The sequence below is a fragment of the Aliiglaciecola sp. 2_MG-2023 genome (assembly GCF_030548145.1).
Taxonomy (GTDB): domain Bacteria; phylum Pseudomonadota; class Gammaproteobacteria; order Enterobacterales; family Alteromonadaceae; genus Aliiglaciecola; species Aliiglaciecola lipolytica_A.
On record NZ_JAUORY010000017.1, the window covers coordinates 57,672 to 103,217 of the forward strand.

Consider the following 45,546-nt stretch of genomic DNA (forward strand, 5'->3'; position numbering starts at 1 on the left):
TTATTGCTTTTGTTTATGTTGCAGTTGGTTTATTTGTTTTGTGGGGTGTGAAGTGAGTATTCCGGTTCATGAGTTCGATGCAGTAGTAGTAGGAGCTGGCGGCGCTGGAATGCGAGCAGCTTTACAAATTTCTCAATCAGGCAAGTCCTGTGCGTTACTTTCAAAAGTGTTTCCAACACGTTCACATACAGTGTCTGCCCAAGGCGGAATCACTGTAGCCTTAGGAAACGCCCATGAAGATAACTGGGAATGGCACATGTACGATACGGTTAAAGGTTCTGATTATATCGGTGACCAAGACGCTATCGAATATATGTGTAAGACTGGTCCTGAAGCGATCATTGAAATGGAAAATATGGGTTTGCCATTTTCTCGTTTTGAAGACGGTCGCATTTATCAACGTCCTTTCGGTGGTCAATCTCAAAACTTCGGCGGTGAGCAAGGCGCTCGTACAGCTGCAGCGGCTGACCGTACAGGCCACGCATTATTGCATTTGCTTTATCAGCAAAATGTTAAAAATAAAACAAAAGTATTCAGTGAATGGTATGCCCTTGATCTCGTCAAAAACCAAAATGGTGATGTAGTCGGTTGTACTGCTATTGACATTGAAAGTGGTGAAGTCGTTTACTTTAAATCTAAAGCGGTAGTATTGGCTACCGGTGGTGCAGGGCGTATATACGCTTCAACCACTAATGCACACATTAATACTGGCGACGGTGTTGGTATGGCATTAAGAGCTGGTGTTCCAGTTCAAGATATGGAAATGTGGCAGTTCCACCCAACAGGTATAGCCGGTGCTGGTACGCTAGTAACCGAAGGTTGCCGTGGTGAAGGTGGATACCTTCTTAATAAAGACGGTGAGCGTTTCATGGAACGTTATGCACCAAATGCTAAAGATTTGGCTGGTCGTGACGTTGTTGCCCGTTCAATGATGACTGAGATTCGTGAAGGTCGCGGATGTGAAGGTCCTTGGGGTACGCATATTAAACTTAAACTAGATCACCTAGGTAAAGACGTTCTAGAATCTAGATTACCGGGTATCCTTGAGTTGTCTCGTACGTTTGCACACGTGGATCCAGTTAAAGAGCCAATTCCAGTTATTCCAACTTGTCATTATATGATGGGTGGTATTCCAACTAATGTTGATGGCCAAGCTATCAGCATCGATAAAGATGGCAACGAAAAACCAATTGGTGGGTTGTTTGCCTGTGGTGAGATTGCATGTGTATCTGTGCACGGTGCAAACCGTCTTGGTGGAAACTCGCTATTAGACTTGGTTGTATTCGGTCGTGCCACTGGTCTTCACCTTGGTGAAGCTATCGATAAGATTGATTTTGCTGAAGCATCGCAAACTGATGTTGAAGAAGCGCTGGTTCGTTTCAATCGCTGGGAAAGCTCAGAAGTTGGTAAAGGCGAAGATCCAGTACAAATTAAGAAAGACTTACAGCAATGTATGCAGCTTAATTTCTCTGTATTCCGTGAAGGTGATGCGATGGCCGAAGGTCTTGCTGAATTGAAAGAAATTAGAGAAAGATTGAAATTCGCTCGTTTAGATGACAAGAGTAGCGATTTCAACACTCAACGTATTGAGTGTCTTGAACTAGATAACTTAATGGAAACTGCATTTAGTACTGCAGTTGCAGCGAACTTTAGAACGGAAAGTCGTGGTGCTCATAGCCGATTCGATTATCCTGACCGTGATGATTCACAGTGGTTATGTCACTCTGTTTATTTACCAGAGTCAGAATCAATGCTTAAACGTGATGTGAACATGACACCTAAATTACGTGAAGCATTTCCACCTAAAGCTAGAACTTATTAATTGGAGTAACGAAGATGAATCTTTCTTTCTCAATATATCGTTACAACCCGGATGTTGATAACGCACCACGCATGCAAGAATACTCGCTTGAAGTGGAAGAAGGGCAAGATATGATGGTGCTTGATGCGCTTATCGCCCTTAAAGAACAAGATCCTACGTTGTCATTCCGTCGCTCATGCCGTGAAGGTGTTTGTGGTTCTGATGGCGTAAATATGAATGGTAAAAATGGTTTGGCATGTATCACGCCGCTTTCCGCTTTAGGAAAAGGTAAAATTGTGGTTCGTCCATTACCTGGTTTACCAGTCGTACGTGATCTGGTCGTTGACATGAGTCAGTTCTATACGCAATATGAAAAAATTAAACCATTTTTGATCAATGACGACAATCATCCGCCAGCCCGTGAACATCTTCAACTTCCTGAAGAGCGTGCTAAGCTGGATGGCTTATATGAATGTATTCTATGTGCATGTTGTTCTACATCATGTCCGTCATTTTGGTGGAACCCTGACAAGTTCATTGGACCTGCTGGATTACTGCATGCTTATCGATTCCTAATTGATAGTCGTGACACAGCAACTGATGCTAGACTAAGTGATTTGGACGACGCTTTTAGCGTGTTCCGTTGTCACGGTATAATGAACTGCGTTAGTGTTTGTCCCAAAGGACTAAACCCGACGAAAGCCATCGGCCATATCAAGTCGATGCTACTACAACGGGCTGTTTAGTTTAGTCATTTAACACCAGTGGTGTTATTCGTGACAGCAAGTCTAAATAGCCATCCTTTGCAGGATGGCTTTTTTACTTAAAAAATCAAACCTTTTAGGTTTATTTACTTTTATTTTTTGGATATTTACGCATACTAGATATCCGGTTGTTAGCCTTACTTTTTAAAGGGACAATAATGCAACAAAGCGTGATGAAAGCATGGTGGGATTCTTCACACATGGCTGGCGGCAACGCTGCTTATATAGAAGAACTCTACGAAACATTTTTGGAAGACCCCAACAGTGTTTCAGAGCAGTGGCGAAGTATTTTCGAAAGCCTGCCTAAAGTAGAAGGCGTTGAATTAGATACCAACCATTCTTTAATTAGAGAACAATTTAAAGCGTTGGCAGCACTAGGCCCAGCGGCTAGAGCAACTAGCAGTGCACCTTCAAAAACTTCAACAAGTGATGATAAGCAAGTCAAAGTACTCCAGCTTATTAATGCCTATCGATTTAGAGGGCATCAACATGCCAATTTAGATCCATTGGATTTATGGAAGCAGCCTAGAGTTCGCGACTTAGAATTATCTCATCATAATTTGACCGAAAAAGATTTCGACACACATTTTAATGTGGGGTCTTATGCAATTGGTCAAGAAACGATGACATTGAAGGATTTATTCACTTCTTTAAATAGAACCTATTGTGGTTCTATTGGTTCTGAATATATGCACATAACGGATACCGAACAAAAACGTTGGTTACAACAACGTATCGAATCGGTACAGGCAAAACCTGAAATTAGTCGTGATGAAAAAATCAATATTCTTAAAGGCTTAGTTGCTGCAGATGGTATGGAAAAATACTTAGGTGCTAAGTTCCCTGGAGCTAAACGCTTTTCGTTAGAAGGCGGCGATGCTTTAGTACCTATGCTCAAAGGGTTAATCAACCACGCGGGTGAAAGTGGCGCTAAAGAAGTTGTTATTGGTATGGCTCACCGTGGACGATTAAACGTACTTGTGAACGTTTTAGGAAAAAATCCATCAGTTTTATTTGATGAGTTTTCCGGTAAACACGATGAATCGCTTGGCGCTGGTGATGTTAAATATCACGCTGGTTTTTCGTCTGATTTCGCTACCGGCGGTGGCAACGTTCATTTAGCGTTGGCATTTAACCCTTCACATTTGGAAATCGTAAACCCAGTTGTTATCGGTTCAGTAAGAGCACGACTTGATCGCCGCAACTGCGCTGATGGTTCTACCGTACTACCAATTACTATTCATGGTGACTCTGCCATTGCTGGACAAGGCGTTGTGCAGGAGACATTTAATATGTCTCAGACACGGGGATTCAAAGTAGGTGGTACAGTAAGAATAGTCATAAATAACCAAGTTGGTTTTACCACTTCTAAAACTGAAGATACTCGTTCCACTCAATATTGTACTGATATTGCGAAGATGGTTCAGGCGCCTATTTTTCACGTTAACTCTGATGATCCTGAAGCGGTTTTATTCGTGACAAAATTAGCTTTAGATTATCGCAACACATTTAAACGTGATGTGATGATTGACTTGGTATGTTATCGACGTCATGGCCACAACGAAGCCGATGAGCCGAATGCAACTCAGCCGTTGATGTACCAAAAAATTAAAAAACATCCTGTGCCACGCGCATTGTACGCTGATCAATTAACGACTGAGGGCAGCATTGAAGCGCACGAAGTGGAAAAATTGGTCAGTGAATACAGAGCAGCGTTAGATCACGGTGCATGTGTTGTGCCTGAATGGCGTCCAATGACCGAGCACTCTGTTGATTGGACTCCTTACTTAGGACACGATTGGACTGCTGAATATGACGCATCAATTGAGAAAGAAAGGTTACTTGAGCTAGGTCGCTCAATAGTTAAATATCCTGAAGAGTTCAAATTACAATCTCGGGTTAAGAAACTATATGGCGATCGTGAAGCCATGTTAAAAGAAGAAAAACTGATAGATTGGGGTATGGCAGAAAATCTGGCCTACGCTGATATAGTATCTAAAGGTACGAATATTCGTTTAACAGGGCAAGATTCAGGTCGCGGCACATTCTTCCATCGTCATGCTGTGTTGCATAATCAAGTTGATGGGGCTGAGTTTATGCCTCTACAAAACATTGATGAATCTCAAGGTAAAATGGAAATCTACGACTCGGTTTTATCTGAAGCCGCAGTTGTCGCATTTGAGTTTGGTTATGCAACCGCTGAACCTGGCACATTAACCATTTGGGAAGCACAATTTGGTGATTTTGCCAACGGTGCGCAAGTGGTTATTGATCAGTTTTTAAGTTCTGGCGAAGCTAAGTGGGGACGTTTATGTGGTCTAACATTATTGTTGCCACATGGTTATGAAGGACAAGGTCCGGAACATAGCTCAGCTAGATTAGAACGTTTTCTACAATTATGTGCAGATCACAATTGGCAAGTTTGTGTGCCTTCTACACCTGCACAGGTTTACAATATGATCAGACGTCAAGCTATTCGTCCGATGCGTAGACCTCTAATCGTGATGTCACCAAAATCACTTTTACGTCATCCTTTGGCTGTTTCTAGTTTTGATGAATTGACCGATGGTATCTTCCATAATGTCATTGACGAAATTGATGAAATTAAGCCAGCTGACGTTAAGCGTGTTGTGATGTGTTCAGGTAAAGTATATTACGATTTGTTAGAACAACGTCGTAAAAATGAACAACACGATGTGGCTATAGTCAGAATTGAGCAACTTTACCCTTTCCCAAGTGAGGAAATGGTGGCAAACATAACCAAGAAATACGCACATGTAAAAGATTGGGTATGGTGTCAAGAAGAACCACAAAATCAGGGAGCTTGGTATTGTAGCCAGCATCATTTCTGGGCATCTATCCCAGAAGGCGCAAAATTGACCTATGCGGGTAGAACTGCATCTGCTTCTCCTGCAGTTGGCTATAACGCGGTTCACAATCAACAGCAAAAAGCGTTGGTTGATGATGCACTTACTTTATAATTAGGAACCAGTATGACAATAGAAATTAAAGTACCGGTGCTACCAGAATCAGTAGCAGATGCTTCGATTGCCACATGGCATGTCAAAGTTGGTGACAAAGTCAGTCGTGATCAAAATCTTGTTGATATTGAAACCGACAAGGTAGTGCTAGAAGTTGTATCCCCAGAAGAGGGTATAATCACAGAAATTATGGATGCTGAGGGTGATACAGTCCTTGGTGAACAAATAATTGCAAAACTAGAAGAAGGCGATGGCGCTAGCAGTACTAAAGCATCTGCAGCTCCAGCCGCTAGTCAACCATCTACATCAAGTACAAAGGGTAAATCAGTGGAAATTAAAGTTCCTGTGCTGCCAGAATCGGTAGCTGACGCAACAATAGCAACATGGCATGTACAACCTGGGGAAGCTGTTTCTCGGGATCAGAATCTAGTGGATATCGAAACTGACAAAGTAGTGTTAGAAGTCGTTGCTCCAGCAGACGGTTCTTTGAGTGACATATTGGCACCTGAAGGCGAGACAGTTACTGGTGAACAAGTCATCGCTAATTTCATCGAAGGTGCGGGTGCTGCAGCCCCAACTGCTGCAGAGTCTGCAGAAGCCGAATCAGCAGAAGAAAATGATGCACTTAGTCCTTCGGTTAGACGTTTATTAGCTGAAAAAGGCGTAGACGCGGCTAACATCAAAGGTACTGGTAAAGGCGGACGTATCACTAAAGAAGATGTAGAAAAACATCTTAAAGGTGCTTCTAAACCTGCAGCCAAAGATGCACCAGCCGCGCCTGCTGCTTTAGTCGGTGAGCGCACTGAAAAACGTGTTCCAATGACACGTTTGCGTAAAACCATTGCAACTCGTTTGTTAGAAGCGAAAAACTCTACTGCAATGTTGACAACATTTAATGAAATCAACATGAAGCCAATTATGGATTTGCGTAAGCAATACCAAGAAAGCTTCGAAAAGCGTCATGGTATTCGTTTAGGTTTCATGTCGTTTTATGTAAAAGCAGTAACTGAAGCGTTAAAACGTTTCCCTGAAGTAAATGCATCAATCGATGGTGATGATATTGTTTATCATAACTATTTTGATATCTCTATTGCGGTTTCTACTCCTCGCGGTTTGGTAACGCCAGTATTAAGAGATTGTGACGCATTGGGAATGGCAGGGATTGAAAGCGGTATTAAATCTCTTGCGCTTAAAGGTCGTGATGGCAAACTTGCTATGGATGATCTACAAGGTGGTAACTTTACTATCACTAACGGTGGTGTTTTTGGGTCATTGTTATCAACTCCAATTATTAATCCTCCACAAAGTGCGATTCTTGGTATGCATAAAATCCAAGATCGTCCAATGGCGGTAAATGGAAAAGTTGAAATTTTACCTATGATGTATTTGGCGTTATCTTATGACCACCGCATCGTTGATGGTAAAGAATCCGTAGGCTTTTTGGTTACGGTAAAAGAAATGCTAGAAGACCCAACTCGTCTATTATTGGACGTTTAAAACCTTGGTCTAAATCGAATTGATAGATGATAACGGAAGTTATCATCTATCCGAATGTCGGTATATTATCGACACCTTTAATCAAGTCGCTGATGTGCGGCTTTTATATTAAATTAAACGGATAGAAACACCATGAATTTGCATGAATATCAAGGTAAGCAATTATTCAAAGAATATGGCTTGCCAGTATCTGAAGGGTTTGCAACAGATTCTCCAGAAGAAGCTGCAGCGGCGGCTGATAAAATTGGCGGAAGCGAATGGGTAGTTAAGTGCCAAGTACACGCGGGTGGCCGAGGTAAGGCTGGCGGTGTTAAATTAGTTAAATCTAAAGACGAAATAAAAGCTTTTGCTGAAAAATGGTTAGGTAAGAACCTAGTTACATTTCAAACAGACGAAAACGGCCAACCAGTTAGCAAGATCTTAGTTGAATCTTGTACTGATATCGCCGATGAACTTTATTTAGGTGCGGTTGTAGACCGTACTTCTCGTCGTATCGTTTTCATGGCGTCTACTGAAGGCGGCGTTGAAATTGAAACTGTTGCTGAAGAAACACCTGAAAAGATTTTAAAAGCTGAAATTGACCCAATCGTTGGTGCTCAACCATACCAAGCTCGTGATATGGCATTTCAGTTGGGCCTTAAAGGCGTACAAATTAAACAGTTCACGCAAATATTCTTAGGCTTAGCAAAAATGTTTGTTGACCTTGATATTGCCCTGATCGAAATCAACCCTCTAGTAATCAAAGCTGACGGCGACATTCATTGTCTAGATGCTAAAGTTGCTATCGATGGTAACGCAGCATATCGTCAGCCTAAAGTTAAAGCTATGCACGATCCATCACAAGATGACGCTCGTGAAGCTGAAGCGGCTAAATGGGAACTTAACTATGTAGCACTAGACGGAAACGTTGGTTGTATGGTTAACGGTGCCGGTCTTGCAATGGGAACTATGGATATTGTTAACCTTCACGGTGGCAAACCAGCTAACTTCCTTGATGTTGGTGGCGGTGCAACTAAAGAACGTGTAGCAGAAGCATTTAAAATTATTCTTTCTGACAGCAACGTTAGTGCAGTATTAGTTAATATTTTTGGTGGAATTGTACGTTGTGACATGATCGCTGAAGGTATTATTGGTGCAGTTAAAGAAGTAGGTGTAAACGTACCTGTAGTTGTACGTCTTGAAGGTACTAACGCTGAACTAGGACGTGAAGTATTAGCTGCTTCTGGCCTAGATATCATAGCTGCAAGCAGTCTAACTGACGCAGCTCAGCAAGTTGTTAAAGCTGCGGAGGGCAAATAATGTCTGTATTAATTAATAAGCATACTAAAGTTATCTGCCAAGGTTTTACTGGTGGTCAAGGTACTTTCCACTCAGAGCAAGCGATTGCTTACGGTACTCAAATGGTTGGTGGTGTAACTCCTGGTAAAGGTGGTACAACTCACTTAGATTTGCCTGTATTTAACACAGTACGTGAAGCTGTTGAAGCAACTGGCGCAACTGCTTCTGTTATTTATGTACCTGCTGCATTCTGTAAAGATTCAATTGTCGAAGCTGCTGATGCGGGCATCGAATTGATTATTTGTATCACTGAAGGTATTCCAACAATCGACATGTTGTTCGTAAAAGAATACTTGACCGTGAAGGGCGTTCGTATGATCGGTCCTAACTGTCCAGGTGTGATCACTCCTGGAGAATGTAAAATCGGTATCATGCCTGGCCATATCCATAAGCCTGGTAAAGTAGGTATTGTTTCTCGTTCTGGTACATTGACTTATGAAGCCGTTAAACAAACTACGGATGAAGGTTTTGGTCAATCTACTTGTGTAGGTATTGGTGGTGACCCTATCCCAGGTTCAAACTTCATCGACATCCTGAAATTGTTCCAAGAAGATCCAGAAACAGAAGCTATTGTTATGATTGGTGAAATTGGTGGTTCTGCAGAAGAAGAAGCTGCTGAATTTATCAAAGCTAACGTTACTAAGCCTGTTGTATCTTACATTGCTGGTGTTACTGCACCTGCTGGTAAGCGTATGGGTCACGCTGGCGCAATTATCGCCGGTGGTAAAGGTACAGCTGATGAGAAGTTCAAAGCACTTGAAGATGCTGGTGTTAAAACGGTTCGTTCACTTGCTGATATTGGTAAAGGGCTACGCGAAATTACTGGTTGGTAATCTGCGTTTAATTTGCTAGATAAAACCCGTCATTTGGCGGGTTTTTTTTATTTATTTTAGTCTAAAAAACGACCTTTATATGGCTATTTAAAGTCGTCTAAAAAACACAAATATTTAACAATAATCTCGTTATTAAATAATATCCTGTTGTCTCAATGTTAATCATGATCTTGACTTTCCCTTTGCTATTATTGTGCCTAAATATGAGAGTAAATCTGTTTTAGTTACCTAGTAATCCATCTTCTCGTTCAAATATTATAAATAAATACAGAAGCTTAAGATCATTTCATTCGTTCCAACTTTCCTGATTAGATCTTCATTTTTAGCCAAAATCTATGCATCACTGCATTGAATACGTATGCACAGCATTGAGTGTTCTGTTAACACAGATGTAACATTGTATGATCGTAAATTTTGGTGTTATTGGCCAATCGTATTTAGATTGTCGATAAAATTTTCAAATAGAAACCACAAACGGGAACGGGAAACACACATGAAAAAATTCAGACCCAGTTTGATTACAACAGCTTTGCTTGCAAGCGGTATGACACTCACAAGTATAAGTGCCCTTGCTCAGGAAACAGAGTTGCAACAGCCTGATGCAAAGGTGGATCAAATCGAAAAAATAGAGGTTAAAGGATTCAGAACAAGTCTAATAAAGTCCCTTAACCAAAAGCGTTTCAGTGACACTGTTTCAGAGCAATTATCAGCTGATGATTTAGGTGGTTTACCAGATGTATCTATGGCAGATGCATTGACGCGTTTACCCGGTATTTCAGCGGTGAGAACGGGAGGGCAAGCTGCTGAAATAAATATCCGAGGATTATCTGGTGATTTTGTTTTTTCAACTTTAAATGGTCGAGAACAAGTATCCACTAGCGGATCTCGCTCAATCGAATTTGATCAATACCCGTCTGAATTAATTTCCTCTGCAGCGGTATACAAATCTCCCAAAGCATCCTTAATTGAAGGTGGAGTAGCAGGCACAGTTGAGTTGCAAACAGCTAGTCCATTGTCTATTTCAGAAGATTACAAGTTCAATATGAATGTGCGAGGCATGTATAACGATCGGGCAGGTGAAGTGTCCGATGCAGAAGAATTTGGTCACCGCATTAGTTTTTCTTTCCAAACTAAAATGCTAGATGACACTTTAGGGCTGGCGCTAGGTTACGCAAGGTTATTTCAGCCTAGTGTATCTACTCAGTTTATAGGTTTGGCCTACAATACTGAGCGTGATGTAGATTTCCTCGAAGGTGATGAGGAAAATTATGACCCTACCTCTGATGTGCCTAAAGATCAGCAATGTATCGAATGTGAATTCGTCAGCGAAGGATTCGAGATGCAGCACAAAGGTGGCGAAGAAACCCGTGATGGCTATATGGCCGCTATCGAATGGGCACCCACTGATAATTTTGTATTAAAAACCGATGCATTTTATTCCCGTTTCGATTCTGAGGAATTTGCCCGTGGTTTTCGAGTTAAGCTAGAACCAGGTACCGCAGTCATTACTAACCCTGTTGTGGATAATAATACGGTTATCGGCGGCACATTTAGTCGCGGTACAGATTCATTTACTCGTGTTGAGTTGGTAAATGATGACAATCAGGATTTTGATGAAATTCAGAATTTCGGATTAAATGCAGATTGGCAGGCTACGGATAATTTGAATATCAAAGTCGATTTTTCATATTCAAAGGCCAAAAGTGAATTTAGAAACGGTCTATTGTGGTCATTAGTAGGGGCCGAAGATGAAAGTGGAACGCCTCGATTTGATACCGATATTTCAATTTCATATTTGCTCAATGGATTGGATTTGCCGGATATCGGCTTTAGTCAATTTGATGATTTTTCAGATGTAAATAATGTCTATGTGACCAAATATGGTATCTATCCTTATGAAAATGAAGATGAATTATTTGCATATCGTTTAGATCTTACATATGAAGTTGATAATCCATTTATTTCTTCATTTGAGGTTGGGGTTCGTTATTCAGACCGCGAGTACTCTAATGATCGCTCAGTATATGAATATGGCAGCGACTCTTCATTTTCCGCCAGTCAACCGCCTTTGGCGTTGAATGATCAGTTGGCTTCTGTGGTCAATTGGGAAGGGGATTTTGGTTATTTCCCAAGTTACCTCTCTGTGGATCTTGATAGCGCATTGTCAGCTTGGTTCCCCGAAGGAACACCACAGCCAGTTCAAACCTGGGGAGCAGGTCATCCTGGTGTGATCAACAGTCCAGGCGGCACCACTAATACGGCATGGTCGGTGTTAGAAAGTGGCGAAGTCTATGAAAAAGTGTTGTCTGCCTACATCATGGCAAATATTGACACTGAAATCGGTGATTTACCCATTACAGGAAACATTGGTATTCGTCGTGTTGAAACAGAACAATCATCTACGTTTTTACAAGATGTAAGTCGCAGTATTCAAGTGGAAGGGACTGATCCTGATACCGGAGAGACTATCCTAGTTGATGTAGTTATGGGAGATCCTGAGTTAGGAGCGCAGTTAATCACCGATGAAGTTGGCTTGATCAATAATTTTTACCGTCCAGAGTTATTAGTTGATAAATACACAGACTATTTACCTTCGTTCAACTTGAATTTTAAATTGACCGAGCAAGACCAACTTAGATTTGCAGCGGCAAAAGTGATGGGTAGACCTCCGATTAATCGCTTATTCGCCAATTCAAATGTTCGTGTAGCTGATGTCAACGCGACTATGAATCCAGATTCTGGGGAAATTTCCGTTGATCGTGATGCTGAGCTATCCGGTAGTTCAACCAACAGCCCTTATTTACGTCCATTTTATGCTAATCAATATGATATCTCTTATGAGCATTATTTTGATGAAACCGACGGAGCAATTGTTGTCGCGTTATTTTACAAAGATATTAAGTCATTTATTAATGACTTTACCATCGACCCCTTCGATTTCGCTGGCAATGGCTTCCAAACCCCTTCTTCTATTGAAGTACCTGTGTTCTTAGATTCTGATGATCCAAGCGCCGAAGCAACGCAAGCCACAGATGCCAATGGTGAGCCATTGTTCATTACGGTTCCAACCACGAATGGACCCTACACAACGGCCGTTAACAATAGAGAAGGCGGTTATATTCGTGGTATCGAATTGGCTTACACCCAAGTTTATAGCTATTTACCTGCACCTTGGGACGGCTTAGGGGTGAGTGCGAGTTACTCCTACACTGAAAGTGAAATTCAATTTCAAACAAATTTAGGTGGGACAAGTGTTCCGCAACAATTACCCGGATTATCTGAAACGGTAGTAAATGGCACACTTTTCTGGGAATACGAAGACTTCGAAACTCGCGTGAATGTGCGCTGGCGTGATGCGTTTGTCTCAAAACAAGTTGCTGTAAATGAGCAAATTGTTAACTTCGATGACGAACTCATTATTGACTATCAAGCATCATACGACATCAATGACAATCTAGGTGTGTTGTTTCAAATTAATAATCTAACGGATGCACCCACCAAAAGTTATTTCGGTCGAGAATCTCAAACCGGCACTATTCAATACTTTGGAACCCAATACTTCCTTGGGGTGACGTACTCGCTATGAAACTAACCAAACTTTTTAAATCGAATCGTCGCTGTCAAAAGAAAATAACATTGGAGTATAGACCTATGTTTACTAATTTAAGCGCATTAATAAAGATGATGCTGCTATCAACCGCACTGATTTTAACTGGCTGTGGTGGAGCTGATGTTAAATCGGGAAGCAATAACTTGCTGACCTGTAGTGTCCCTAATGTACCTAATTCAACGGGCACTGCATGCGTGGCACCACCGCCGATTCAGTGTGATGCGCCCACTGTACCTAATGAGACCAATGATGCCTGTGTGGTGGGAGCTGACCCAACTGCTCCTGAACCTATGGTGACCCCGGAAGCGGATCAGGCGATTTTGTATTATAACCGAGCAGCGGTAGGAGCGGATAATTCCTCTACTGATCCCTCCTATGAAGGCTATCGTTTACACACGTGGAATAATGATACTTGTAGTGCATATGCTGACTCTGATACCGATTGGGCTAATGGTCGCGTGCATGACGGAGTGGATCCTAATTATGGTGCATATTGGGTTATCGATCTTGTTGAAAACTACGCGGGTAGCGCAGGAGCGTGTGGAAACTTCATTATCCATATTGGGACTGATGACGCAGGTAAAGAAATGGGCGGCTCAGATAAAAGAATGCCGCTGTCTCAAGATGATCCCAAATTCGCACGCATGAATTTTACGTTCTCTGGTGAAGAGGCCGTATTCGAGTATCCGATCGTTTCGCTCGGTCCTCAACCAGTTAAAATTGAAGGCCAACAAGCTCACTGGCTAGACGTTAATACCTTACTTTGGGATACCAGTGACGCGGTTGCTGTGGTGAAGTTACATTATTCGGCTGATGCTGATTTGGTCGCTTCTTTAGAGACTGGGTTAAATGGTACTGCTATCGAATTGACGGCAACTGACTTAACCGATGAACAGCAAGCCATTGCCCCTCATTTAGCGAATTTAGGCGCGTTTTATGGTGATTGGTCTGTAGAGGATGCTAAATCTGTATTTAAAACCCAAGCCGTTTTGGCCGGTTATAACGCTGAGGGACTGATAGTTGCTGCAACGGGTATTCAAATGGCCAATGCAATTGATCAGGTGTATACGTCAGGGGATATGGATGCGGATGAAGCAACGCTAGGTCCAATCTATGATGGCGATAAAATCACTGCTTCAGTATGGGCGCCAACTGCGCAAAATGTACAATTAAAACTGTATAACCAGGACAAAACACTGGCGTCAACCATACCTATGTCAGTAGATGATGATACTGGTGTTTGGTCGTATACCGGCGGTGCCGAATTAGATAGACAATTATACCGATATGAAGTGACTGTTTATCATCCAAAGGCAAGCGGCATACAGGTATTAAATGTCACTGACCCTTATTCGGTAAGTCTTTCCACAAATAGTCGCTTTTCTCAATTTGTGAATTTGCAGGATGATGATCTTAAACCGGATGGGTGGGATTCACATGTGATTCCTACTATTGAAAATTTTGAAGATGCGGTCATCTATGAAGGGCATATTCGCGACTTTAGTGTGCGCGACCAAAGTACTTCGGCAGCTAATCGTGGCAAGTACTTAGCCTTTACTGAAGACGGCAGTTTGCCAGTAGAGCATTTACGCAAGTTAGCTGAAGCGGGTGTCACTCATTTCCATTTATTACCCGCTAACGATATTGCATCAATCGAGGAAGACACAACTAAAGTCGTGGATTTAAACAGTACTTTTGGTCAACTTTGTCGTTTAAATACCAGTGCCGATATTTGTAAAGATGGCTCAATTAGTGAAGATATGACCTTAGCTGAGCTATTTGAAAGTTTTGGTGTTGGGGAAGGGCAAAAAGCCCAAGAGTTAACTCAAGCTATGCGTAATCACGACCAGTTTAACTGGGGGTACGATCCGTTTCACTTTAATGCGCCAGAAGGTAGCTATTCCTCTGACCCTGAAGGGGTTGCTCGGATTAAGGAAATGCGCGCAATGAATATGGCATTGCATGGGCTAGGATTACGTGTGGCACTGGATGTTGTATACAACCATACCAATGCGTCAGAACTCAGCACAAAATCTGTCTTAGATAAAGTTGTTCCTGGGTATTACCACAGGTATGCAGTAGATACTGGCGCGATTATTCGTGAAACCTGTTGCGATGATACAGAACCCCGCAATGTGATGATGGAAAAATTAATGCAAGACTCACTTACGTTGTGGGCGTCTGAATATAAGTTTGATTCTTTCCGTTTCGACATTATGAGTCAAGCCAGCAAAGATACGATGGTACGGTTGTTTGAAGCGGTTAAAAGTGTGGATGAAGATACTTATTTCTATGGTGAAGGCTGGACTCGTGAAGACCGTGGTTACGAACAAGCGAATCAAGGGAATATGGCTGGTACAGAAATAGGTACATACAATGACCGAATACGTGAAGCGGTTCGACAAGGTCACATCTTCAAGCGCGAAGCTGATAATGCCGCGATGCTCGACCAGGATAGAATTAAAATGTCATTGGCAGGCACCCTAACTGATTACGTCCTGGAAGATTTTAATGGTGTTGCTTCTACCACTAGCAGCATTGGTGGCTACGCGACAGATCCTGCTGATATTATCAATTATGTATCTAAGCATGATAATGAAACCTTATGGGATAATTTCCAATATACCTTGCCTGATGACTTAACATTGGCAGAGCGTGTGCGTGCTCAAAATGTAGGTGCTACTTTACCACTCATGTCTCAGGGTATCCCGTTCTTACAAATGGGCGGTGATTTCCTACGCTCTAAATCAATGGACCGCAATACCTATGATGCTGGAGATTGGTTTAACTACGTAGATTTCAGCATGCAATCGAATAACTGGAATGTTGGTCTACCATTAGCCGAGGACAATCAAGATAAATGGCAGCAAATGCAAATTTTCTTTGCTGCACCTGAACGTGCTGCAAGCATGACTGAAATTGAATTTGCTTCTGCAATATTTGATGAGATGTTAATGATACGCTCGGGCAGTCCTTTGTTTAGATTAACCTCTGGCGATCAGATAATAGACCGTCTTGGGTTTCACAATATTGGTCGCCGTCAAACTAACGGTTTGATTGTGATGAGTATTGATGATGGAGTATCTGCCGATCCTGATATGCCCAGAGCTGATCTTGATCCAATGGTCGATGCTTTAGTGGTGGTGGTTAACACCAGCTACGAAGAGCAAAGCCACACTGTCCCAACTGCTACTGATTTTGAATTGCACAATGTACAAATGACTTCTACAGATCCTGTGGTTCGCGGCGCTTATTTTACTGCAGGTGAGGGAGAGGGGACCTTTACGGTGCCAGCCTTAACCACTGCTGTGTTTGTTAAACCACAAATGGGCGCTCAAGGCACAGGCTTATCTGCTTACGCCACATCAGGTGCTCCTGATGTTGTACCCTACGGCAGTACTTCCGTGTTTGTCCGCGGTGGATTCAACGGTTGGGGGGAAAGTAATAGCATGAACTATGTCGGTGACGGTATTTATGAAGCTGTTATCGCTGTTGCTGCCGGAACTTATGAATTCAAAGTGGCGTCTGCCGATTGGTCTACAGTTGATTTTGGTTCTTCCGATCAAGTTGTGTTGTTAGGAGATGAAAAAACCTTATCAAGAGGCGGTTCGAATCTACAATTGACACTAACCCAAGACGCTACCTTGAAATTTGTTATTGATGCAAGTGACTCAGAAGCTCCTGTATTTAGTGTTGATCACGAAGAACCTTTCTTCGGAACAACGGTATTTGTTCGTGGTGCTATGAATGGTTGGAGTGAAGATAACCCAATGTCTTATGATGTTGGCGGTATCTACACTACTACAATGAATATTGCCGCCGGAGATTACGAGTTTAAAGTGGCATCAGCTGATTGGTCGACTGTTGATTACGGTAGTGCCGAGGCAAATACTTCTATCGTAATTGGCCAACAAAAGTTTTTAGCTAAAAGTGGTAGTAATCTAGCGCTAACGATTGAGCAGGAAGGTGAATATAGCTTTGTTTTTGATGTAAGCAATATTGAGGAACCCACTGTTTCTGTGTTTTCTACGGAGTTTTTTGCAGATACGTCTGTTTATATTCGAGGTAGTATGAATGGTTGGGGCGAAGTAGATGTATTAAGCTACGACGGTGCTGGAGAATACTCCGTGCAAATTAACCTTGAAGCTGGAAGCTATGAATTTAAAGTGGCTTCTGCTGATTGGTCTACTGTTAATTTAGGTGCTGCAGAAGAAAGTACTTCAATCGATTTAGGGACACCCTTAGGCCTGCTTTATAATGCGAGCAATTTAATGCTAGAAATTGAGAGTGCAGGTTTGTATCAATTTAAGGTGTCAGGACCTGACCCTGAAGCGGCTGTGGTAACAGTGACCGCGGTGGAATAACACTATATAAATTTATGAGCAGCTAGCCGCGCTATCTATCGTCTTATTACTATAATATGAGACTTTATTTAGCGCGTTTTTTTACTTTCTGCAACAAGTTAAAGCCGTTATATCTACTTCTTACATCCACATGATTCACGCTGAATCACTTCTACTTGCATGGATTGTGTCTTAGGTTCTTCGCCGTTTATAAGCGACAATAGACTGGCGACTAATAATTCACCTGCACGAATCGTGTTTTGCGAAACGGTAGTTAATGCAGGGTGAGTGAATCGTGATACCGGAATATTATCATAGCCTACGACTGCAATATCATTGGGGATGTGTCTACCTAAATCTTTACAGGCTTGCATTACGCCAATCGCAATTAAATCACTGGCACAACAGATTGCATCTATTTCTGGACTAGCGGTCAAAAGTTGTTTGGCGGCATCATACCCAGAGTTTTCAGTAGAAAATGCTTCAACTTGGTAGTTTTTATCTACTTTTAGCTGGGCATCTTTTAACGCTTGGCAATGACCTAAGTAACGGGCCTGAAATTCAGGGGCATGGTTATCTGCGCCACCAACAAAACCAAAGGTTTTACGTCCAGACTTAATCAAGTGTTGTGTCACATCAAATCCGCCTTGGTAGTTGTCACAGCCAATGGAAAGTCCAGGGTGAGCTTTATCTTCGGCTCCCCATCTGACGAAATGGGTTTGTTGTTCTTCCAGCTGAGTTAACTTATCTCGATAATCAACAAAATCGCCGTACCCCAGTAAAATGATACCATCGGCTTTATTCGTGTCTTCGAATTCGGCGTGCCAGTCATCACTCATATTCTGAAAAGATATGAGCAGATCATAACCTGCATTTGAACTTGCTTTGGTAATACTGCCTATCATCGATAAAAAGAACGGATTAATTAAAGAGTCATCGGTGGTCAGATCTTCAAACAATAATAAGGCTAGGGTTCTACTTTGTTGTTGGCGTAAATTACTCGCATTTTTATCCACCTTGTAATTTAGCTCAGTGGCTATCGCTTTGATTTTATCTCGAGTTTGTTGGTTAACCAGAGGGCTATCCCGAAGGGCTCTGGAAACAGTAGATTGTGACACGCCGGCGAGGTGGGCAATATCAAAAGAGGTCGCTTTTACTTTCATAGTGGTAACTTTTTATTATTCTTTAGCGATGCTGGTAAATGGAAAACCTTATATTCGTTACTTTTATACACCAGCTTTCAGGTGAATGCTTTATAAATTATTTGATTAAAAAGATTTTGCCTTTGTATCAAAGTGCTATAATGCCTTCTTTTTTCGTGTCTAATACATGTGTTACAGGGGAACTATTAATGGCCGAGACAGACATTCGTCCGACCAACTTTATACGTCAAATTATTGATAAAGATTTGCAAGCAGGGTTGCACCAACAAATACATACTCGTTTTCCGCCTGAGCCTAATGGTTATCTGCATATAGGCCACGCGAAATCGATATGTCTGAATTTTGGCATTGCACAAGATTATCAAGGCACCTGTAACCTCAGGTTTGATGATACCAATCCAGATAAAGAAGATATCGACTATGTCAATTCAATCAAGAACGATGTTCAATGGTTGGGGTTTCATTGGGAAGGCGATGCCCGTTATTCTTCAAACTATTTTGATCAGTTGCATGCTTATGCCACGCAATTAATAGAAAAAGGCTTGGCATATGTAGACTTTTCTAGTCAAGAAGCGATGCGAGAAATGCGTGGTACGCTAACTCAGCCTGGACAAAATAGTCCTTATCGTGACACTACAATTGAGCAAAACTTAGCTGAGTTTGGCAAAATGACAGCCGGAGAATATGCTGAAGGCCATTGTGTTTTGCGGGCTAAAATTGATATGACTTCCGCATTCATGTGTATGCGTGATCCGGTTATTTATCGCGTTAAATTTGCCCATCATCATCAAACGGGTGATAAGTGGTGTGTTTATCCAATGTACGATTTTACCCATTGTATATCTGATGCCATTGAAGGGATTACCCATTCACTATGTACGCTAGAGTTTCAAGATAATCGTCGTTTGTATGATTGGGTTATTGACAATATCGATATTCAATCACAACCACGTCAATACGAATTTTCACGCTTAAACCTAGAATATACGGTTTTAAGTAAGCGTAAACTGATTCAATTAGTTGAAGAAGATTTTGTTAACGGTTGGGATGACCCGCGGATGCCTACTATCGCTGGATTACGTCGAAGAGGGTTTACACCTGCTTCAGTGCGTGAATTCTGTAAGCGTATTGGCGTGACCAAAATGGATAATATGGTCGAAATGGGAATGCTTGAAGCCTGTATACGTGAAGATCTTAATGAAAATGCCAATCGCGCTATGGCAGTATTAGCTCCCGTTAAGATCGTGATTGAAAATTATCCTTCTGATCAGGTTGAAGAACTTACCGCAGCTAATCATCCTAATGATGAAAGTAAAGGAACTCGCACTATTCCGTTTACTCGAGAAGTGCTAATCGAAGCCGATGACTTCCGTGAAGAAGCGAATAAGAAATTTAAACGCTTAGTATTGGGTAAAGAAGTGCGCTTGCGCAATGCCTATGTGATTAAAGCTGAGCGAGTTGAAAAGAATGACGCAGGGGAGGTCACAACGATTTATTGTAGTTATGATCCCGATACCTTAGGTAAAGACCCTGCTGATGGACGCAAAGTAAAAGGAGTAATTCATTGGGTAAGTGCGAGTAAAGCCTTACCGGCTGAAATACGACTTTATGATCGTTTGTTCACGGTGCCTAATCCTGCAGCTGAAGAAAACTTTGTTGATTGTATCAACCCTGATTCTTTAATTGTGAAAAATGGATGGGTAGAGCCAAGCTTATTAGATGCTGAAATAAATCAAACCGTACAATTTGAACGTACGGGGTATTTCTGCAAAGACAAGGACAGCAATGAATCTAATCTAGTATTTAACCGTACAGTGGGTTTACGTGATACTTGGGCTAAAATCGGCGATTGATTTTGTTTCAACGTCAGTAGTAAAAATGCGGCTTTCATTAGCCGCACTTTTGTTTTTGAACCTTCGCTTAAACTCATTTTCATCCAAGCATAAGTTCAATTTGCTACGATTTAGGTTGGGCTACAAAGGTTTTTCCATTCTCTTCTTGACTGTCATCTGACATCAAATATAAATACAATGGCATAATATCTTCCGGCGCTTTAAGTGTACTTGCATCCTCTCCTGGAAATGCTTTTGAACGCATTGAAGTACGAGTAGCCCCTGGATTAATGCAGTTAAAGCGTAAACTTGAGCCTGCGTATTCATCAGCTAAGACTTGCATCATTCCTTCTGTTGCAAATTTTGATATTGCATAGCTTCCCCAATAGGCTCTGCCTTGGCTACCAACACTGGAACTAGTAAAAATAACTGAAGCTTTAGGAGCGAGCTCAAGGACTTCTAATAATGCTTGTGTCATCAAAAATTGACTGTTTAAATTAATTTGCATTACTTGATTGAAAATATCTTCTTCAATCTGTTTAAAAGGTTCTAAATGCCCTAACACGCTGGCGTTTTGCAATACACCATCAAGCTTTCCAAACTGACTAATAATGGTATTGGCCATATCTTGGTAGTGTTTTTTAGTGGCACCTTGCATATCTAAGGGTACTATGGCGGGTTCTGGGTATCCTGCATTGACTATTTCATCGTAAACCGATTCCAGTTTTTTTACCGTCCGACCTAACAGAATGACAGTTGCCCCATGTTTGGCAAACGTTATTGCTGCTGTTTTACCGATACCAGCGCCGGCGCCGGTGATTAATATTGTTTTATTTTGTAAGGCATTTAATGGTGCAGAATAATTGAGCATTTTAAAAATTGAGTTAAACCAAAGATAACGAATTCTAACATTTAAGGGCTTTTTGAGGTATTCATTTTTGAGTTAACTGCATAGCATTGGGAAAGGCTGGGGGATTTCGATATTGTCTAGGTTTCTAGCTTGGTGACCTTTATTCAAAAATTATAACCTACTTGTTCACTGTAATTGTTACCTAACAAAATATTAACAAACCTATTTGCAAAAAACTAACAAAGCCAATACTATGGGGGCAATGACAACTGGTCATACTTGTTAGATAGTGGACAGTTCAAGCTTTGAACGAAGATTGACTAAAAAAACCACATTTTATAAGTGTATCAATGAAATAACTGTATTTGGGAGAAATAATGAAAAAACTGTTAATCAGCACAAGTATCGCTGCAGTGTTTGTGCTCGCTGGTTGCGGTGGTGGCGACGAACTAAAAGAAATCCAACAGGATACAACTAAAACAGTTCCCGCTTCACGTATTATGTTTGACCCCGCCAATAGTGTATTGAATGTTCCAAGTGACTTATTTTTCGCTTTAGTGGAAATCACTGACGATGGCACATTGGAAATGCCTGATGAGATAGCAGGTCAGGCAAATGGTGCTACCCCTGATTTTGGAAACCCTTCCGCTGCATTAGGCGCGTTAGATGGTTGGTCTACTCAACATCCGTTTACTTTTTCTACTTCACACCCTACAGGTGTTAGTTTAGATGCTAGCTCAGCCGCTAGTGCCGGAGCTGTGCGTATATTTGAAGGCGCAATTGGTGGTGATTTGAATGACCCCGACTGCACCACTGCACCACCAATAACCGGTTGTAAAGTGGGCGATGAATTAACCTTTGGTGTTGACTTTATTACTCAAGCAAGTGGTAACGACGTTGCAATTATTCCACTTAAACCGTTGAAAGAATCAACTTCTTACTATGTGGTGGCAACAAATAAATTAACTGCTGGTGGACAGGCGTTGAAACCTTCAACCACCTATGAATTGGTTCGTCAGGATCTGACAACGCTACCTTTAGCAACAGATTCACAACGTAGCTTACAAGGGATTATAAACTCTTATGAAGCCGTGTTAACCAGTCAAGCAGGCCTGAGTCAAGACGAGATAATATTCAGCTATACTTTTACTACTCAATCTACTACGCAAATTATTGATACCGTTAAACAACTGCAAATTGCACCTTTCGCACAAGCTCTGCAAGCGGGTCTTTCACCTGCCGAAGCCGCTGCATATTTGCCAGTCATTCCAGTAACAGAAGCATCTGTGTCCACGGCATTTGATATGTTAGCGCCGAGTATTTTGGGCGAAGATCAATTGGCGGGATTAACTGCTGTAGGATTAAATACTTGTGATGGTATGATTTCCGCTATTTCTGATCCTTCATCTCCGCTATTCTCAACAGCTGCTGCCGTTTTTCCGCAGGTAGGGGCGTTTTGTGCCGCATCCATGAAAACAGGAAGTATTGACCTTCCTTATTACAGTGATCCGGCTGATCCTTTAAATGGTCGATGGGAAGCTGCTTGTACCAATGGTCTTGCGCTACAAACCTTGGGCAGTGAGCAAATTGCCACGCTTTTAGCCAATGGTACTATTAGCACCGGTCCTAATAATGATCTTTGTCAGGCTGCGTCTGGCGGACAGTTATTAGATTTAGACCTAAGTAATTTAGGTATGAACGATTTAAGACACGTAACACGTTACAGTCCTATTCCTGCAAGGCAGGGGTCTAACGACGATGGAACTGAAACTCTTGATGTGCAGATTACTGTACCAGATGCCAATGTGATTGCTGTGTTAGCTGCGTTACCTAACTCTGGTGTAACTGCTATTAGTAAGCCGGAATCTGGTTGGCCTGTTGTTATATTACAGCATGGTATCACTTCTAAGAAAGAAGACTTCTTAGCTATCACTGGCGCTTTGTCACTAGCTGGTTTCGCAACAGTAGCAATAGATCATCCATTACATGGTAGTCGTGGATTTACTATTGACGGACAAATTGTGAATACCTCCACCGGTTTTGGTGGTTCAACCACAGATTATTTGAACCTTGCGTCGCTATTAACCACACGTGATAACAACCGTCAGAGTATTGTAGATGCTATGGGATTGCGTTTAGGACTTAACGCTGTTGTAGATTTAACTGGTGGTAGCGTTGATTTAGATAGCAGTAAAGTCTCATATATTGGACAGAGCTTAGGTTCTATAACGGGTATTCCATCCGTAGCCTCGTCAAATAAATCATTCGGGGAAACCAGTCCTCTTGCTGCGTTTGATTCTATGTATGCATTTGAAACAGCGGTATTCAATGTACCTGGAGGTGGCACTGGTGGTTTCTTAATCGAGTCGCCTAGCTTTAGCAATCTAATTAAAGGTTCTTTATTAGCTTCATCATCCGCTGAATTCCAAGGGTATTTAGTTGAATATGCAACGGAAAATCAAATACCAGCAGAGCAAGCTATCATTCCTGCCTTTATTGCTTATGAAGCGCAACTTGATGAGGCTGGTTTAGCTGAGATTAATGCTACATTTGCGAGTTTTGTGTTTGCAGCACAAACGATAACGGATGCATCTGATCCTAATAACTTTGCGGCATTACTTGCTTCTAATAGTAACTTTATGTTCCAAGAAGTGATTGGTGGCGGGACTAATGATGATGGTTCAACTGCATTGCCAGATCAGGTCATTCCTAATTCAACGGTAAATTCACCGACCTTTGCGGGAACTGAGCCATTGGCAAAATTCGCTGGCTTGAGCGGAGTTTCAACTACCACAGATGGTAATGGACTGGTGCGTTTTATTGCTGGTGTTCACTCCAGTTTATTGAGCCCTTCGCCTAGTGCAGATGTAACAACTGAAATGCAAAAACAAGCCGCTGCGTTTTTTGCAACCGGCGGGACTATTGTTGTCACTGACACATCGGTGGTTGCCAATTAAGCCAAAGTGATTAGAAAAGCCAAGTCTATGACTTGGCTTTTTTTTTGCCTGCTCTTATCTTAAATTGCGAACTCAGCTATATTCTGATAATTGTAAATACGTGGTTTGTGTCTGAATGTGAAAATAAAGCGCTTTTAATCTCACATTTTGTCCCCACATAGATGGATTACCTTGTGATCGGCTTTTGAGCTGATCCCCAAATTAGTAATATTATTCAGTTGATACTAGTATCAAGATAAAGGAGTAACGCTTGGAGTTTTTATTTCAATATGGTTTATTTGTGGCCAAAGCAGTCACCATTGTGGTCGCAATTTTACTGACAGTAGGCGGTATCGTTGCCCTTGCTTCAAAGCAAAAACAGGGCAATGGACAGTTAGAAATTAAATCTGTTTCTGAGCAGTTTGAAGAGTTAAAGGAACATGCTCAACATCTCCTTTTAAGTAAAGAACAACTTAAGAAAAAGCAAAAAGAACAGAAAAAAGCGGATAAAGTCGCTAAAAAGAAAGATGAATCTGACCAAAAGCCGAATTTATTTGTAGTGGATTTTAAAGGCTCAATGGATGCCCACGAAGTGGATAGTTTACGCGAAGAAATTACGGCTATTTTATGCGCTGCTCAGCCAAAGGATGAAGTGTTGGTGCGTTTGGAAAGTGGTGGTGGAGTTGTGCATGGTTATGGATTGGCAGCATCTCAATTACAGCGTCTAAAAGATAAAAATATTCATCTCACCGCTGCGGTCGACAAAGTGGCGGCAAGTGGTGGTTATATGATGGCCTGTGTGGCGGATAACGTATTAAGTGCTAAATTTGCGATCATAGGTTCAATTGGTGTGATTGCTCAGTTACCGAACTTTAATAAGATTTTAAAGAAAAACGATATTGAGTTTGAACAACATACCGCAGGGGATTTTAAGCGCACATTGACGTTGTTTGGCGAAAACACTGATCAGGGAAGAGACAAGTTTAAGCAAGAACTTGAAGAAGTGCATGTGATGTTTAAAGACTTTGTATCATCTCATCGCTCTGAGCTAGACATTGATAAAGTGGCTACTGGTGAATACTGGTATGGTAGTCGTGCAAAAGAGCTAGGCTTGGTTGATGTTATTCAAACCTCTGATGACTTTTTAATGAGTAAATTAGAGAGCCGAAATATTTATTCAGTTAAGTACAGTAAGAAAAAGGGTCTAGCTGAAAAGTTAGGTAAAGCCGCATCTACTGGGATTGAGTCCACTTTTGTAAAGCTATGGTCAAAAAGCCAGACCCTTTTTAAATAAGAGCTCGTTGCTTAAAATTATAATCGTACAGAGATGGAAATGAAAAGAGCGATCTAGGTCGCTCTTTTTTATGCTTAATTTTTAACTGTTACCAACCACATTGTCGACCTTGGTTTTGTTCATCTAACCAAGCTTTAAGAGGCTCAAAGTAATCAAGAATGGCGGTGGCATCCATTTCAGGTTTGCCGGTTAGGGTTTCCAAGGCTTCTTGCCAAGGTTTGCTTTGACCCATTTCCAACATATTATTCAAAGCTGCTCCGGCTTCTTTGCTACCGTATATCGAACAGCGATGAATAGGACCTTTATCACCGGCAATTTCACACAAGCTTCGGTGGAATTGGAACTGTAATATATGAGCTAAGAAATAGCGTGTATAAGGAGTATTGGCTGGTACATGGTATTTAGCACCTGGATCAAATGCATCGGCAGGGCGATCAACTGGTGCCTTCAAACCTTGATACTTTTCACGTAATTCCCACCAAGCTGTATTGTATTGTTCTGGTGTGACTTCTCCTGAGAATACTTTCCAGCGCCATTGATCAACCATTAACCCAAAAGGTACGAATGCTATTTTATCTAAGGCCAGTTTAAGTAACATGCCTATATCATTCGAAGCATCTGGAATAGTATCCACTAAACCGATTTCTTTTAGATATTTTGGGGTAATGGATAAAGCAACTGTGTCGCCAATTGCTTCATGAAAGCCGTCATTGGCAGCCCCTTGGTATAGCGTTGGTTGCTTATTATAGGCTCGTTGATAGTAGTTATGGCCTAACTCGTGATGTATTGTTGAGAAATCTTCACCATTCTTCTGAATACACATCTTAATACGCAGATCTTCTACGTTATCTAAGTTCCAAGCTGAAGCATGACATACTGCATCTCTTTCAGTTGGCTGTTTGAACATAGAGCGTTCCCAAAAGGTTTCTGGTAGGGGATCAAAGCCTAACGATGAGAAAAAAGACTCTGCTTGTTTAACCATCTTAATTTCATCGTAATTGTGCTCTTCCAAGGCTTTGGTTATATCAATTACGTCCATTTTTTGCTCGGGTTTGACGATGTCATAAACATTGCCCCAAGATTGCCCCCACATGTTACCTAATAAATGTGCTGGAATTGGTTCATTTTGAGGAACAATGTCTTCGCCATATTTCTCGCCTAACTCTGCACGAACGTGACAATGAAGTGCTTCATAGAACGGTTTTACTTGTCCCCATAAACGGTCAAGCTCTTGGCCAAATGCATCCGCTTCCATGTCGTAGCTGCCGCGCCACTGTTCGCTTAAATCTTTTTTACCCAGTTCTTGGGCACCCAAGTTCGCTAGTTCAGTTTGCTCCGCATAAAGTGCTTTCATTGGTGGAGACACTTGGCGCCAACCTTCCCACATTTCTAAAAGTAGCTTAGGGTCACGCTCAGTTGCCATAATGTTAGACATTTCAGGGAGACTGAAACATTCATCTTCAGTACGGCAATATTTACCTGCGCCGTACATGCCTCCTAACTCAGACCCTATCTGGGCTAAACGCGCAGACTTCTCTGGATCTCCAGGGGCAGGCATCACCAAGATATTAGACATTAAATTAAGCTTACGTCGTGTATCTGCATCAACTTCAACAGAATTAAATTTTGCAGCCTCTTTGGCATAACTGGTCGCTTTGGAAGTAACTTTTTCGTTAAAATAGGCACTTAACGCAGCAGTATCTTGGTTAATGTATGTTTGATAGGCCCACTCAGCCTGAGCTGCAGGTACTAACATTTCTGCAAGATCTTGTTGCGCTTTTTCAACAAACTGCTGCGCATCTTTTTTAGTTAAAGCTTGAGGTTCAGACTGTGAGGAGGCTTCTTGTTTATCCCCACATGCAGCCAAACCTAAGGCAGCAATAACAAATAGTGCACTTTGAGTGCGTTTGAAAGTCATGTGTTTTTCCTTTTAAAAACAGAAATGAAAAAGCGGCTAATAAGCCGCCTAAATCGTTTATCACCTAGCATTGTACAAATTAACGTGGCAGTTTTGAACCAGGATTTTGCGCCATAATCTGATCTTGCCAATATTGTTTAACAGAGAAACTGCTTTTTGATTTAGCTTTCTTGGTTGCCTTTGCTTTTGCCGCAGGTTGCTTTTGTTGTTTAGCAGTTTTGTTTTCAACCGGTTCAACTTTAGAGTCACTTGATTCAAGTTCAGTAATCATTTCTTCGAGAGCTGACAAACGGACATTTTTACCGCCGTCGACACTGTACCAACCGCCTTTTGCTTCTATTGTCGGCGCTTTGCCGTGGGCGGATTTATATGCTTCGGTAAATTTCTCGATAACCTGTTCTTTGTCCAGTTTGCTCATCGTAGGGTCTACACCTTTTTGCTAAAAAAAAATTGATATTGTTGAAATGCTTTTATACCGTGTTTTCAGAAAGATGTCTAATTTCGACATTTATGTGTATAAAATGCTATTAAATTGTAAAGAGTGAATATGAGCATCAATAATCAAACGTTGTTAAGCCACCTTAATCAGCTGCTAAAACCAGAAAAAGTTAAGGATTATTGTCCTAATGGGTTACAAGTAGAAGGCGTGTCTGAAATTAGCAAGATTGTTACTGGGGTAACTGCCTGTCAGGCACTAATTGACCGCGCTGTTGAGTTGAACGCAGATGCAATTTTTGTTCACCATGGCTATTTTTGGCGTGGTGAAAATCCCTGTATTGTTGGCATGAAACGTCAAAGAATTAAGCAGCTTATTAATCACGATATTAATCTTTACGGTTATCATTTACCGCTGGATATTCACCCAGAATTAGGTAATAACGCGCAATTAGCAAAAAGGTTAAATATAGAAGTCATCGGAGGTTTGGAACAACAAAATCCGCAAAGCGTCGCCATGCATGGGCAATTCGAAACACCATTAACCTTGCAGCAATTGGCTAAAACTGTTGAGCAGTCATTACAACGTACACCACAAATCATTAGTGCTGGTGAGCACAGTATAAAATCAATTGGTTGGTGCACAGGCGGCGGCCAAAGTTATATTGAAATGGCAGCAGAGCAGGGCATAGATGCGTTTATCAGTGGCGAAATATCTGAACAAACGGTGCATGTCGCCAGGGAGATGGGGATCCATTTTATCGCCGCCGGCCACCACGCAACGGAACGTTATGGAGCCAAAGCCTTAGGCGAGTATTTGGCCAAATCCTTTGATTTAGACGTGACTTTTGTGGATATTGATAATCCGGTATAGTCACCAACAGGTTAGAACCAACTTTTTACTTTGACCCAAGTATTTCCCATCCATTCATACCACCAGCGCTCAAACTTGTATACGTTTTGGGCGTTTGGTAGCAAGTATCCGCTGTCGCCATCCTCAGAATCACGCACCAGGTGTTCCGTTGGCGCGGCAATAGGTTTTAAACCTTGTTGTTCAAACAAATTAACTGCCCGTTTCATGTGAGAGGCTGATGTGACTAAGGCAAATGCTTTATTATTCAGGGTGGCGCGCAAATTTGCCGCTTCTTCTTCGGTATCTTTGGATAACGAAACCTCGATAATGCGATTTGATGGGACTCCCATTGCAATCAAAAACTGTGCGTTCATATAGGCGTTACTGAATGTTTGGCGTCCTACATTTCCCGACGTCACTATTTTTGCCTGTGGATTATATTGCAATATTCTAATCGCCTCTGTAGCTCTTATTAGCGAACAAGGAGAAAGTTGAGACGTAATAGGGACAGCTCTATCATTGACATGGCCACAGCCGAGTACGACGATATATTCGACCTTATTAGCAAGATCGTATTGTGGATATTGACGTTCTAAGGAATGCAATAGCGTATTTGGCAATGGCGCAAAAGAAACCAATATAAAACCGATGACTCCCGCACTCAAAAACACATTGGCTTTAGCGTATTTTTTCCGCCAGATATAGAAAATAGCGATTAACAAAAGCAATAGAATAATCGGAAGTGGCATTAAGAATACACCGATAAACTTTTTAATTAAGAACAAATCCACGTAAAATGATCTCCAATGAAGTCACTAGAAGTGAACGCAACTTGTTCACCCCAATATTATAATCCTATGAGTAAAAATTCAGATCAAAGCTTTGATTCGTTGATGGATAAATTTGCCAACAATATTTATGGTTCGAGTAAAGGTAAACTGCGCCATGAATTGTTAGTTAATAACCTGCACGATTATATCAAGCTTGCAAATAAACCGCTCGATATAATCGATGTTGGTGGTGGCACAGGGATTATGAGTAAGGTAATGCTAGAGTTGGGGCATACCCTTACGTTTAATGACTTGTCGGCTGAAGCAGTTGAAATAGCAAAGGAAAACTTGGCTGAATTTGATGATGTGACTTTTGTTTGTGGTTCTCTAAATGACTTACCACCTAACAAAACCTATGACTTGGTGATTTGCCACGCTGTTTTAGAGTGGTTGAATTCACCGTTTGAAGCTATTTCCGCATTGGTGTCTCAAGTCAAGCCAGGTGGCATTTTGTCGTTAAGCTTTTTTAATAAAGATGCGCACCGCTTCGGTAATCTCCTTTATGGTAATTTTGATTATGTTGCTGCTGACATGAAAAATAAAAACACAGTGAGATTGAATCCTAACAATGCGTTAGAACCAAAAAAAGTCATAAGTCACTTACAAAACTTGCCAGTAGAGATTATAAGCAGTGCAGGGATTCGGTGTTTTCATGATTATTTGAAAGATACAACGAAACAGCAAGACGAATATGAAAATATAAAAGCAGCGGAAATAAAATATGGCCATACCGAACCCTACAAATGGTTAGGTAAATATTTCCACCTTATTGTTCGTTGTTAAAGTTGGCTTTAACAAAACCACATATGTTAAGCATCCATGCTCAATGAATCGGATTTAGACTAAGAATGTGTGGGGATCTGATTGTTGTTTATCCATTAGCGCAATATTGTTAAGGGTAGTTTGCGCAATTTGTTGTAATGCCTCGTCGGTGAAAAAACCTTGATGGCCAGTAATTAGAACATTGGGAAACCCTACTAATCTATCAAATACGTCGTCTTGCATTATTTCCCAAGATTTATCTTCAAAAAAGAGGTCTGATTCCATTTCGTATACATCTAAGCCTAATTGACCAATTTTTCGCGACTTTAGAGCCCTGATCACAGCTTTACTATCTACCAAACCGCCACGAGAAGTATTAATTAGCATAACACCATCTTTCATTTTGCTAATTGAATCATCGTTTATCATGTGTTGGCTTTCATTTGTTAGCGGGCAATGCAGACTTATGATATCTGAGTCGCACAGCAGGGTGTCGAGGGAAACAAAAGTGATGTCCTTTTGGTCGCTTGTTTGCGTCATGGGGTCATAACAGATTACTTTGCAGCCCAGTCCCAAAAGTATGTTAGCAGTACATTTTCCTATTTTTCCGTAACCCACAATACCTGCAGTTTTGCCATGAAAGTTGAAGCCAATTAATCCGTTAAGACTAAAGTTGTTCTCGCGAACGCGGTTGTAGGCTTTATGCAATTTTCTATTTAACGTCATCATTAACGCAACAGTATGTTCAGCCACAGCTTCAGGAGAATAGGCAGGAACGCGAGATACCCTTATTCCAAGTTGTTTTGCCTTTTGTAGATCAACATTATTGAAACCAGCACAGCGCAATGCAATGTGTTTTATACCCATTTCTTTTAGCTGTTCAATAACTTGACTATCAACTTGGTCATTCACAAAAATACATATTGCTTCGTATCCCTGACATAAAGCAACGGTATCAATGGATAACCTCGCTTCTTGAAAGTCTAAGGTGAAATTATACAGCGTGTTTTGTTTGTTAAAGTAACTAATATCATGCGATTTACTACTGAAAAAAAGTGTTTTCATTCTGCTAGTCCCTTGTGCGCAAGTTGTGATTTTGGGATGACAAAAAGCGATTTACAATAATGCTTCGATGTCTTTTTGAATCGCTTCGGGTTTTGTTTTGGGAGCGTATCTTGCCAGTACTTTGCCTTCTTTATTGACCAAAAATTTTGTAAAATTCCATTTGACACTTTTACTTCCTAACACCCCAGGAGCTTCAGCTTTGAGGAATTCATAAAGTGGTGATGCGTCTTTACCATTAACATCTGACTTTTTAAATAACGGAAAGTCGACATTAAAATTTAAACTACAAAACTGTTCTATTTCAGAGTCTGAACCAGGCTCTTGATGACCAAATTGATCGCATGGAAATCCAAGAATTTCTAATCCTTGTGACTTGTATTTTGTGTAAAGTGATTGTAATCCATCATATTGAGGAGTGAAGCCACATTTACTTGCGGTGTTGACTATCAATAGAACTTTGCCCTTATAATCGGAAAGCTCTTTTATTTCACCGTTATTCATGGGCATTTGAAAGTCGTAAATCGTATTTGGCATAATTTTCTCGTTTATATTTTTAATGTCGCTAGGGATTGGATACTTAGGTTGAAATTTCGCGTATTAAGCTAGCATTGTTTAAGTAATATATCATGGTGATAGATAGGAAGCAGATCAATAGAGGATTTTTATTTAGGTTTAATTTTGTACTGTTTTTATCGTACTAAAAGATGATTTAGGTAACGTCCTAAATCATCTTTTTATGTGAATTACACAAGAGGTTCGTAATTCCATTGATGTCCCGCATAATGGACCTTCGCTTTTGCATATTCTCGTTCAGCACGCCAAGTGCGGTTATTGAGTTTAACCACTACACCAGCGTACAAACGTTTATTGGCAATGAGTTTAATATCCTGCTGATAGGATTCTTTTGCCAATTTCATTTTTTCACACTTAGCCTCTAACCATTCCAATAATTGAGACTCGTTTTTGAACATTTCCTCGGCTTCTTTAAACTTACGTTGTAATTCTGGATGGATTTTTTTGCCGCGCATTAACTCGAATTTACCCCTGTGGCGAAGGTTATTATCGCGCAGTTGCAATAAAAGCTCATCAACAGTGTCTTTTCTTTCCAGCAGAGTATTAAAGCCGTGGCTGAAATCAATATTCAGGTGGCTTCCAGATACAGCGCCAAGAGTGCCTGCGGTTATTGCACCTTTGCACTGAATATCACAGGCGAATAAGTTCCCATTTGGTTTATCAATAGGACCAACAGTGACACTACCACCGCAATTGATTTTACTGTAAGCCAATTGACGACCAATGGTGACATTTCCACTACACTGCACATTAAGACCTTGACCATGTTGCACATGGACGCTGCCCTCGGCTATTAACTTAGTACTAAATTCGGTGCTATGTTCATTGACTTTGCCCATGGCTCCTTCCGTTATGATGATATCGCCACCTGCTTTGATGGTTGCTGATTCAACAAAGCCATTGATCGTGACATCACCGCTGGCGGTAATTTCCATCTTTTCAGTAACATCGCCATTTACCAGCACCGCACCATCGTATTTAATATTACCTGTGCCTACATTTACACCTTTACAAATGAAGGTATCATCAACCCACATTTTGCCGTTTTGAAACTTTGGCATGCCGGTTATAGCAGCTAGATATAAATTTTCATCCTGATCGCTACTCTTGATACCTTCACCTGGTTTGAATTTAATCCAATTGCCAGGTTTAGGGGCAATTATTCCGCCTTTAACGGTAAATCCACTGCGGCCTTTAGTAGGAGCGATTCGTCGTAACACTTCTGTATTGGCTTTGACACAAATGACATCACCTAAATTACGCATGTCTACGCGAGTAGAGCCACTTGACTGTGGTTTAAGAATTCTTTCTAGTGCATTAGGGACCAATGGGTTCAATTTAGAATCTTTGCCATTTTTCACCGGCAGGCCTTTTGCTACTAAGTCTTCAATGATTGAACCCGGTTTTGCCGCTTTTGCTTTTGTTGCAATTTCATTGATGGTTTTATCACTTAGGCCTCTTACAACCCCTTTATCATTTGCTATTTTGACTAATTCACTAGCCGTAGGGGAATGACCTCCATATGCGGCAGTGACAGAGATAAAAGCCACCATGTCATTGTCTTCAATGCGAAACTTTACTGTCGCATCTTTTTTCTCCGCAATAACTTCGCTAATAACCTCATAGCTGCCTTCTTTTCGCGCTTTGGTCAATAAATCATTGGCATTAATGACATTTTCATCAGATAAATACAAAGCTGAATAGTTGCTGTTATTAAAACTATTAATAAGGGATTTCACGTCTATATTGGGCGCAACTTCGCTTGGATTTATGAGTAAGCTTAAAAACGTTCCACTGTCATCAAGCCTAAAATTAATGCCTTTCATTACTACCACCTGAAATTAATCCGATCTATTTGTTACTGCTGTATCGACTATATTTATGAATATATTAATTATAGACAAAATATACCATTAGGTTCGTCAGCTTACTTTGATTTTTCTGCGCATTAGCCAAATTTATATTTGGCGCTAAAAAATGTTTTCTGTTTTTCATAACTACAGACTTTCAGCGTAATGGTGTAGTGCTCTAATTATCGCTCTTTTTTCAGGATTATTCTGATACTCAAAAGTGAGTTGCTCTAATAAATCAAGGTATTCGGGAAGCTGTATACTCGCCGGCGAGTCTGGATCTGTCAGGCGGTACTGTCTATGTCGCTGCCACTTAATGACTTCTTCTTCATTTAAGCTTAAAGGATAATTTCTGGCCCTGTAACGGAATACTAGGGTGTTAAGTCTTGGATCGCTAAACTGCCAATCTTTTGGACCTAGATTGCTTGGGTCGATTTGATGAATTTGATCGAGTTTTTGTCGGTCCGAATCACTTAAAAAACCACCAGTATAGAGTGCGTAGTCCGGATCAATCGTTGGATCAGATTGACGTTCTTCATCAAATACCGCAGTAAGTTTTGTTGATAAACTGGGTTCATTTTTCAACTTAGCTAAATTTTGCAAACACAGATTGCGATCAATGCCCAAGCGCTCTGCATTTTCTTCGGTAAGGGTTTTAGCTGGTGCGATAATGGGACACTTATTCAAGTGAATAAGCTTTATCGGAAGTCTTTGCTGACCTTCCTGCATATCTGCAGTTCGTTGGTATAATCGAGCTTTTATTTCTTCAATATCTAAATCATAGAGGGGGCTGGGATCTAACCCAAGATTCAAACATATAATCGCATTCTTATTTGTTGGATGGTAAGCAATTGGCAGTACCCAGGTACAGCATCCATTTTGGGCCGGTAATTTTGATGAAATATGCACTAAGGGAACTTGTGCATCAATGTTGATATGCTCAGCCACCTTGCGTTTATTGCGCAGACTGAAAATGTAGTCATAAAGCTTAGGTTGGGCCTGTTTAATTAGTTTGGCAATGGCAATAGTTGCATATACGTCTGATAGGGCATCATGGGCATCTGCGTGAGCAATATCATTCGCCTGGGTAAGGTCTTCCAATTTAAAGCTTGGTGTGCCATCTTCTTTATATACCCAATTTATCCCCTCTGGTCTTAGCGCATAACAAGCTCGCACTAAATCAATGATATCCCATCTGCTATTGCCATTTTGCCATTCTCGCGCGTAAGGGTCATATAAGTTTCGATACAGGGTGTAACGTGTGACTTCATCATCAAATCGAATACTATTATAACCAGCACTGCAGGTTCCTGGAGTGGCCATCTGTTGAAGAATTTTTTTGATAAATTCAGCTTCAACCAAACCGTCTCTTAAGGTTAATTGTGGAGTAATACCTGTGACTAAAGCTGCATGAGGATTAGGCAAATAATCATTGGGTATTTGACTGTACCATTTCACCGGCTTATCGATAATATTTAGCTCAAGGTCTGTTCTTATCCCAGCAAACTGACAAGGAAAGTCTTTTTGCGGGTTGACCCCCCATGTTTCGTAATCGTGCCAAAGGATTGATGGGTTCAAGGTACTCACTCTCTAATATTGATTCACTCGAAACTACTGTTAAAACAAGGCGTATTTTCAACCTGTTTTTATTTGAGTCGATTTCGAGATATGAAAAATAAGAATTATACAGAAACCAATAGGTTCTGCTATGCAGAATGCAGTTACTTCGTTTTTCACTATAAAAAGATTTAAATATTATTAAAAAAGTTATGTTTTTTAATTGGTTATGACTATCTTTATATTAGGCGATCGGTTTAATCATTAAATTGATAACTAAACAAAACACTTTCGAAGCTAAGGAGAAAGGGTGGAATCATTAAAAGTAAATCATTATATGAATCGGCGGCCTGTTACATTCACCGATGAAATGCCTGTCGCTGAGGCGGTTGAACGCCTTTTAACAGGCAAGCAATCTGGTGGGGCAGTGCTCAATCCTCGCAACAAAGTAGTCGGATTCTTGTCGGAAAAAGACTGTATTGCTCGTATGATTACCTCGAGTTATTACCGAGAACAAGTAGCCCGTGTAAAAGACATTATGAAAACCGATGTTTTGGCGGTGAAATCCTATGATTCGATTATTGAAGTGGCGCAACGCTTTTTGAATGAAGGCACTAAATTGTATCCTGTGGTTGACGATGATGGTTATTTTATCGGCACCATAAGTCGTGCTGATGTCCTTTATGCTATCGATGTGCAACTGCGAGATGGATATAAACGAGCTTAAAACCGTTTTATAGCTCACTTTGCTGGAAATTTGTTGGCGTTTCTTCTAGGATCCGTTGCGTTTTAAAGCATCGAATTTTTTGAGAATATATTGTCCAATAATCAAAATACAGCCGTTCCAAATCGCGAGGAGCTGCAAAAGCAGTTACAAGATTGCCTTGGTAGTGATATTTTTCGACTTCAAAAACGATTGAATCGTTTAGTTTCAGGCAAAAGTAATGACTCTCAGTGGCAAGCAATTGCTACTGCCATTGAGGAGTCCAAACGCGTTCGCCAGTTCAAATTGCAGAATATTCCGGATATAGAGTATCCAGATTTGCCGGTGAGCGAACATAAAGATGCGATTAGTGATGCTATTGCTAATCATCAAGTTGTTATTATTGCTGGCGAAACAGGGTCGGGGAAAACCACCCAGATACCTAAGATTTGTCTACAACTCGGTCGCGGAGTAGATGGCCTTATTGGTCATACTCAACCAAGGCGCTTAGCTGCCAGAACTGTTGCCGGACGTATCGCCGAGGAGTTGGGGACGACTGTCGGTGAAAAAGTTGGATTTAAAGTACGTTTTTCTGATCAGGTTGGTGATGATACTTACATCAAGTTAATGACGGATGGTATTTTACTTGCTGAAATGCAAGCGGATAGGTTTTTAAGTAAATACGATACATTAATCATTGATGAAGCTCATGAGCGCAGTCTAAACATAGATTTTATTTTGGGGTATTTGAAACAATTATTACCCAAACGCCCTGAACTCAAATTAATCATAACTTCAGCCACTATCGACCCTGAGCGTTTCTCAAAACACTTTAACAATGCCCCTATTATCCAAGTTAGCGGACGTAGTTACCCAGTTGAAATACGTTATAACCCACTTCAAGACAATGATGAAGACAGTGATCAAATTCAAGGAATTATCCAAGCCGTTGATGAATTAAGTCGCGAAAAGCGAGGGGATATCCTGGTTTTTCTAAGTGGTGAGCGAGAAATTCGAGACACGGCTGACGCCCTGAGTAAACAGAATTACAAAGCCACAGAAATACTGCCTCTTTATGCTCGACTATCGGTGGCGGAACAAAATCGCATTTTCCAATCTCATGGCAATCGTCGAATAGTGCTGGCGACAAATGTGGCTGAAACTTCTTTGACTGTGCCTGGTATCAAATATGTGATTGATCCCGGATTTGCAAGATTGTCTCGCTACAGTTACCGAAGCAAGGTACAAAGATTACCAATTGAAGCCATTTCTCAAGCCTCTGCTAATCAACGTGCTGGTCGGTGTGGTCGAGTCTCCGAAGGGATTTGTATTCGTTTATATTCAGAAGACGATTTTAATGGGCGTCCGGAGTTCACCGATCCGGAAATTCTTAGAACCAATCTAGCATCCGTCATTTTGCAAATGCTATCGTTAAAGCTCGGAGATATACAAGATTTTCCATTTGTTCAGCCTCCAGATAATCGGTTTATCAACGATGGATTTCGTCTCTTAGAAGAGCTCACTGCGGTTGAAAAGCGTCACGGTAAATTGAGTTTGACCGAGACTGGGCGTCAAATTGCAAAGTTACCAGTAGACCCTCGTTACGCTAGAATGGTAGTCGAAGCAGGTCACAATAATTGTGTGTCTGAGTTAATCATCATTGCTGCAGGCTTGAGTATTCAAGACCCAAGAGAGCGACCACAAGATAAACGTGCAGCGGCGGATCAACAACATGAGAAGTATGCAGATAAGCAGTCTGATTTTGTTGCTCTGTTAAATTTATGGCAAGACTTCAAATTACAACAAAAAGAGTTAACCGCGAATCAATTGCGTAAGTGGTGTCGCACACATTTTATTAATTATCTTAGAATGCGTGAGTGGCAAGATGTCGTCAGCCAACTTAAAAAATCCATAGTCGAAGTTGGTTTTAGGTTAAATAAACAAGAAGCTGATTTTGATGATGTTCATAAAGCTATCCTCTCTGGGCTTTTATCTCATATTGGTTTTAAAGATAAAGAACGAGAATTTGAGGGGGCTAGGGGATCTAAGTTTTTAATCTTCCCTGGCTCAAACTTATCGAAAAAACCACCTAAATGGACAATGGTCGCTGAACTGGTGGAAACCTCCCGATTATTTGGGCGTGTTGCCGCTAAAATTGAACCCGAATGGATAGAGCCCCTAGCTAAACATTTAACCAAGTATCAATATAGTGAACCTGTCTGGTCGAAAAAACGTGGGGCAGTGCAAGCACTGGAAAAAGTGCTACTGTTTGGCTTGACTATAGTAAGCAATCGACATGTTAATTTTAGTCAAATAGATCCTGATATCAGTCGTGAAATTTTTATTAGAGAAGCATTAGTGAATGCGGATACAAAGTTGTCTTACAACTTTATTCACTATAACCAATCGTTAATCGAGGACATACAATTACTCGAAGAAAAATCCCGCCGTCGCGACGTATTAGTCGATGAACAAGAGTTGGTGGCATTTTACGAACAAACTATTCCAAAGCATGTGTGTAGCGAAAGCGGCTTCAAAAAATGGTGGAACAAAGCTGAGTCTAGTGTTCAAGAAAGTTTGAAGTACGATCCTGAGCAACTAAAAAAACACCAAGCGGAACAAGTTAATGAGCTCAACTTCCCTGATAGTTGGCAGCAAAATAATTTAAATCTGAAATTAACCTATTGTTTTGAACCCAATCAAATTGATGATGGTGTTAGCTTAATCATTCCATTACCGATTTTAAATCAGCTTGAAGAAAATGGCTTCGACTGGCTTATTCCTGGGTTTCGCCATGAATTAATTGTGACATTAATTAAATCGCTCCCCAAACGGTTAAGGCGTAATTTTGTGCCTGCTCCTAATTTTGCCGATGCTTGTATGTTAGATATGCAGTCAAAAGATAATAAAGGCCATCCATTGCCATTTTTGACCGCGTTAAGCAAAAAACTACTAAAAATGACCGGGGTGAATGTTGCTGAAGAAGAATGGCAATGGCAGTCGTTGCCTAATCATTTAAAGTTCAATTTCAAAGTGGTCGATGGCAAGGGAAATTTACTTAAACAGGGGCGTGATTTACACGTTCTCAAATATGGTTTGCAAGAAAAGATAAGTAGCACCTTAAAACAGGCGGCTTCTCCAGAAATTGAAAAAAGCGGACTAACTCAGTGGGATTTTACAGCGCTTGAAGAAGAATATATCGATAACTCTCAGGGGTACGAAGTAAAGGCCTATCCGGCATTAGTGGATGATAAAAAGAGTGTCGCCATTAAGTTGTTCGAAAGCCCCGAAAAGGCATTAAACATGCATCGACAAGGTCTTCGACGTTTAATCATGTTGAACATTCCATCGCCGCTAAGTTATCTAAAAGAAAAACTACCAAATAAAGCTAAGTTGGGTTTGTACTTTAATCCTTTTGGGCAAATACAAGCGCTAATTAACGATTGTATCGAGGCCGGAGTAGATCACCTGATAACGCGTTTTGAGAGTGATAATAATGTGCAAATCCGTTCACCCGAGGTGTTTAATCAAGCTCGAGATTACGTCAGAAAAGATATCAATGATGTAGTCTTGGATATTGCCAAAAAAGTGGAAGTCGGTTTAACCCAAGCTCATCAGGTCCAAAAGAAATTAAAAGGTAATGTAGCGCTTAATATGATTAGTGCCCATGGGGATATAAAACAACATTTGAATTCTTTGGTTTTCCCTGGTTTTATCACGCAATTTGGTATTGAGAAAATTGACGATTGGAATCGCTATATCAAAGGTATTGTTAGGCGTTTGGAAAAATTACCGATAGATCCTAACAAAGACCGGTTGCACCAGCTTAATATCGAAAAAGTGCAATCTCGATTTAATGCCGCATTGAGCAAAATACCAGACGGTAAACCCGTGCCTGCTGACTTAGCATTTGTTCGCTGGATGATAGAAGAGTTGCGTATTTCCTTTTTTGCTCAGCAACTTGGTACACCGATGCCGATTTCTATGAAGCGCATTGAAAACCAATTGCTATCATTTTAAACGATGTTCGTTGACTTTATAGCAGATGCACCCTATAAAAGTGATAGGTGTTTATAGTTAGGATGAGGTAAAAGATGTTGGGATACGATGACAAGCGAAACTTTTTTCGGATGATGTTGAACTCACCCTGTGAGTTGACAGTTCACGATGACGAATCGACTCGTTCTATGCCTGCAGTTTGCAAGGACATTAGTGCCACAGGCATGTCTTTTGAAGTTGAGGAAGAGTCTGTTGAAATAGGAACACTTGTTGACGTCGCGATTGAATCGACCAGCAGTCAAATACCTTCTCTAAGTGCTAAAGCGAAAGTTGTTCGCTGTGATAGCAGCACAGATAGTAGTTGTATTATTGGTGTTGAAATCATCGAAATGAATTAACAAGCATTTTGGCTAAACGACCAAGCAGCATAATGTACTTGGTCTTTTAGCTATTTATATTGCAAATTTAGTTAACTTACTCTGCAAACCAACCCTTTTAAATAAAAACCCTCTGGGTAATTACTGGCAACTGGATGATCGGGAGCTTGCCCTAATCTTTCCAAAAAATGTATGGTTTTATTCGCATCTAAAGCAGCATCTGCCACCACTTTTTGAAATAAATCGGAAGACAAAAGTCCTGAACAACTGAAGGTTAACAGTATGCCGCCCGGATTGAGAATTTTCATTGCCAGCATATTAATGTCTTTATATCCTCGACAGGCTCTATTTAAAGATGCTTTAGAGTCAACAAATTTAGGTGGGTCAAGCACGATCATGTCGAAGGTTGTGCCATTGTCACGATATTCCCTCAAGGCTTCAAACACGTCTTTTTTAACGAAACTCGCTTTAGATATATCTAGCTTATTTATTTCAAGATTTCGCTTGGCTGTTGCTAACGCATTTTCAGATACATCCATATTGACTACGCTATTAGCACCACCTTTGAGGGCGTAACAGGCAAATGTTCCAGTATAACTAAAACAATTTAATACACTCTTATTGTCAGCATAACTTCCGGCAATGGCGCGGTTATCTCGTTGATCTAGATAAAACCCAGTTTTATGTCCTTGAATGAGGTCGACAATGATTTTTACCCCATTTTCTTCAATAATGACCTCATCGGGTACATCACCATGTAAGGTTTGAACAAGTTCTGGCAAGCCTTCCTTTGCTCTAACTGCTACATCACTGCGTTCTAAAATACTGCAATCAGGAAAGCGTTTGTTTAATGCCCAAACTATTTTTTTGCGGTGCTTTTCAGCACCAGCTGAGAGTAATTGGCAGACGATAACGTTGGCATATTTATCGATAGTGATACCCGGCAAACCGTCGGATTCAGCCGCGACTATTCGATATCCGGTTAAACCGTGTTTTAATACAATTGACTCTCTCAATGCTATCGCTTGATCTAGTTTTCGCAAAAAGAAACCGTTGTCGACCACTTCTTGGCGATCAAATGTCCAAACCCGCAATTGGATCTGCGACTCAGTAGACCATGCTCCTTTGGCAAGAAATTCACCTTCACCACTGAATATATCTACGGTGTCGCCATTACGAACAACGCCTTTGTGTTCTTTGATAGCACTGTTAAATATCCACGGATGTCTACGTAATAAAGATTTTTCCCGGCCGGGGTGTAGAATGACAGATGCACTCATAATAATTCCAAAATTGACTAATTTTGAGATTGTACAGCAGTCACTATATGATAGCTAAATTCGATTCTATTTTTTACATATGGAGTAATTTTTGAACAGTCAACAGAGTATGACATTTGTGGATTTTGAAAAAGGTGAGTCACCGAAGTCCCTTAAAATGAATAGCACTACTATCCCCACAATTGAATCAAACGAAGTGTTAGTTAAAGTTAATGCTTTTGGCGTAAATAGAGCTGACACTTTGCAACGCCAAGGAAAATATCCACCGCCTAAAGGTGAAAGTGAAATTTTAGGTTTGGAAATTGCCGGTGTTGTGGTGGCCGTGGGCAGTAATGTCACAACGGTAAAAGAAGGTGAGCGGGTATTTGGATTAGTGGCAGGCGGCGGTTATGCGCAATACGCCAAAATTCTGAGTGACCATGTGTTTAAAACCCCTGACAACTTAAGTTGTGCTGAAGCGGCGGGCATTGCTGAAGTCTTTTTAACGGCTTATCAAAGTCTTTGTGATATTGGTCAACTTAAACAAGGTCAGTCTGCATTAATCCATGCTGGCGCAAGTGGAGTAGGACTTGCTGCAATTCAACTGGCTAATTTGATCGGTGCCAGCATTGCGGTAACTGCGTCTTCTCCTGAAAAGTTACAAGTCTGCGCTGATTTAGGTGCAGGTACATTAGTTAACTATCAGCAGCAAGACTTTGCCGATGCGTTATCGTCTACGGGGTTTAAAGCCGATGTGGTTATCGACTTTATCGGCGCTGAATACACTAATCGCAGTTTGAAAGTGCTAAATATGGATGGCTGTATTATTCAGTTAGCCATGCTAAATGGTCGCTTTGGCGATAACTTGGATATGGGCTTATTGTTAGGTAAGCGAGCAAAAATCCAAGGGTCTACTCTCAGAAATCGCAGCGATGAGTATAAAACGAAGTTAATTACGGAGTTTAGCCAAAGATTTTTAGACGAATTTAAGACTGGAAAATTGAAGCCTGTAATTGATACCGTTTATGCCGTTGAGAAGATTACTGAGGCGCATACTCGAATGGAAGACAATGACACTATTGGCAAATTAATTTGTACTTGGTAGCAGGGGACGGCCCCTGCTTCTTAGACAATTCGCATTAGGTTATTGAAAACCGCTGTCTTCCAGTAAATTCGAGGATTCGGCAGCGGTTCTGGCTAACACATCACAGCGCTCGTTTTCTGGGTGTCCTGAGTGCCCCTTGACCCATTCCCACTTTATCGTATGTTTTTGCGCTTGCTCATCAAGTCTCTTCCATAAATCTGCATTTTTAACTGGTTTTTTGTCTGACGTGCGCCAGCCATTTTTCTTCCAGTTTTTTATCCATTGATTTATGCCGTTTTTAACATACTGACTATCGGTAGTGAGCGTCACCTGACAAGGCTCTGTGAGGGTGTTCAAGGCTTCGATTGCGGCTAATAGCTCCATACGGTTATTCGTTGTATGCTTAAAGCCTTGGCTTATTTCTTTATCATGCTGATTAAACTTAAGAACTGCACCGTAACCGCCAGGGCCAGGATTACCAAGACAAGAGCCATCTGTATAAATTGTAATATGCTTCATGGAAATATTCGTGATTTAAAGTTACAGGCAAGTATAATGATTGCTACTACTAATTCCACTTGAGTTGATATAAATGCGTCAAATCGTTTTAGATACGGAAACTACCGGTATCGATCCTAAACAGGGTCACAGGGTAATTGAAATAGGTTGTGTTGAGCTCGTTAACCGTAAACTTACCGGCAACCATTTTCATGTGTACATAAATCCAGAACGTATTGTAGAAGCAGAAGCCATAGAAGTTCACGGTATAACGAATGAATTTCTCGCAGATAAACCCAAATTTAGAGAAATATGCCAAGGCTTCGTTGATTTTATTCGTGGTGCCCAGTTAGTTATTCATAATGCGCCTTTTGATATCGGCTTTATGGATCATGAATTTCAGTTGATGAATGCTATCAACCCAATTAAAAGCAGAGAAATCTGTACTGTTCTGGATACCTTAGCCTTGGCCAGAGAGTTACATCCAGGGCAAAAAAATAATTTGGATGCTCTTTGTAAGCGCTATGGAATAGATAATTCCCATCGTGAATTGCACGGCGCTTTGCTGGATTCAGAAATTCTGGCTGATGTTTATTTGTTGATGACCGGCGGGCAAACAGATTTAAATTTAAGTGGCAATAAAGCAAATGAAAATAACAATAACAATGCAAACATCATTCAACGTCTAGATCCAAACCGAAAACCATTCAAGGTTATTCAAGCATCTGCCGATGAATTAGAACAACATCAAGCACGTTTAAAACTTGTAGAGGACAGCAGTGGTTCTTGTATCTGGCGTCAGCCAAATTAAGTTAATCGGTCATTGGACAGCAATTGTATTGCTGTCACTTTTTAGCATAACTCAAATTTATGCCCAAACCCCTGCGGCAGAAAATCAGCAACCACTTCATGAATTAGGTGATCAATATCACAATAGTATAAAGCTATTGCAAAATCGCTTCCGGATAGATTACCAAGTAGATGAAATCACAATGGTATTTTTTCGTGAATTTGGCAGCGCTCCTGTTGTTCTTGTAAAACCCGATGGCTCAAAAATATTTGAAGCGGACGCCGATGGCGAGAATATTTTTTGGTATGACGCGGCGACTTATGATCTGGTCAACATCAAAAATCCCACTCCCGGTCCATGGCAGGCTGTAGGGCAAATATTGCCTGATAGCCGAGTGATGGTGATAACCGATATTGAACTTCACGCAAAACCGCTTCCTGATGTGCTATTTTCAGGGGAAATCTTAAAGCAAAGCGCGCAATTAACCAATGGCGGTGAACCTATTGACAGCACTGAATTTCGCGATGTTGTTTCCTTGGAAATCAAATTTGTAAGTACAAATAATCCCAACTACAACAATTTTGGTGCTGAAGTCGCGACTATTGCGACCTTTGAAGATAATGGTCGCGGTATGGATGAAACGCCGCTAGACGGAGTCTTTACTGGACAATTTAATTTATCGGTAGCCAACGGTGAGTGGACACCGGTGTTTGTGGTAAATACCCCCATGCTCACCAGAGAACAGGTTGATCCGCCGCTGATGCTTTATCCAAATCCAATAAAGATTAGTATGATCGAAGATGGAGGAGGGGATGGATATCACAAATTGGTGATTGATGCTGAGCGAGAATACGTAGATATGAATTCGCTGTTGATTGATGGCAAAGTACGTTTCCCAAATGGTGATGTACAAAACTTTTCATTAACAGAACAAACGCCAAATGCACGAGAATATTTAATTGTTAATTATGAGTCTGGCGTCTACCGCATCAAACTAACTGCTTATGGCAATACCAAAAGTGGTCGGGACTTCATCTTAGATGTACCAGAGTATACATATTTAGTAGAAGAACCTGAGGTGGTAATTGAGCCGCAAATGCAAACGACTGGGGCTGATGGTCAAAATAATATTGATGCAAGCTCACAGTTAGAACAATCTCCGCCATCTAGTCAACCAGAGCCTGAAGAACAGCAAATGTCACAATTGATGTTCTGGGGGCTAATTATCGGAATTAATTTCATCATCATTGTTATTGGCTGTGTGACTTTGTGGTTATATTTAAAACCGCCTAAAAAACCGAAAGACCCAGAAAACACCCAACTTGAAAGTCAAAAAGTCGGTATGCTTGATAAAATTAAAAATAAGTTTTCGAAGAAAAACGTTCAACAGCCAGAAATTACTCCAAGCAAGGAGAATAGTGAAGAAAGCGGAATTATCGATCTTTCTATTCCCAAAAAGGATTAAACCAATAAATGCGTTATCGCCATAGGTCGATAAATGGCGTGTATTTATTGAGCAACTTTGACACTTTTGCACAAAATTAAAACAAATAGATGGATAAGGTTAGGATATACGAAAAAACTGGTTGACTCGCCAATAGTGAACCCTTATTATCTGCGCCGCGGTTGACTAGGGGGTTATACAAAACTAGTTAACAGCGCTTCAATAGGTCAGCGGAGTGGTAGTTCAGTTGGTTAGAATACCGGCCTGTCACGCCGGGGGTCGCGGGTTCGAGTCCCGTCCACTCCGC

At 41.0% G+C, this 45,546-nt stretch carries 31 protein-coding genes and 1 tRNA gene (1 of these 32 cut by a window edge); 21 read left to right on the forward strand and 11 right to left on the reverse strand.

Going from position 1 to position 45,546, the window contains the following annotated elements; genetic code table 11:
• From sdhD to Q4567_RS15960, 9 genes are all read left to right on the forward strand, one after another.
• On the forward strand, nt 1-56 hold the 3' end of the coding sequence (gene sdhD, locus Q4567_RS15920; protein ID WP_216046428.1) for a succinate dehydrogenase, hydrophobic membrane anchor protein. It extends 295 nt beyond the left edge of the window; only the last 56 of its 351 coding nucleotides appear in the window; its start codon lies off the left edge, out of view; the stop codon is at nt 54-56.
• The gene (gene sdhA / locus Q4567_RS15925; RefSeq protein WP_216046429.1) at nt 53-1,822 is read left to right on the forward strand and encodes a succinate dehydrogenase flavoprotein subunit; all 1,770 of its coding nucleotides are present in this window, start codon (nt 53-55) and stop codon (nt 1,820-1,822) included. Before sdhD ends, sdhA begins: the two co-directional genes overlap by 4 nt.
• Nucleotides 1,823-1,836: 14 nt before the next feature.
• Complete coding sequence (locus Q4567_RS15930) at nt 1,837-2,547, forward strand: succinate dehydrogenase iron-sulfur subunit (protein ID WP_216046430.1); 711 nt, start codon at nt 1,837-1,839, stop codon at nt 2,545-2,547.
• A 176-nt stretch (nt 2,548-2,723) separates the two neighbouring features.
• Nucleotides 2,724-5,546: a 2-oxoglutarate dehydrogenase E1 component gene (sucA, locus tag Q4567_RS15935; RefSeq protein WP_216046431.1), complete on the forward strand. Its 2,823-nt coding sequence runs from the start codon at nt 2,724-2,726 to the stop codon at nt 5,544-5,546.
• Nucleotides 5,547-5,558: 12 nt separating this feature from the next.
• Nucleotides 5,559-7,043, forward strand: a complete 1,485-nt coding sequence (odhB, locus tag Q4567_RS15940) for a 2-oxoglutarate dehydrogenase complex dihydrolipoyllysine-residue succinyltransferase (protein WP_303501040.1) — start codon at nt 5,559-5,561, stop codon at nt 7,041-7,043.
• A 132-nt stretch (nt 7,044-7,175) separates the two neighbouring features.
• On the forward strand, nt 7,176-8,342 hold the full coding sequence (sucC, locus tag Q4567_RS15945) for an ADP-forming succinate--CoA ligase subunit beta (RefSeq protein WP_216046433.1): 1,167 nt from the start codon (nt 7,176-7,178) through the stop codon (nt 8,340-8,342).
• A complete protein-coding gene (sucD, locus tag Q4567_RS15950; protein ID WP_216046434.1) occupies nt 8,342-9,214 on the forward strand; it encodes a succinate--CoA ligase subunit alpha in 873 nt (290 codons plus the stop codon). The genes sucC and sucD overlap by 1 nt, the downstream gene beginning before the upstream one ends.
• Before the next feature lie 493 nt (nt 9,215-9,707).
• Nucleotides 9,708-12,800, forward strand: coding sequence for a TonB-dependent receptor (locus Q4567_RS15955; protein WP_303501042.1), 3,093 nt, complete (start codon nt 9,708-9,710; stop codon nt 12,798-12,800).
• Between the two features lie 65 nt (nt 12,801-12,865).
• Nucleotides 12,866-17,188, forward strand: coding sequence for an alpha-1,6-glucosidase domain-containing protein (locus Q4567_RS15960; RefSeq protein ID WP_303501044.1), 4,323 nt, complete (start codon nt 12,866-12,868; stop codon nt 17,186-17,188).
• Nucleotides 17,189-17,301: 113 nt separating this feature from the next.
• Here Q4567_RS15960 and Q4567_RS15965 read toward each other — a convergent pair whose 3' ends face one another.
• Nucleotides 17,302-18,330 carry a LacI family DNA-binding transcriptional regulator gene (locus Q4567_RS15965; RefSeq protein ID WP_216046437.1) on the reverse strand — a complete coding sequence of 343 codons (1,029 nt, stop codon included), beginning with the start codon at nt 18,328-18,330 and terminating at the stop codon, nt 17,302-17,304.
• Nucleotides 18,331-18,518: 188 nt separating this feature from the next.
• Here Q4567_RS15965 and glnS point away from each other — a divergent pair, with 188 nt between their 5' ends.
• A complete protein-coding gene (gene glnS / locus Q4567_RS15970) occupies nt 18,519-20,183 on the forward strand; it encodes a glutamine--tRNA ligase (RefSeq protein ID WP_216046438.1) in 1,665 nt (554 codons plus the stop codon).
• Nucleotides 20,184-20,286: 103 nt separating this feature from the next.
• Here glnS and Q4567_RS15975 read toward each other — a convergent pair whose 3' ends face one another.
• Nucleotides 20,287-21,033, reverse strand: coding sequence for a YciK family oxidoreductase (locus Q4567_RS15975; protein ID WP_216046439.1), 747 nt, complete (start codon nt 21,031-21,033; stop codon nt 20,287-20,289).
• Between the two features lie 356 nt (nt 21,034-21,389).
• Here Q4567_RS15975 and Q4567_RS15980 point away from each other — a divergent pair, with 356 nt between their 5' ends.
• Entirely contained in the window at nt 21,390-23,969 is a 2,580-nt protein-coding gene (locus tag Q4567_RS15980; protein ID WP_303501046.1) for a VolA/Pla-1 family phospholipase, read from the forward strand.
• 250 nt (nt 23,970-24,219) lie between these two features.
• A complete protein-coding gene (gene sohB, locus Q4567_RS15985) occupies nt 24,220-25,242 on the forward strand; it encodes a protease SohB (RefSeq protein WP_303501048.1) in 1,023 nt (340 codons plus the stop codon).
• Between the two features lie 88 nt (nt 25,243-25,330).
• Here the strand turns inward: sohB and Q4567_RS15990 are convergent, their stop codons facing one another.
• Both Q4567_RS15990 and Q4567_RS15995 read right to left on the reverse strand, forming a co-directional pair.
• On the reverse strand, nt 25,331-27,160 hold the full coding sequence (locus Q4567_RS15990) for a M2 family metallopeptidase (RefSeq protein ID WP_303501050.1): 1,830 nt from the start codon (nt 27,158-27,160) through the stop codon (nt 25,331-25,333).
• Nucleotides 27,161-27,239: 79 nt separating this feature from the next.
• On the reverse strand, nt 27,240-27,578 hold the full coding sequence (locus Q4567_RS15995; RefSeq protein ID WP_303501052.1) for a hypothetical protein: 339 nt from the start codon (nt 27,576-27,578) through the stop codon (nt 27,240-27,242).
• A 129-nt stretch (nt 27,579-27,707) separates the two neighbouring features.
• Here Q4567_RS15995 and Q4567_RS16000 point away from each other — a divergent pair, with 129 nt between their 5' ends.
• On the forward strand, nt 27,708-28,469 hold the full coding sequence (locus tag Q4567_RS16000) for a Nif3-like dinuclear metal center hexameric protein (protein ID WP_303501054.1): 762 nt from the start codon (nt 27,708-27,710) through the stop codon (nt 28,467-28,469).
• Between the two features lie 11 nt (nt 28,470-28,480).
• On the opposite strand, the gene elyC is transcribed toward Q4567_RS16000, so the two are convergent.
• Nucleotides 28,481-29,239, reverse strand: a complete 759-nt coding sequence (gene elyC / locus Q4567_RS16005) for an envelope biogenesis factor ElyC (RefSeq protein ID WP_216046445.1) — start codon at nt 29,237-29,239, stop codon at nt 28,481-28,483.
• Nucleotides 29,240-29,254: 15 nt separating this feature from the next.
• Here elyC and Q4567_RS16010 point away from each other — a divergent pair, with 15 nt between their 5' ends.
• Nucleotides 29,255-30,061, forward strand: a complete 807-nt coding sequence (locus Q4567_RS16010) for a methyltransferase domain-containing protein (protein WP_303501057.1) — start codon at nt 29,255-29,257, stop codon at nt 30,059-30,061.
• Between the two features lie 54 nt (nt 30,062-30,115).
• Here the strand turns inward: Q4567_RS16010 and Q4567_RS16015 are convergent, their stop codons facing one another.
• The 4 genes from Q4567_RS16015 to sbcB form a co-directional block, all read right to left on the reverse strand.
• Nucleotides 30,116-31,105: a 2-hydroxyacid dehydrogenase gene (locus Q4567_RS16015; RefSeq protein ID WP_303501059.1), complete on the reverse strand. Its 990-nt coding sequence runs from the start codon at nt 31,103-31,105 to the stop codon at nt 30,116-30,118.
• Nucleotides 31,106-31,156: 51 nt separating this feature from the next.
• Entirely contained in the window at nt 31,157-31,639 is a 483-nt protein-coding gene (locus tag Q4567_RS16020; protein ID WP_216046447.1) for a glutathione peroxidase, read from the reverse strand.
• A 209-nt stretch (nt 31,640-31,848) separates the two neighbouring features.
• Nucleotides 31,849-33,504 carry a DUF342 domain-containing protein gene (locus Q4567_RS16025; protein WP_216046448.1) on the reverse strand — a complete coding sequence of 552 codons (1,656 nt, stop codon included), beginning with the start codon at nt 33,502-33,504 and terminating at the stop codon, nt 31,849-31,851.
• A gap of 171 nt (nt 33,505-33,675) precedes the next feature.
• Complete coding sequence (gene sbcB / locus Q4567_RS16030; protein WP_216046449.1) at nt 33,676-35,115, reverse strand: exodeoxyribonuclease I; 1,440 nt, start codon at nt 35,113-35,115, stop codon at nt 33,676-33,678.
• A gap of 280 nt (nt 35,116-35,395) precedes the next feature.
• Here sbcB and Q4567_RS16035 point away from each other — a divergent pair, with 280 nt between their 5' ends.
• From Q4567_RS16035 to Q4567_RS16045, 3 genes are all read left to right on the forward strand, one after another.
• Entirely contained in the window at nt 35,396-35,812 is a 417-nt protein-coding gene (locus Q4567_RS16035; RefSeq protein ID WP_216046450.1) for a CBS domain-containing protein, read from the forward strand.
• 90 nt (nt 35,813-35,902) lie between these two features.
• A complete protein-coding gene (gene hrpA / locus Q4567_RS16040; RefSeq protein ID WP_216046451.1) occupies nt 35,903-39,808 on the forward strand; it encodes an ATP-dependent RNA helicase HrpA in 3,906 nt (1,301 codons plus the stop codon).
• Between the two features lie 74 nt (nt 39,809-39,882).
• Entirely contained in the window at nt 39,883-40,185 is a 303-nt protein-coding gene (locus tag Q4567_RS16045; RefSeq protein WP_216046452.1) for a PilZ domain-containing protein, read from the forward strand.
• Between the two features lie 71 nt (nt 40,186-40,256).
• Here the strand turns inward: Q4567_RS16045 and Q4567_RS16050 are convergent, their stop codons facing one another.
• A complete protein-coding gene (locus tag Q4567_RS16050) occupies nt 40,257-41,444 on the reverse strand; it encodes a class I SAM-dependent methyltransferase (RefSeq protein WP_303501063.1) in 1,188 nt (395 codons plus the stop codon).
• A 109-nt stretch (nt 41,445-41,553) separates the two neighbouring features.
• On the opposite strand from Q4567_RS16050, the gene Q4567_RS16055 reads away from it, so the two are divergent.
• The gene (locus tag Q4567_RS16055) at nt 41,554-42,528 is read left to right on the forward strand and encodes an NAD(P)H-quinone oxidoreductase (protein WP_216046746.1); all 975 of its coding nucleotides are present in this window, start codon (nt 41,554-41,556) and stop codon (nt 42,526-42,528) included.
• Nucleotides 42,529-42,567: 39 nt separating this feature from the next.
• Here the strand turns inward: Q4567_RS16055 and rnhA are convergent, their stop codons facing one another.
• Nucleotides 42,568-43,026, reverse strand: coding sequence for a ribonuclease HI (gene rnhA / locus Q4567_RS16060; protein ID WP_216046454.1), 459 nt, complete (start codon nt 43,024-43,026; stop codon nt 42,568-42,570).
• A gap of 73 nt (nt 43,027-43,099) precedes the next feature.
• On the opposite strand from rnhA, the gene dnaQ reads away from it, so the two are divergent.
• The 3 genes from dnaQ (at nt 43,100) to Q4567_RS16075 (ending at nt 45,545) form a co-directional block, all read left to right on the forward strand.
• A complete protein-coding gene (gene dnaQ / locus Q4567_RS16065) occupies nt 43,100-43,816 on the forward strand; it encodes a DNA polymerase III subunit epsilon (protein ID WP_216046455.1) in 717 nt (238 codons plus the stop codon).
• 46 nt (nt 43,817-43,862) lie between these two features.
• Nucleotides 43,863-45,260, forward strand: coding sequence for a TIGR03503 family protein (locus Q4567_RS16070; protein ID WP_303501064.1), 1,398 nt, complete (start codon nt 43,863-43,865; stop codon nt 45,258-45,260).
• A 211-nt stretch (nt 45,261-45,471) separates the two neighbouring features.
• Nucleotides 45,472-45,545: transfer RNA gene (locus Q4567_RS16075), tRNA-Asp, on the forward strand.
• The last annotated feature ends 1 nt before the right edge of the window (nt 45,546 follow it).

Bases quoted from the DNA above. Each gene is read 5' to 3' on its own strand.
- sucA (WP_216046431.1), top strand. From the start codon at position 2,724: ATGCAACAAAGCGTGATGAAAGCATGGTGGGATTCTTCACACATGGCT.
- Q4567_RS16055 (WP_216046746.1), top strand. From the start codon at position 41,554: ATGACATTTGTGGATTTTGAAAAAGGTGAGTCACCGAAGTCCCTTAAA.
- Q4567_RS15960 (WP_303501044.1), top strand. From the start codon at position 12,866: ATGTTTACTAATTTAAGCGCATTAATAAAGATGATGCTGCTATCAACC.
- Q4567_RS15995 (WP_303501052.1), bottom strand. From the start codon at position 27,578: ATGAGCAAACTGGACAAAGAACAGGTTATCGAGAAATTTACCGAAGCA.
- Q4567_RS16000 (WP_303501054.1), top strand. From the start codon at position 27,708: ATGAGCATCAATAATCAAACGTTGTTAAGCCACCTTAATCAGCTGCTA.
- sucC (WP_216046433.1), top strand. From the start codon at position 7,176: ATGAATTTGCATGAATATCAAGGTAAGCAATTATTCAAAGAATATGGC.
- Q4567_RS16025 (WP_216046448.1), bottom strand. From the start codon at position 33,504: ATGAAAGGCATTAATTTTAGGCTTGATGACAGTGGAACGTTTTTAAGC.
- Q4567_RS16045 (WP_216046452.1), top strand. From the start codon at position 39,883: ATGTTGGGATACGATGACAAGCGAAACTTTTTTCGGATGATGTTGAAC.
- Q4567_RS16020 (WP_216046447.1), bottom strand. From the start codon at position 31,639: ATGCCAAATACGATTTACGACTTTCAAATGCCCATGAATAACGGTGAA.
- sucD (WP_216046434.1), top strand. From the start codon at position 8,342: ATGTCTGTATTAATTAATAAGCATACTAAAGTTATCTGCCAAGGTTTT.
- Q4567_RS15930 (WP_216046430.1), top strand. From the start codon at position 1,837: ATGAATCTTTCTTTCTCAATATATCGTTACAACCCGGATGTTGATAAC.
- Q4567_RS16010 (WP_303501057.1), top strand. From the start codon at position 29,255: ATGAAGTCACTAGAAGTGAACGCAACTTGTTCACCCCAATATTATAAT.
- Q4567_RS15975 (WP_216046439.1), bottom strand. From the start codon at position 21,033: ATGCTCAATTATTCTGCACCATTAAATGCCTTACAAAATAAAACAATA.
- rnhA (WP_216046454.1), bottom strand. From the start codon at position 43,026: ATGAAGCATATTACAATTTATACAGATGGCTCTTGTCTTGGTAATCCT.
- Q4567_RS16015 (WP_303501059.1), bottom strand. From the start codon at position 31,105: ATGAAAACACTTTTTTTCAGTAGTAAATCGCATGATATTAGTTACTTT.
- Q4567_RS16050 (WP_303501063.1), bottom strand. From the start codon at position 41,444: ATGAGTGCATCTGTCATTCTACACCCCGGCCGGGAAAAATCTTTATTA.
- odhB (WP_303501040.1), top strand. From the start codon at position 5,559: ATGACAATAGAAATTAAAGTACCGGTGCTACCAGAATCAGTAGCAGAT.
- Q4567_RS15980 (WP_303501046.1), top strand. From the start codon at position 21,390: ATGAAAAAACTGTTAATCAGCACAAGTATCGCTGCAGTGTTTGTGCTC.
- glnS (WP_216046438.1), top strand. From the start codon at position 18,519: ATGGCCGAGACAGACATTCGTCCGACCAACTTTATACGTCAAATTATT.
- Q4567_RS15965 (WP_216046437.1), bottom strand. From the start codon at position 18,330: ATGAAAGTAAAAGCGACCTCTTTTGATATTGCCCACCTCGCCGGCGTG.
- dnaQ (WP_216046455.1), top strand. From the start codon at position 43,100: ATGCGTCAAATCGTTTTAGATACGGAAACTACCGGTATCGATCCTAAA.
- Q4567_RS15955 (WP_303501042.1), top strand. From the start codon at position 9,708: ATGAAAAAATTCAGACCCAGTTTGATTACAACAGCTTTGCTTGCAAGC.
- Q4567_RS15990 (WP_303501050.1), bottom strand. From the start codon at position 27,160: ATGACTTTCAAACGCACTCAAAGTGCACTATTTGTTATTGCTGCCTTA.